Source organism: Streptomyces sp. NPDC059010 (assembly GCF_042740355.1).
GTDB lineage: Bacteria > Actinomycetota > Actinomycetes > Streptomycetales > Streptomycetaceae > Streptomyces.
In genome coordinates this window covers 1-54771 of sequence record NZ_JBHYJA010000038.1, presented here as the reverse complement: position 1 = coordinate 54771, position 54771 = coordinate 1, and the positions used below count along the sequence as shown (strand labels likewise).

43 protein-coding genes and 3 pseudogenes are annotated in these 54771 nt (G+C 71.8%); 17 read left to right on the top strand and 29 right to left on the bottom strand.

Going from position 1 to position 54771, the window contains the following annotated elements; all coding sequences use genetic code 11:
- Positions 1 to 785 (top strand): annotated as a pseudogene (locus ACFWYS_RS33365) (serine hydrolase); the annotation flags it as partial.
- Here the strand turns inward: ACFWYS_RS33365 and ACFWYS_RS33360 are convergent.
- From ACFWYS_RS33360 to ACFWYS_RS33330, 7 genes are all read right to left on the bottom strand, one after another.
- On the bottom strand, positions 786 to 2372 hold the full coding sequence (locus ACFWYS_RS33360) for a serine/threonine protein kinase (protein ID WP_384776814.1): 1587 nt from the start codon (positions 2370 to 2372) through the stop codon (positions 786 to 788).
- Positions 2373 to 2529: 157 nt separating this feature from the next.
- Positions 2530 to 3489, bottom strand: a complete 960-nt coding sequence (locus ACFWYS_RS33355; RefSeq protein WP_384776812.1) for a threonine/serine dehydratase — start codon at positions 3487 to 3489, stop codon at positions 2530 to 2532.
- Positions 3490 to 3637: 148 nt separating this feature from the next.
- Positions 3638 to 4774 carry a polyprenyl synthetase family protein gene (locus ACFWYS_RS33350; RefSeq protein WP_384776810.1) on the bottom strand — a complete coding sequence of 379 codons (1137 nt, stop codon included), beginning with the start codon at positions 4772 to 4774 and terminating at the stop codon, positions 3638 to 3640.
- Positions 4771 to 5865 carry a tetratricopeptide repeat protein gene (locus tag ACFWYS_RS33345; RefSeq protein ID WP_384776808.1) on the bottom strand — a complete coding sequence of 365 codons (1095 nt, stop codon included), beginning with the start codon at positions 5863 to 5865 and terminating at the stop codon, positions 4771 to 4773. Before ACFWYS_RS33345 ends, ACFWYS_RS33350 begins: the two co-directional genes overlap by 4 nt.
- 202 nt (positions 5866 to 6067) lie before the next feature.
- On the bottom strand, positions 6068 to 6745 hold the full coding sequence (locus tag ACFWYS_RS33340) for an AIM24 family protein (RefSeq protein ID WP_384776806.1): 678 nt from the start codon (positions 6743 to 6745) through the stop codon (positions 6068 to 6070).
- A gap of 68 nt (positions 6746 to 6813) precedes the next feature.
- Positions 6814 to 8223 carry a CAP domain-containing protein gene (locus tag ACFWYS_RS33335; protein ID WP_384776804.1) on the bottom strand — a complete coding sequence of 470 codons (1410 nt, stop codon included), beginning with the start codon at positions 8221 to 8223 and terminating at the stop codon, positions 6814 to 6816.
- A gap of 89 nt (positions 8224 to 8312) precedes the next feature.
- Entirely contained in the window at positions 8313 to 9563 is a 1251-nt protein-coding gene (locus tag ACFWYS_RS33330; protein ID WP_384776802.1) for a serine hydrolase domain-containing protein, read from the bottom strand.
- A 225-nt stretch (positions 9564 to 9788) separates the two neighbouring features.
- Here ACFWYS_RS33330 and ACFWYS_RS33325 point away from each other — a divergent pair, with 225 nt between their 5' ends.
- The 4 genes and pseudogenes from ACFWYS_RS33325 to ACFWYS_RS33310 all read left to right on the top strand — a co-directional run bounded on the left by ACFWYS_RS33325 (position 9789) and on the right by ACFWYS_RS33310 (position 16440).
- On the top strand, positions 9789 to 10967 hold the full coding sequence (locus ACFWYS_RS33325; protein WP_384776800.1) for an ROK family protein: 1179 nt from the start codon (positions 9789 to 9791) through the stop codon (positions 10965 to 10967).
- Between the two features lie 32 nt (positions 10968 to 10999).
- Complete coding sequence (locus tag ACFWYS_RS33320; RefSeq protein WP_384776798.1) at positions 11000 to 12808, top strand: alpha-galactosidase D; 1809 nt, start codon at positions 11000 to 11002, stop codon at positions 12806 to 12808.
- 24 nt (positions 12809 to 12832) lie between these two features.
- Positions 12833 to 15208: pseudogene (locus ACFWYS_RS33315) on the top strand (glycoside hydrolase N-terminal domain-containing protein).
- Entirely contained in the window at positions 15205 to 16440 is a 1236-nt protein-coding gene (locus ACFWYS_RS33310) for an SGNH/GDSL hydrolase family protein (RefSeq protein WP_384776796.1), read from the top strand. Before ACFWYS_RS33315 ends, ACFWYS_RS33310 begins: the two are co-directional and overlap by 4 nt.
- Here ACFWYS_RS33310 and ACFWYS_RS33305 read toward each other — a convergent pair.
- From ACFWYS_RS33305 to ACFWYS_RS33285, 5 genes are all read right to left on the bottom strand, one after another.
- Complete coding sequence (locus tag ACFWYS_RS33305) at positions 16415 to 19354, bottom strand: AAA family ATPase (RefSeq protein WP_384776794.1); 2940 nt, start codon at positions 19352 to 19354, stop codon at positions 16415 to 16417. The genes ACFWYS_RS33310 and ACFWYS_RS33305 overlap by 26 nt on opposite strands.
- Before the next feature lie 52 nt (positions 19355 to 19406).
- Complete coding sequence (locus ACFWYS_RS33300) at positions 19407 to 19760, bottom strand: UBP-type zinc finger domain-containing protein (protein WP_384776792.1); 354 nt, start codon at positions 19758 to 19760, stop codon at positions 19407 to 19409.
- The gene (locus ACFWYS_RS33295) at positions 19757 to 21196 is read right to left on the bottom strand and encodes an ATP-binding protein (protein ID WP_384776790.1); all 1440 of its coding nucleotides are present in this window, start codon (positions 21194 to 21196) and stop codon (positions 19757 to 19759) included. The genes ACFWYS_RS33300 and ACFWYS_RS33295 overlap by 4 nt, the downstream gene beginning before the upstream one ends.
- On the bottom strand, positions 21193 to 22869 hold the full coding sequence (locus tag ACFWYS_RS33290) for an FAD-dependent oxidoreductase (protein WP_384776788.1): 1677 nt from the start codon (positions 22867 to 22869) through the stop codon (positions 21193 to 21195). Before ACFWYS_RS33290 ends, ACFWYS_RS33295 begins: the two co-directional genes overlap by 4 nt.
- A 133-nt stretch (positions 22870 to 23002) precedes the next feature.
- Complete coding sequence (locus tag ACFWYS_RS33285; protein ID WP_384776786.1) at positions 23003 to 23359, bottom strand: VOC family protein; 357 nt, start codon at positions 23357 to 23359, stop codon at positions 23003 to 23005.
- Between the two features lie 61 nt (positions 23360 to 23420).
- Here ACFWYS_RS33285 and ACFWYS_RS33280 point away from each other — a divergent pair, with 61 nt between their 5' ends.
- On the top strand, positions 23421 to 24305 hold the full coding sequence (locus tag ACFWYS_RS33280) for a universal stress protein (RefSeq protein ID WP_384776784.1): 885 nt from the start codon (positions 23421 to 23423) through the stop codon (positions 24303 to 24305).
- Between the two features lies 1 nt (position 24306).
- On the opposite strand, the gene ACFWYS_RS33275 is transcribed toward ACFWYS_RS33280, so the two are convergent.
- The 4 genes from ACFWYS_RS33275 to ACFWYS_RS33260 all read right to left on the bottom strand — a co-directional run bounded on the left by ACFWYS_RS33275 (position 24307) and on the right by ACFWYS_RS33260 (position 28299).
- On the bottom strand, positions 24307 to 25542 hold the full coding sequence (locus ACFWYS_RS33275) for a DUF4032 domain-containing protein (RefSeq protein ID WP_384776782.1): 1236 nt from the start codon (positions 25540 to 25542) through the stop codon (positions 24307 to 24309).
- Between the two features lie 40 nt (positions 25543 to 25582).
- Positions 25583 to 26329, bottom strand: a complete 747-nt coding sequence (locus tag ACFWYS_RS33270; protein ID WP_384776780.1) for an MBL fold metallo-hydrolase — start codon at positions 26327 to 26329, stop codon at positions 25583 to 25585.
- A gap of 49 nt (positions 26330 to 26378) precedes the next feature.
- Entirely contained in the window at positions 26379 to 27560 is a 1182-nt protein-coding gene (locus ACFWYS_RS33265) for an acyltransferase (protein ID WP_384776778.1), read from the bottom strand.
- 109 nt (positions 27561 to 27669) lie between these two features.
- The gene (locus ACFWYS_RS33260) at positions 27670 to 28299 is read right to left on the bottom strand and encodes an alpha-ketoglutarate-dependent dioxygenase AlkB (protein ID WP_384776776.1); all 630 of its coding nucleotides are present in this window, start codon (positions 28297 to 28299) and stop codon (positions 27670 to 27672) included.
- A 145-nt stretch (positions 28300 to 28444) separates the two neighbouring features.
- On the opposite strand from ACFWYS_RS33260, the gene ACFWYS_RS33255 reads away from it, so the two are divergent.
- Entirely contained in the window at positions 28445 to 29101 is a 657-nt protein-coding gene (locus tag ACFWYS_RS33255) for a TetR/AcrR family transcriptional regulator (RefSeq protein WP_384776774.1), read from the top strand.
- Positions 29102 to 29210: 109 nt separating this feature from the next.
- Positions 29211 to 30884 (top strand): FAD-binding dehydrogenase, encoded by a 1674-nt coding sequence (locus ACFWYS_RS33250; protein WP_384776772.1) that lies wholly within the window; start codon positions 29211 to 29213, stop codon positions 30882 to 30884.
- A 22-nt stretch (positions 30885 to 30906) separates the two neighbouring features.
- On the opposite strand, the pseudogene ACFWYS_RS33245 reads toward ACFWYS_RS33250, so the two are convergent.
- Positions 30907 to 31257 (bottom strand): annotated as a pseudogene (locus ACFWYS_RS33245) (DUF488 domain-containing protein).
- Positions 31258 to 31316: 59 nt separating this feature from the next.
- Between ACFWYS_RS33245 and ACFWYS_RS33240 the strand changes: the two are divergent.
- Genes ACFWYS_RS33240 through ACFWYS_RS33230 form a run of 3 tightly spaced genes read left to right on the top strand, consistent with a single transcriptional unit; the run spans position 31317 to position 34615 of the window.
- A complete protein-coding gene (locus ACFWYS_RS33240; RefSeq protein WP_384776770.1) occupies positions 31317 to 32072 on the top strand; it encodes a L,D-transpeptidase family protein in 756 nt (251 codons plus the stop codon).
- 27 nt (positions 32073 to 32099) lie between these two features.
- Positions 32100 to 32795 carry a response regulator transcription factor gene (locus ACFWYS_RS33235; protein WP_384776768.1) on the top strand — a complete coding sequence of 232 codons (696 nt, stop codon included), beginning with the start codon at positions 32100 to 32102 and terminating at the stop codon, positions 32793 to 32795.
- Positions 32792 to 34615 (top strand): sensor histidine kinase, encoded by a 1824-nt coding sequence (locus tag ACFWYS_RS33230; protein ID WP_384776766.1) that lies wholly within the window; start codon positions 32792 to 32794, stop codon positions 34613 to 34615. The genes ACFWYS_RS33235 and ACFWYS_RS33230 overlap by 4 nt, the downstream gene beginning before the upstream one ends.
- Before the next feature lie 38 nt (positions 34616 to 34653).
- Here ACFWYS_RS33230 and ACFWYS_RS33225 read toward each other — a convergent pair whose 3' ends face one another.
- Together ACFWYS_RS33225 and ACFWYS_RS33220 are read right to left on the bottom strand one after the other, a co-directional pair.
- A complete protein-coding gene (locus tag ACFWYS_RS33225) occupies positions 34654 to 34887 on the bottom strand; it encodes a WhiB family transcriptional regulator (RefSeq protein ID WP_384776764.1) in 234 nt (77 codons plus the stop codon).
- A 106-nt stretch (positions 34888 to 34993) separates the two neighbouring features.
- On the bottom strand, positions 34994 to 36211 hold the full coding sequence (locus ACFWYS_RS33220; protein WP_384776762.1) for a saccharopine dehydrogenase family protein: 1218 nt from the start codon (positions 36209 to 36211) through the stop codon (positions 34994 to 34996).
- Between the two features lie 120 nt (positions 36212 to 36331).
- Here ACFWYS_RS33220 and ACFWYS_RS33215 point away from each other — a divergent pair, with 120 nt between their 5' ends.
- On the top strand, positions 36332 to 37036 hold the full coding sequence (locus tag ACFWYS_RS33215) for a TetR/AcrR family transcriptional regulator (RefSeq protein WP_384776760.1): 705 nt from the start codon (positions 36332 to 36334) through the stop codon (positions 37034 to 37036).
- Between the two features lie 67 nt (positions 37037 to 37103).
- On the opposite strand, the gene ACFWYS_RS33210 is transcribed toward ACFWYS_RS33215, so the two are convergent.
- Positions 37104 to 38009 (bottom strand): LysR family transcriptional regulator ArgP, encoded by a 906-nt coding sequence (locus ACFWYS_RS33210; protein WP_384776758.1) that lies wholly within the window; start codon positions 38007 to 38009, stop codon positions 37104 to 37106.
- 66 nt (positions 38010 to 38075) lie between these two features.
- Here ACFWYS_RS33210 and ACFWYS_RS33205 point away from each other — a divergent pair, with 66 nt between their 5' ends.
- The 3 genes from ACFWYS_RS33205 to ACFWYS_RS33195 all read left to right on the top strand — a co-directional run bounded on the left by ACFWYS_RS33205 (position 38076) and on the right by ACFWYS_RS33195 (position 40564).
- The gene (locus ACFWYS_RS33205) at positions 38076 to 38690 is read left to right on the top strand and encodes a LysE/ArgO family amino acid transporter (RefSeq protein ID WP_384776756.1); all 615 of its coding nucleotides are present in this window, start codon (positions 38076 to 38078) and stop codon (positions 38688 to 38690) included.
- 99 nt (positions 38691 to 38789) lie between these two features.
- On the top strand, positions 38790 to 40088 hold the full coding sequence (locus ACFWYS_RS33200) for an MFS transporter (protein WP_384776754.1): 1299 nt from the start codon (positions 38790 to 38792) through the stop codon (positions 40086 to 40088).
- Between the two features lie 56 nt (positions 40089 to 40144).
- Positions 40145 to 40564, top strand: a complete 420-nt coding sequence (locus ACFWYS_RS33195; protein ID WP_384776752.1) for an MmcQ/YjbR family DNA-binding protein — start codon at positions 40145 to 40147, stop codon at positions 40562 to 40564.
- A 112-nt stretch (positions 40565 to 40676) separates the two neighbouring features.
- Here the strand turns inward: ACFWYS_RS33195 and ACFWYS_RS33190 are convergent, their stop codons facing one another.
- The 4 genes from ACFWYS_RS33190 to ACFWYS_RS33175 form a co-directional block, all read right to left on the bottom strand.
- Positions 40677 to 41132 (bottom strand): cyclic nucleotide-binding domain-containing protein, encoded by a 456-nt coding sequence (locus tag ACFWYS_RS33190; protein ID WP_384776750.1) that lies wholly within the window; start codon positions 41130 to 41132, stop codon positions 40677 to 40679.
- A 304-nt stretch (positions 41133 to 41436) separates the two neighbouring features.
- Positions 41437 to 41679, bottom strand: coding sequence for a hypothetical protein (locus tag ACFWYS_RS33185; protein WP_384776748.1), 243 nt, complete (start codon positions 41677 to 41679; stop codon positions 41437 to 41439).
- 35 nt (positions 41680 to 41714) lie between these two features.
- Positions 41715 to 43958, bottom strand: a complete 2244-nt coding sequence (locus tag ACFWYS_RS33180) for an FUSC family protein (RefSeq protein WP_384776746.1) — start codon at positions 43956 to 43958, stop codon at positions 41715 to 41717.
- Between the two features lie 84 nt (positions 43959 to 44042).
- Complete coding sequence (locus ACFWYS_RS33175; RefSeq protein WP_384776744.1) at positions 44043 to 45428, bottom strand: NAD(P)/FAD-dependent oxidoreductase; 1386 nt, start codon at positions 45426 to 45428, stop codon at positions 44043 to 44045.
- 274 nt (positions 45429 to 45702) lie between these two features.
- Here ACFWYS_RS33175 and ACFWYS_RS33170 point away from each other — a divergent pair, with 274 nt between their 5' ends.
- Both ACFWYS_RS33170 and ACFWYS_RS33165 read left to right on the top strand, forming a co-directional pair.
- On the top strand, positions 45703 to 46305 hold the full coding sequence (locus ACFWYS_RS33170) for a hypothetical protein (protein WP_384776742.1): 603 nt from the start codon (positions 45703 to 45705) through the stop codon (positions 46303 to 46305).
- A 10-nt stretch (positions 46306 to 46315) separates the two neighbouring features.
- Positions 46316 to 46867 (top strand): hypothetical protein, encoded by a 552-nt coding sequence (locus ACFWYS_RS33165; protein WP_384776740.1) that lies wholly within the window; start codon positions 46316 to 46318, stop codon positions 46865 to 46867.
- 6 nt (positions 46868 to 46873) lie between these two features.
- On the opposite strand, the gene ACFWYS_RS33160 is transcribed toward ACFWYS_RS33165, so the two are convergent.
- The 5 genes from ACFWYS_RS33160 to ACFWYS_RS33140 all read right to left on the bottom strand — a co-directional run.
- On the bottom strand, positions 46874 to 48778 hold the full coding sequence (locus ACFWYS_RS33160; protein ID WP_384776738.1) for an AMP-dependent synthetase/ligase: 1905 nt from the start codon (positions 48776 to 48778) through the stop codon (positions 46874 to 46876).
- Between the two features lie 133 nt (positions 48779 to 48911).
- Positions 48912 to 51119, bottom strand: coding sequence for a 1,4-alpha-glucan branching enzyme (glgB, locus tag ACFWYS_RS33155; RefSeq protein ID WP_384776736.1), 2208 nt, complete (start codon positions 51117 to 51119; stop codon positions 48912 to 48914).
- A gap of 4 nt (positions 51120 to 51123) precedes the next feature.
- Positions 51124 to 52485 carry a maltokinase gene (locus tag ACFWYS_RS33150; protein WP_384776734.1) on the bottom strand — a complete coding sequence of 454 codons (1362 nt, stop codon included), beginning with the start codon at positions 52483 to 52485 and terminating at the stop codon, positions 51124 to 51126.
- A gap of 34 nt (positions 52486 to 52519) precedes the next feature.
- Positions 52520 to 54244 (bottom strand): maltose alpha-D-glucosyltransferase, encoded by a 1725-nt coding sequence (treS, locus tag ACFWYS_RS33145; protein WP_384776732.1) that lies wholly within the window; start codon positions 54242 to 54244, stop codon positions 52520 to 52522.
- Between the two features lie 5 nt (positions 54245 to 54249).
- A partial coding sequence (locus ACFWYS_RS33140; protein WP_384776730.1) for a DUF3459 domain-containing protein occupies positions 54250 to 54771 on the bottom strand: 522 nt, incomplete at its 5' end.

Sequence of the window (54771 nt, the reverse complement as noted above, 5' to 3'; positions counted from 1 at the left end):
CGGCGTGCGACTGTGTCTCTCGCGGGGGGGGGTGGTGGGGGGGGCGGCGCCGGGGGCGGGGGTGGGGGGGGGCCGCGCCCCCCCGGCCGCAGATCCAGAACGCCGGTGCGATGCCCGGGGAGGACTGGCAGCGCGGCTACGGCTTCAAGTTCTGGATGTCCCGGCACGGCTATCGCGGCGACGGCGCCTTCGGCCAGTTCTGCATCGTGCTGCCCGAGCAGGACGTCGTGATCGCGACGACCGCGGACACCTGGGACATGCAGACCCTGCTGAACATGGTCTGGGAGCATCTGCTGCCCGCGTTCCGCGCCGAGCCCCTGACCGGCGGCGAGGAGGCGGACGCGGCGCTCGCCGAGCGGCTGGCCGGCCTCGCACTGCAGCCCGCGGTCGGCAAGCCCGCACCGCCCGAGCGGGCGGAGGCCTGGTCCGCCGCCGCGTTCACCCCGGACGGCGGTGTCTGCGGGCATCTGCCCAAGCTGACCGCGATCGGCCTCGCGCCGGGCCCGGACGGCTGGACGCTGACGCTCACCGAGGACGGTCACCCGCTGCCGGTGCGGTTCGGCGAGGCCGGGTGGACCGTCACCGAGGAGCCGGTGCCCACCGCGGTGAGCGGCGGCTGGACCGACGCGGAGACCCTCGCCGTGGATGTCGCGTTCCTGGAGACCCCGCACCACCTGGATGTGACCTGCTCGCTCAAGGACCGTACGTTCAAGGCGAGTTGGCGCACGGACCCGCTGCACTCCCTGCCCCTGCGGGCGATGCGCGCACCCCGCGGGCCGAGGTGATCAGTCCCCGGGAACCCGGAAGGTCCGCAGGAACACGTCCAGGGCCTCCCGGTTCCCGGGGTCGTCCCAGTCGCCCTCCGGGGTCGTCCAGCGCAACGAGTAGCCGCGGTGTTCGGTGACGACGAAGCCGCGGCCGAAGGTGCGCACCCGGGTGTCGCCCTGGTCCGAGAGCCACTCCATGTCGGCGGCCTTGTATCCCTGGTACGTGGTCGCCTCGATGTCGCCGATCCGCTGGAACCCGCTCCACTCCGCAAGGCCCGGCTGGACATCGTCACGCCACACGGCGACCGGGTCCGGGCCCACCCGCTCGCTGTAGGTGATCGCCAGCTTGCGCGGATCGCCCTTGGTACTGAAGAACACGCGGTACGCCAGGTCCGAGGCGCGCTGGGTGCGCAGCGGCTGCCAGCCCTCGGGCAGGGCGACGGAGAAGCCGTCCGGCGACTTGTACGTGCGGTAGCCGGGCGGCAGGGCGTCGCCCGTGGGGGAAGCGGTGGGGGTCCCCGGCTCCCGTGTCGGGGAGGGGCTGCCGGTGGGGGTGGAGGACGAGCCGGTCGGCGCTCCGGCGGAGGCCGACGGAGCGGGTGCCGTATCCGCAGCCGACGGGCCCGGGTCGTCCTGCCAGTCGCTGGTCGCCACGAGGACGGCGGCCGCGACGGTCACCACCGCCAGTGCCGTACCGGCGACCATGGCGCGTCTGCTCCAGGCCGGTCCGACCGGGCACCGGCCGCGCAGACGGGGCCGCGGCATCTCCTGAAGGGCGCCCTCGGGGTCCTCGCTGAGGACCCGCACGAACGCGTCGCGGATCACCGGTCTGCTCAGCCGCTCCCGGGAGTCCTTGCGCAACAGTCCCTGCACCGCCTGGGTGAGCGGTCCGGCCCGCATCGGGGCGCGCAGCGGAAGCCGGTCCACGCCCTTCAACGTGGCCTCGGGGCGGTCCCGTTCGCGGTACGGAGGGCGCCCCTCGACCATCGTGTAGAGGATCGCGCCGAGCGCCCACAGATCGGACGCCGGCCCGATGCGCTCGTCGCGGGCCTGCTCCGGGGACGCGTACGACGGTGCGGCGACCCTGGGCGCGAGGGTCGCGCCGGCCAGCCCGAAGCCGGTGACGACGACGGAGCCGTCGTCGCGCACGAACACCTGGCCCGGGCTCAGTTCGCCGTGCGTGATGCCCGCGACATGCGCGGCCTCCAGCACGTCGAGCAGTTCGAGGCCGATGCGGGCGGCCCGCACGTAGTTGAACGTGCCCTGCTGGGTGAGGAGTTCGCCGAGCGGTGTGCCGTCGACCCACTCGGTGACGATCCACAGGCTCCCGGACACCTCGACGACGTCCAGGGCGCCGGCGACCCGGCCCGGCCGCAGCAGCCCGATGCGTTCGGACGTCCGCAGGATCCGGGAGGCCGCCCGGCGCCGTTCGTCCGGGCCGGAATCCTCGGGCAGACCGACCTGGGTGAGGAGGCACGTGCGTTCGGTTTCGATGTCCTCGCCGTAGTAACTGACGCGGTTCGTCTCACGATGCACGACATCGACGAGCCGATACCTTCCGGCGACCAACTCGGCTGTGGAGACACCTGCCTTGACCATGGTCATCCTTCGCTGAACCCCGTGTTCTCATTTCCCACAGGAAGTACGAGAGGCGTCACGGGAAGCGTTCAACGAAAACCTCAACCAAGGTGCGTTTCTTTTCATTTGCTATCTGACGCCTGAGTAAGCTCAGGGAAAAGCACCGGAATTGACCGGGGACGATTCAGCGAAGGCCGAAATCCGCGGCCCAGCGCGACACGTCCGAGGTCGTCGCGTTGCCCCCGCACACGACCAGCCCGACCCGGGCGCCGTCCCCGGCCCGCGCCAGCACCCGCCGGGCGGCGGGCAGCAGACAGCCGGCCGCCGGCTCGGCCCACAGCTTGGCGTGCTCGGCGAGATCGAGCACCCCCCGCACCGCTTCCCGGTCCGGCACCACGAGCACCTCGTCGACCAGGGCGGACACATGGTCGTACGTCAGCTGCGACACACTCGGCGCGCTCAGCGTGGACACGATCGACGACAGCGCCACCGGCACCGGACCGCCCGCCGCCAGTGCCCGGGACATCGCCTCGGCGCCCTCGGTCTCCACACCCCAGATCCGTACGTCCGGACGGCGGGCCCGCAGCGCGACCGCGACACCGGCGATCAGCCCGCCGCCCCCGACGCTGACGAGGACGTCCGTGAGGTCACCGGCGTCCTCGGCGAGCTCCAGGCCGACCGTGCCCTGCCCGGCGATCACCAGGGGGTCGTCGAAGGGGTGGACCAGCGTCAGCCCCTCGTCCCGCAGCCGCGTGACGAGGGAGAACGCGCCGTCCATGTCGTCCGTCAGCCGCACCGAGGCCCCGGCGTCCCGGGCGATCTCGACGGCCCGCGCGGGCGCCGACCGCGGCATCACCACGGTGGCCTTCACATCGAGGACGGCGGCCGTCATCGCCAGGGCGATGCCGTGGTTGCCGCCGCTGACCGCCACGACCCCGGCGGCGCGCTGGGCGTCGCTCAGCGAGAGCAGCTTCGCCGTCGCGCCGCGGGCCTTGAACGAGCCGGTGCGCTGGAGGAGTTCGAGCTTCGCCGTGACCGGCACACCGAGCAGGGCCGACAGTCCGGGGCTGGGTACCGTCGGGGTGCGCACGACGTGTCCGGCGATGACGTCGGCCGCGGCTTCGACATCCGGGATCCCGATCAAGGCAGTCACCTTCCCGGCGCGGGGCGGTGATCCGCGCCGCTTCGCACCCTGGCGCGGGCCGGGCCCGCCGGTCAACCGGGTTCCGCCACCGGAGGCACGGTGACGCGGCGTTCACCGCCCTACGGCGGTGAACCGGGCGTTCGGGGTCTCACTGATCGCGCCGCACCAAGAAGTCGATCAGCGACCTCAGTGCTTGTGCGGCCTCCGCCTCCAGCGGCACATCGGCGAGAGCCGACTCCGCGGCGGACACCTGGCGCCGAGCCTCCGTCAACGCGGCCGAGCGGCCACCCGACTCCTCGATCAGCGCGGCCACCTCTCCGGGAGCGGCGTCCGACTCCAGCAGCGCACGGAGACGGCCGGCCGCGGGGGAGTCCAGCGCGGCCAGCACGGGGAACGTCTTCTTGCGCTCCCGTAGATCGCCGTGCACCGGCTTGCCGGTCACGACCGGGTCGCCCCAGATGCCCAGCAGATCGTCGACCACCTGGAAGGCGACGCCCAGATGCCGTCCCGCACGGTCGAGAGCGTGGACGGTCGCGGGCGGCGCACCGCCGAGCAGGGCGCCCAGCGCGGCCGCGCAGCCCAGCAGGGCGCCCGTCTTGTGCTCGGCCATCGCCCGGTACTCGTCCGGCCGCACCCGCTCCGGCCCCGTCCACGGGCGCGTGGCGAACAGCAGGTCGTCCGCCTGTCCGCGCACCAGGTCCTGCAGCGCCGCGGACAGCTGCCGCACCGCCCGGGGCCCCGCCGGTGCCGCGGCGAGCGTCTCGACGGCCAGCGCGAACAGCGCGTCCCCCGCCAGGACGGCGGGCCCCGTGCCGTACGCCTTCCACACGGTGGGGCGGCGGCGCCGGTCCGTGTCGCCGTCCATGATGTCGTCGTGCAGCAGCGAGAAGGCATGCACCAGCTCCACCGCGACCGCCCCGGGGACCGCCACAGCGCCGGACGCGCCGACCGCCTCGGCACCGAGCACCGCCAGCGCCTGCCGCACACCCTTCCCACCGGAACCGGCGGCCGGCGCACCGCCCACCTCGCACCAGCCGAAGGAGTACGCCGCCATCTCACCGACCCACGAGTGGGTCCGCCCCACAGCCTCCCGCAGCGCGGGCTGCACCAAAGCCCGGCAGCGGTCGAGGACTTGACGGGCGTCGGGCGATGCGTGCGCGGACGGGGTGGCTCGGGGTGCGTCGGACTCGGTGGGGGCCGGGGTGGCGGCTGACGCGGAGCGTGTCGGCGCGGCGGCCTCGTGGGTGTCGTGCGGCGTCCGAACCGCTGAGGGAAACGCCGTCACCGTACGCCCACCGCCCCGGCACCGGCAGCAGCCATCTCCGCCGTGCCCGGCTTCGCCGCAGCGCCCTGCGTGCCGCAGAACTCCTCCTGCGCCCGCCCCACCATCTCCCGCGCGTGCCGCAGACCGATGCGCTCCAGCACCCCGGCCAGTTCGGCCAGTTCGGCGGCGGTCTCGGCACGGTCGCGTCCCAGCTGGGCCCGCGACTTGACCAGGCCCAGCCGGGACAGGGCCTCCCCGCGCGGCTCGCTCATCGCGCGGAACTCCGCGAGCGCCTGCTCGTACAGGGCACGGGCCGCGGCGTAACGCCCGGCGCGATAGAGGACGTTGCCGCGCATCTTGTGGTTGTAGGCCAGCGCACTGGTCAGCTTCATCGCACGGCAGGTCGTCTCCGCCTCGGACAGCAGGGCCAGCGCCCGCTCCACGTCGCCGTCGCGCACGGAGACGATGTCGGCGAGCCCGCGCAGCGCCCAGGCGTGACCGCGCCGGTCCTCGGCGCGCTCGGCTATCCCGGCGGCCTCCTCGAACAGGTCGTACGCCGTGTCGTAGGACCCGGTGTTGCGGTGGATCTGCGCGATGCCCTCCAGCGCCCACACCGTGTGCCGCGCCTCACCGCGCCGCCGCGCCTCGGCCAGCAACTGCTCATGCAGCCGGTGCACGGCCTCGTAGTCCCCCTGGATCCGCCCGGTCTCCGCGAGACCCGCCAGCGAGTAGCCGCGTACGACGATGTCTCCGCCGCGCTCGCCGAGGTCCGCCGCGAGCTGGAGCAGCCGCCGGGCCAGCGGAAACGCGCCGCGCTGCCGGGCCAGCGTGCCGCCGCTCCACAGCGCCCAGGCCATCGCCGCGGTGTCACCGGCCTCGCGGGCGGCGCGGTAGCTCGCCTTCCACGCCCGGTCGGCGTCCCCGACCTGCCCCAGCCGGCGGTGCGCCTCGGCGACCGCGAGCCCGGAGCGCGCCGCCTCGCCGTGCTCTCCGGCGCGCTCGGCCGCCCGCAGCTGCTCGGTGCCGGCGGCCAGCACATCGCTGAGCGACGAGTTGACGGACAGAGTGGTGAGGGCGCCCTGGTACTCCGGGGCGAATGCCTTGCCGTACATCGATGCCTTTCGATCCGGTATACACAGCATCTATACCTAGTGTGTATACATGGAGGGTATAGTGCGTCGAAAACCAGCCCTGACCCAGGGGGCCAGGGCGTCATCTGCGGACGATCACCTGTTGTTGTTCAGCTGTTGTCGGTCAAGACGTCGGTGAGGCGGACAGGGTTGCTCGTGAGGCGTAGATCACTTCATGAGGCTGTCAGTGCTGTTGAGGCTTCTGCGGCGTCGCCTCACTCGGCCGTACGACGACATAGCCCTGGCCCTGCAGCATCAGCTGCACGGCCTCCCCGGAGCCGCCGCGCAGCATCGAGCCGAGGGACTGCGAGCGGTGCAGCGAGGTCTGCAGTCCGGCGGTCCAGCCGACCACCGCGTCCGTGTCGACGTACACCGGGAACTGCGGCGAGACCGGGATCACCAGGGGGTTTCCGTCGCAGATCAGCCCCAGCCTGCCGTGCCCCGTGAAGACGCTGTTGAACAGGCCGCCGCCGGTGATGCCCGCGCCCTTGACGGTCGCTATCCGGTACGACAACGAGGCGTCGAAACACAGGACGTTGCGGCCGTTCACCGTGAACTCGTCGCCGGGGTCGATGTCGACGATGAAGCAGTTCTGCGCCTCGTGCGCGAACCAGGCCTCGCCCTGTCCGCGCACCGCCATCAGCGGCAGCCCCTCACCGGTCATCGCCCGCTTGAGCATGCCGCCCACGCCCTGGCCCTTGCGCTCGAACTGGAGGTTGCCGCGGTAGGCGACCATCGCGCCCTGGCGGGCGTGCATCTCGCCGTTCACCGCGTACTTGATGCACTTGGCGTTCTCTGTCGTCATGCCCGGCGCAGTGGCGGGCTGGACCATGTGCTCGCTGGAAAAGAGGTCACCCTTCATACGGTCATCCTGTCCCGGACGCTCCCGTTCCGACCAGATCGCGGCGGCGTGCCACTTGGGCCGGCCCGTCAGGCGCCGAACAGCTGGGTCCAGTACGTGCCGGCGGGGCCGCCGCCCGCGAAGCCGATGCCCAGGTGGGTGAAGTCGGGCTTGAGGATGTTGGCGCGGTGGCCCGGACTGTTCATCCAGCCCTCCACGACTTCGGCGGGGGAGCGCTGGCCGCACGCGATGTTCTCGCCGATCGAACGCCGGGTGGAGCCCGCGGCGGCGGCCCGGTCCCAGGGCTGGCTCCCCTCGGGCGAGGTGTGGGAGTAGAAGGCCCGGGCCACCATGTCCGCACTGTGCGCCTGCGCGGCGGTGGTGAGCACGGGGTCGACAGCCAGGGGGCGCAGCCCGGCCCGGGCCCGCTCCCGGTTGGTGAGGCCGACGACGTCGGTGGCGGTGCGGGCCAGGTCGCCGGGTGTGAGCGGCCTGGCCCACAACGCCGTCCAGTAGGTGTCTCCCGAGCGGCCGCCCGTGACCTGGGCCACGGCGGCGTGGGTGAAGGCCGGGTCGTGCAGGGTGCGGCGGGCCTGGTCGGTGCGCAGGCAGTACGCGACGAACTCGGCGGGGGTGCGCGGACCGGAGACCAGGTGCTCGCCGACGGTGACGTACGCGTACCCGGTGGCCGTGATGCGCTGGTACACGGAGACGCCGTCGTGGCCCTCGACACCGAGCCGTCCGGCCGCGGCCATGGCGCGGGCGTGGGCCTGAGCGGCGGAGGCGAGGCGGGCGTCATGGGCGACGGGAGCTGAACCGGCCCTGGCGCGGGCGGAGTTGACCAGGCCGAGGAAGCTGTCGGTATCGGGGGAGGGGGCGCCGGCCGTGCCGCCGTTCGGGGTGGTGACGGCGGACAGGGTCTGCATCGTGGGCCGTGCGGCCGGCATCGGCGGAGCGCCGGGGGAGGGCCGGCGGGCGGGTGGTGGCGGGGGCGTCGACGGGGCCGGGGACGGCGTCGCGTCCTCGACGACGTCCACCCCGAAGTCGCGCGCGATCCCCGCCAGCCCGTCCGCGTACCCCTGCCCCAGGGCCCGCAGCTTCCAGCCGTCGCCCCGCCGGTAGATCTCCGCGAGCAGCAGCACCGTCTCCTGCCGTGGGCGCGGCGGGGCGAACCGGGCGATCGCACCGCCGCCCGGGCCGGTGACCTGGAGCACGGGAGCCGGCAGTCGGCCCAGGGGCGTGCCGGGGTCGGCGGGGCTGACGACCACCGTGACCCGGGTGGCCCCGGGCCGCAGTCCCGGCGGGTCGACGGTCAGGGCGCTGCCGTGGAGCCGGGCGCCCGGCGCGGACGGCTGGTTGTAGAAGACGAAGTCGGCGTCGCCCCGGACCTTGCCGCTGTCGTCGGTGACGAGCGCGGACACGTCGAAGGGGCCGGGCACCCGGACGGTCACGCTGCCGCCCGGGAGGGGCAGATTGCCCCCGGGAACCAACTCGCTCATCGGGCCGTCCTGGTGGGTGGTTCGGGATCCGGTGGGGATGTCCTCAGAACGTCCGCCGGATCTCCCGGGTTCCCGCCCGGCACCGGCCCTCAGCTCCGGTTCGGGCCCGGGGCGACGGGGATCCCCGGCGCGATGTCCTCGTGCCGTTCGAGGCGCGCGTTGCTCTTGCGCGGCTTGGTCTCCTTGCCGCAGAACGCCGACTCCAGCGCGCCCCGCATGGAGTTCAGGACCGTGCCGTTGTTGGAGGTGTTGGCGAGCGCGGCGACAGTGCGCCTGCCGTCCTTGGATCCGAACGCGTAGGTGTAGTAGCCCTGGACGGCGCCCGTGTGGCCGTACACCGAGACTCCGCACGACAGGTCGCGCCGCCGCAGCCCCAGGCCGTACGCCTGCGAGGCGCCCGCCGGTACCCACTGCTGCATCTGTGCCAGCTGCGCCCGCGAGGTCAGCCGGCCGCCGAGCAGCGCCGACAGGAAGGTGTTGAGGTCCCGTGTGCTGGAGATGATCGCGCCCGCGCTCTGTGCCCAGGACGCCGTCTGCTCGGTGGCGTCGACGAGCTTCGCTCCGGCGGTGTCCGGGGTGAGATACCCGCGCGCGTGCCGACCGGGGATCTTCGTGCCGGGGTGCAGATAGAAGGTGTCGCCCAGCTGCAGCGCGTCGATGATGCGCCGCTGGTACTCGGTCCGCACCGAGTGCCCGCTCAGCTTCTCGATGAGCATCCCGGCGACCACGAAGTTGGTGTTGGAGTAGGAGTACGCGCCGCCCGGCTCGGTGGTCCGCGGCTTGTCCAGGGACCGGTCCACCAGCTGCCGGTAGGTGAAGACCTTCTTGCGGACCGCCTCGAAGCCGGGAACCGTCCGCGCGAACATGTCGTTGGTGTAGTCGTACAGGCCGCTGCGATGGCTGAGCACATGCCGCACCGTGATGCGGTCGTCGGGCAGCAGACCCGGCAGATAGTGGTTGACCGGCGCGTCGAGCTTCAGTTTCCGCTCGTCGGCCAGTTGCAGCAGGACGACGGCCGAGAAGATCTTGGTGACGCTGCCGATGCGGAACCGGTCGGCGTTGCTGATGGCCCGTCCGCTCCCGCGGTCCGCGACCCCGGTGGCCGCCCAGTGGACCGAGTCGCCGTCGTCGACCCGCGCCATCGCGCCCGGCGCGCCCTGTTGCCGTACCGCACGCAGCACATTCCACAGGCCCTTGACATCCGGCTCGGGCGGTCCGCCCGCCGAGGCGCGGACCGCAGGGGTGCCCGGTTCCCGGGGTGCGGCATGTGCGGGAACCGCCAGGAGCGACGCCAGGGCCGCCGCCACCGCCGTACCTCGGACCACCGTTGCTGATACCATCCGGCTTCCTCTCGTTGCTGTCGACTCGTCGCGGTCGACGTGCTGCCGATACGAGAACGATCAACCTCGTGAACGATCACCCCCGCGCGGGACAACTTTCTCGCATCCCGTCAGATCGCCACGGACGACGCACAGTTGGGCAGTCCCGGATCACCGGGTGGGAGTCCTCGGACCAATCCTGTTTCTTTTATTGACGGCGGAAAATAAGGGCTCTAGGTTCCGGGCATGCCCTCGATCCGCCGCGCCGAGACGTTCCCGGCGAACACGCCGGCCGCCTCGCAGATCTTCACCACGGTCCTGTCCCACGGACCCCTCACCCGCCTGGAGGTGGCCCGGAGGGCGGGACTGTCACCGGCCGCAGTCACCAAGGCGGTACGGCCGCTCATCGAGGCCGGATACCTGGTGGAGGACGCGGACGAGCCGGCCCGCCCCGCGCTCGGCCGCCCCGCCAACCCGGTACGGGTCGACGGGGGACGGGCGCTGTTCATCGGCGTCAAGGTGACCGGCGACGAGATCATCGCCGTGCTCACCGACCTGTGCTGCCGTATCCGTGTCGCCCGCCACGCCCCGCTGAGGGACCGGGAACCGAAGGGCGTGCTGGCCTCGACCGCCGAGCTGGTGGGCGAACTCCTCGTGGCGGCGGGCGACCTGGGCGTACCCGTCCTCGGCCTCGGCATCGCCGTCTCCGGCGACGTCGACCGGGGCGCGGGCGTCGTCCGCTACTCGCCGTTCCTGGAGTGGCGGGACGTGCCCCTCGCCGAACTCGCCGCCGCGACCACCGGGTTGCCGGTCACCGTCGACAACGACGTACGCGCCCTCACCGTCGCCGAGCAGTGGTTCGGCGCCGGCGTGGGACTGTCCGACTTCGCCGTGGTGACCGTCGGCGCGGGCATCGGCTGCGGCCTCGTGGTGCACGGCCGGGTGGTCGCCGGTGCGCACGGCGTCGCCGGCGAGATCGGCCATGTCACCGTCGACCCGGCCGGCCCGCCCTGCCACTGCGGCAACCGCGGCTGTGTGGAGGCCGTCGCGGGGGACGCCGCGATCCTGAGGCGGATCCGCGAGACGACGGGCGCCGAGGTCGCCGACACCGCCGAGGCCGTGGCCCTCGCCCACCAAGGAGTCGCCGGAGCGCGGGAGGCCTACGCCCGGGCCGGTGAGGCGATCGGCCGGGGCATCGCCACCGTGGCCAACCTGCTCGGACCCGAGCGGGTGATCATCTCCGGCGAGGGCCTCGCCGCCCACGACCTGTTCGCCGAACAGATCCGCGACGCCTTCGCCGCGGCCGCGTTCGGCTCCGCCGCCCGGTGCGACGTACAGACCCGCCCGCTGCCCTTCGAGGAGTGGGCGCGCGGAGCCGCGGCCACCGCGATCCAGTCCTTCATCCGAGCCGACGACCAGCGGTAGCGCCGCTGAACAACCCCCAGGAGGCACGACCCATGCGGTCATCCTCGTACTCCGCCATGCCCGCACGCGCCCTGAGAGCCCTGGTGGTCCTGGCCCTCGCCGCCGGTGTCACCACCGCCGTCCCCGCCGCACGGGCCGAAACCACCGAGCCCCCGGCCGCCCCGGCCCCCACCCTGGCCGCCAAGCCCTACATGGGCTGGACGAGCTGGACCATGCAGTCGTCGAAGTACCCGGGACTCAACCCGAAGGGCGACTACAGCTACCTCTCCGAGGCGAACGTCACCCGGCAGACCGACGCCATGGCCGCCAAGCTGAAGAAGTACGGCTACGAGTACGTCAACATCGACGCCGGCTGGTGGATGGACTGGTCCTGGAAGCCCCGGTACGACGAGTACGGACGGCAGAAGGCCGACCCGGAGCGCTTCCCCAGCGGCATGAAGGCCGTCGCCGACCGCATCCACGCCAAGGGCCTCAAAGCCGGCATCTACCTCCCGGTCGGCCTGGAGAAGGGCGCGTACGGAGGCGGAAAGACCCCGATCCGGAACGCCGACGGCTGCACGACCGGCGACATCGTCCACGACGACCTGCGCACCACCAACGGCTGGGACAGCGCCTACAAGATCGACTTCTCCGGTCCCTGCGCGCAGAAGTACATCGACTCCCAGGCACAGCTGTTCGCCGACTGGGGCTACGACTTCCTCAAGCTCGACGGCGTCGGCCCCGGCTCGTCCAAGAGCGGCGACAACTACAACAACGTCGCCGACGTCGCAGCCTGGCAGAAGGCCATCAGGACCGCCGCCCGCCCGATCCACCTGGAGCTGTCCTGGTCCCTGGACTACGGGCACGTCGAGGACTGGAAGAAGTACTCCAACGGCTGGCGCATCGACACCGACGTCGAGTGCTACTGCAACACCCTGGTCAGCTGGGAGAACTCGGTCGACGACCGCTGGGACGACGCCCCCGCCTGGACCGGCCACGCCGGCCCCGGCGGCTGGAACGACCTCGACTCCCTCAACGTCGGCAACGGCGAGATGGACGGCCTCACCAAGGCCGAGCGGCAGAGTTACGCCACCCTGTGGGCGACAGCCAAGTCCCCGCTCTTCACCGGCGACGACCTCACCCGGCTCGACTCCTACGGCCTGTCCCTGCTCACCAACCGCGAGGTCATCGCGATCAACCAGAGCAGCGCCCCGCCCGCCGAGCCCGTCACCGCATCCGACCCGCAGCAGGTGTGGGCCGCGAAGAACCCGGACGGCACCTACACCGTGGCGCTGTTCAACCTCTCCGACGCACCCGCCGCAGTGACCGCGAACTGGCCCACCCTCGGCTTCAAGGGCAAGGCCTCGGTGCGCGACGCATGGAACAGGGAGAACCTCGGCACCCACACCGACAGGATCACCCAGGCGCTCCCGGCGCACGGCTCCCGCCTGTTCACCGTCACCCCGCGCGGCACGAACCTCACCTGGACCGCCTACGAGGCCGAGGCGGGCACCCTGAGCGGCAACGCCTCCGCCGCCGACTGCGCCGCCTGCTCCGGTGGCCGCAAGACCGGCAACCTCTACGGCGGCGGCAAGGTCACCGTCAACGACGTCGTGGTGCCCAAGACCGGCACCTATCAACTCAAGGTCGCCTACGTCAGCGGAGACTCCCGCTCGGTCCTGGTCTCGGCCAACGCGGACGGTGCCACCTCGCACAAGTTCGCGGCCACGGGCGACTGGGGCACGGTGAACAGCGTCCATGTGCCGGTGCGGCTGAAGGCCGGGACCAACACGATCACGTTCGACAGCGGGACCGGCTACGCGCCGGACATCGACCGGATCGACGTACCGAAGTCTCTCTGACCTCCCCCCAGTCCCGGAGCCGCCATGAAGCCCAGCCCCGACGAGCCGAGCCGGAGAACCCTTCTCTCCCTCGCCACCACCACGGGCCTCGCCGCGGCCCTCGGCACCCTCCCCACCTTCACCGCCTCCGCCACGCCCGCCCGCCCCGCCGAGGTCCCGCTGCCCGCCGACGCCGCCCGGCACCGGCTGTGGTGGCAGGCCCCCGGCGACGAGGGCTCGCTGATCGAACAGGGCCTGCCCCTGGGCAACGGCCGTATCGGAGCACTCGCGAGCAACGACCCCGGCCGCGAACTGCTGCTGATCACCGACACCACCCTGTGGACCGGCGGCCTCAACGACACCCTCGACCAGGACGGCCAATTCCCCTACGGCCGCTCCGACTTCGGCTCGTTCACGCTGCTCGCCCGGCTCACCGTCGACCTCCCCGACCACGACCTCGGCGCCGTGGGCGGCTACCGCCGCACCCTCGACCTCGCCCAGGGCCTGGTCGCCGCCTCCTACGTCAGCTCCGGCGTCACCTACCACCGCGAGATGTACGCCAGCCACCCCGACGACGTCATCGTCCTGCACTTCACCCAGAGCGGCGGCGGCCACTACACCGGCACCCTCACCCTGACCGGCACCCACGGCGAACACCCCACCGCCGCCGTATCGTTCGGCGCCGCCCTCCCCAACGGCCTGCGCTACGGCGCCGCCGTCAGCGCCCGGGCAGCGGCGGCAAAGTCACCGTCAACGGCACCCGCATCGACTTCACCGGCTGCAAGGACCTCACCGTCGTCGTGAGCGCCGGAACCAACTACGCGCCCGATGCCGCAGCCGGCTTCCGCGACCCCTCCCTCGACCCCGAGCGACTCGCCCGTACCAAGGTGCGCGCCGCCGCCGCGGAGCCCGCCGACGCCCTGAAGCGCACCCACGTCGCCGACTACCGCGCCCTGTACGGACGGCTCGACCTCTCCCTCGGCACGTCCACGGACGCGCAACGCGAGCTGGACACCTGGGAGCGCCTGCACGCCCGCGCCCGCGACCGTGAACCCGACCCCGAAAATGGAGGCGGCCTACCTGCAGTTCGGCCGCTATCTGATGATCTGCGGCTCGCGCGACAGCCTGCCGCTGAACCTCCAGGGCCTGTGGCTGGACGGCAACGACCCGGACTGGATGGGCGACTACCACACCGACATCAACATCCAGATGAACTACTGGATGGCCGACCGCACCGGCCTCGCGCCTTGCTTCGACGCCCTCACCGACTACTGCCTCGCCCAGCTGCCGTCCTGGACCGACCTCACCCGCCGCCTCTTCGACGACCCGCGCAACCGCTACCGCAACTCCACCGGCAGGAACGCCGGCTGGACCGTCGCGATCTCCACCAACCCCCATGGCGGAGGCGGCTGGTGGTGGCATCCGGCGGGCAACGCCTGGCTGTGCACCACCCTGTGGGAGCACTACGAGTACACCGGATCGCGAGAGCACCTGAGGAAGATCTACCCGCTGCTCAAGGGCGCCTGCGAGTTCTGGGAGGCGCGGCTGCTCACCACCACCCTCCCCGGCGGCTCACGGGAGGTGCTCATCGCCGACAGCGACTGGTCGCCCGAGCACGGCCCGCTCGACGCCAAGGGGATCACCTATGCTCAGGAACTGGTGTGGGCGCTGTTCGGGCACTACCGCACCGCGGCGGCCGAGCTGCGGCGGGACCCCGAGTACGCCGAGACGATTGCCGCACTGCGCGGAAAGCTGTACCTGCCACAGGTCAGCGCGACCACCGGCTGGCTGGAGGAGTGGATGTCGCCGGACAACCTGGGGGAGACCACGCACCGCCACCTGTCCCCGCTCGTCGGACTGTTCCCCGGCGACCGCATCCGCCCCGACGGCTCCACCCCGGCCGACGTGGTGGCCGGCGCCACCGCCCTGCTCACCGCACGCGGCATGGAGAGCTTCGGCTGGGCCAACGCCTGGCGCAGCCTGTGCTGGGCCCGCCTCAAGGACGCGGACAGGGCCTACGAACTGGTCGTGAACAACCTGCGCCCCTCGACCGGGGGCAGCAACGGCACCGCCCCCAACCTCTTCGACATCTACGAGGTGGAACCCGACCGGGGCATCTTCCAGATCGACGCCAACTTCGGCACGCCCGCCGCGATGGTCGAAATGCTGCTGTACTCCCGACCCGGACACATCGAACTCCTCCCGGCGCTCCCCGATGCCTGGTCCGCCTCGGGCTTCGTCCAGGGCGTCCCCGCGCGGGGCGGCTTCGAGGTCGACCTGCGCTGGCGCCACGGGAGACCGACCGAGGCCCGCATCCACAGCGTCGGCGGCCGCACCACGACCGTCGCGTACGGCGGCGCCTCCCGCACGGTCACCCTGCAGCTCGGCGCGTCCGTCACGCTGAAGGACCTCGCCCGGTGAGGGCCGCACCGGTGCCCGTCGCCGTCCTGCTGACGCTCGTCGCCTGCCAGCCCGCGCCCCGGGAGACGCCCGCCGCGGCGCCCGCCGACGCCAGCGGCGTCATCACCTGGGCGGCGAGCGCCGACCGTATGGGCGACGGTGTCGCGGGCCGCGGCTACCGGCTCGTCGTGCACACCAGCGTCGGCGGAACCGGCGTCCGGGTCCGGCTCTCCAACGCCTTCGGGGACCGGCCGCTGACCTTCGACAGCGTCTACGCCGGCCTCCAGAAGCAGGGCGCCGAGCTGCGGCCCGGCAGCAACAGACGCCTGACCTTCGACGGTGCCCGCACCGTCACCCTGCCGGCGGGCAGCACCGTGTGGAGCGACCCGCTGCCCGGCAGACTGCCCGCCGCGACCAACCTCGTCGTCAGCGTGCACAGCCCCGACGCGGGCGGCCCGGCGAGCGGCCACTGGATGGCCCTGCAGACGTCGTACGCCAGCAAGGGCGACCACACCGCCGAGGAGAGTGGCGCCGCCTGGACCGTCCCGACCGGCTCCTGGTTCTACCTCGACGCCGTCTCCGTGCGCGCCCCCGCGGGCACCGCGGCGGTGGCCGCGCTCGGCGACTCCATCACCGACGGCTGGCAGTCGACCTCGGAACTGAACCGCCGCTGGCCCGACTACCTGGCCCGCCGTCTGCAACGGGCGGACACGGCGGTGAAGGGCGTGGCCAACGAGGGGATGGCCGGGAACAAGGTCCTCGCGGACGGTCCCGGGCAGAGCGCCCTGAACCGGCTGGAGCGGGACGTGCTGTCCCAGCCGGGTGTGCGGACCGTGTTCCTCTTCCAGGGCGTGAACGACATCAAGGCCCACACCGGCGTCACCGCCGAGGACCTGATCGAGGGATACCGCGCGATCGCCGACCGGGTGCACGCGGCCGGCAAGTGCGTCGTCGGCGCGACCGTCGGCCCCTTCAAGGGCTGGCACGAATGGGACCCGGCCGCCGAGGCCGTACGGCAGGAGGTCAACGCCTTCCTCCGCACCAGCGGCCGGTTCGACGCCGTCACCGACTTCGACCGCGTTCTGCGCAGCCCCTACGACCGGGCGAGGATGCTTCCCGCACTCGACGGCGGCGACCACATACACCCCAACGACAAGGGCATGCAGGCGATGGCCGACGCCGTCGACCTGACCGCCCTGGACTGCGGGACCGGGCGGCGACAGACCGTCAGCCCACCGTCTCCTCGCGCGTGATCAGCCCCTGCCGGTAGGCGATCGCCACCGCCTCCGTACGGCTCGCGGCGCCCAGCTTGGCGAGGATGTTGGAGACATGGACGCTCGCCGTCTTGCCGGTGATGTACAGCTCCTCGCCGATCTGCCGGTTGCTGCGGCCGAGGGCGAGGAGGCGCAGCACGTCCTGCTCGCGGGCGGTGAGCGGCGAGGAGCCGTCGGCGGCCGGCTCGGCGAGGCGGCCACGGCGGACCAGGGTGTTCAGCCGCTCCAGCAGGGGAGTCGCCCCGAGCCGCACAGCGGTCTCGCGCGCGGCCCGGGCCTCGGTGGCCGCCCCCTCCCGGTCGTCGGCCGCCAACAGGGCCTCGGCCAGGCGCAGTCGGCACCGCGCCCGCTCGTACTCGTCGCCGTGCCCGAAGGCCTCCACCGCCTCGGCCCACGCCCGGACGTCCGGACCGGCGACGGCCCGCGTCCACTCCGCCTCCGCGCGGGCCAGCCACGCCATCCCCTCCGGGCCCTGCGGGATGCCCTCCTCGCCGCACCGGGCCATCGTCCGCGCCGGCTCGACCAGCTCGGTCGCCGTGTCCGCCCAGCGGCGCGCCCCCGCCGCGTCACCCGTCAGACGCAGCTCGGCGGCCCGGTCGGCGACCGCGGACAGCGCGAGCGCGGCGAGCCGGACCGTGACATGGGGGAGCGTGCCCTTGTCGTCGGTGAGGGCCTCGACCGTGGACCGCATCCGCTCCACCGCCGCCTCCGCGTCACCCCGCAGCGCCGCGGCGTCGGTGAGCGCGATGCCCGCGACCAGGGTGCCCATCCAGTCGAACGGCCCCTCCAGCAGGGCACGCGCTCGCTCGACGGCCGTCGAGTCACCGCGCGCGAGGGCGACGTACAGCGCCGGAGCGACCGTGTAACCGCCCGCCGCCGGCAGCACCTCGGCGTCGGCCGCCGCGAAGCGCAGGCACTCGTCCCAGCGGCCCAGCGTGTACAGCACCAACAGCCGCAGATACCGCATCTCCAGCGGATACAGCGACGACAGCAACCCCGCACGCCGGGCCCGGTCCAGCCCCTCCGCCAGCCAGGGCAGGCACTCCTCCAGGTCGCCGGACTCGAAGCAGCCGACGGCGAGGTTGAACAGGGCGCGCATCTCCACCGGCGCGGTGCCCGCCTGCCGCGCCAGCTCCCAGGCCTCCCGGAGCCGCTCGCGCCCCTCCGGCCTGCGCCGGCCGCCCTCCAGCGTGGCCAGCGAGATCAGCAGATCCGCCCGGGCATCCGTCACCTGGAGCTGCTCGGCGATCCGCAGGGCCTCTCGGGCGACGCGCAGCGCCGTCTCGTTCTCCCCGACGTGGCGGGCCGCCAGGACATGTGTGGCCGCCGCCCACACCCACGTCCGCGACGGAGGGTCGGCCGGGATCAGGGCGAGCGCCTCACTGCTGTAGGCGTAGGCCGCCGTCAGGCTGTCGACGCTCATCAGATTGCCGGCCAGCGTGTACCGCACGCGGGCGGCGAGTTCGTGGTCGGTGTCCTGGTCGACGCCCGCGAGCGCGGAGCGGGTGAGGGAGACCGCGCGGTGCGACTCCCCGGCGTGCGCGGCCGCCGCCGACGCGCGCAGGGTGACCGTCACCCGGTCGTCGCCCTCGCCCGAGGGCCGTGCCGACGGCTCCACCGACGACCACAGGTCGAGGGCGGCCTCCAGATGCCGCAGCTCCTCGGCGGGCGCGCCCACGCCGTGCGCGTGGTCGGCGGCTTCCAGCGAGGCGGCCAGCGCCTCGGCCAGGTCGTGGCTCTCGCGGTAGTGGTGGGCGCGCTCCGCCGCCGTCTCGGCCGGACGGCCGCGCTCGGCGAGCAGCCGGGCGAACGTGCCGTGCAGCCGGGCCCGTTCGCCGGGAAGCAGGTCGGCGTACACGGCCTCGCGCGCGAGCGCGTGCCGGAAGGCGTAGGTGTCGCCGTCGCCGGGCACGAGCAACTGCCGCCCGACGGCCTCACGCAACGCCGACTCCAGCTCGTCCTCCGGTATGCCCACGGCCTCCCGCAGCAGATCGTGCCCGACGCGGCGCCCCGCGACGGCGGCCGTACGCAGCACCTGCTGGGCCGTGTCGGAGAGCTGCTCGAACCGGATCAGCAGAACGTCGGCCAGCCCGCTGGGCACCCCGCCGAAGTCCGTGTCCGTGGCCGCGACCAGCTCCTCGGCGTAGAAGGCGTTGCCCTCGGCCCGCTCGACGATCCGCCGCACCGTGCCGTCCGGCAGCGGCCGCTCCTGCACGGACCGCACCAGCCGGGCCACCTCGGCATCGCCCAGGGGCCGCAGCTCCAGCCGCTCGACCGCGGGCAGCCGCACCAGCTCGGCCAGCAGCGGCCGCAGCGGATGACGCCGATGCAGATCATCCGCACGGTAGGACGCGAACACGGCCAGCCGGGACGCGGGCGCACCGCCCGCGGGCCGCTGGAGGATGCCCCGGCTCAGCAGGAACCGCAGCAGATCCCGCGACGACTGGTCGGCCCAGTGCAGATCCTCCAGGACGAGCAGCACCGGTGCGATGCCGGAGAGCTCGGCCAGCAGCCCCGCGATGCCCTCGAACAACCGCAGCCGGTCGCTCACGGCGTCGGTCCCGCCGCCCAGCAGCCGCTCGACCACGGGATGGGCACCGAGCACGCCCGCGAACCGCTCGTCACCGGCGAGCACCCCGAGCACCTCGGTGAACGGCAGATACGGCAGCCCCACATCACCGAGATCGACACAGTGCCCGGACAGCACGATCATCCCGTCCGAGGCGGCCCGCCCCGCGACCTCGTCCAGCACCCGGGTCTTGCCGACCCCGGCGTCCCCGGCGACCAGTACGGCCCCGGCCTCCCCGCCCCGGGCGCGCTCCAGCATCCCGGAAAGCCGGGCGAGCTCGTCTTCCCGCCCGATCAGCGGCGTACTGAATGAGGTCTGCGACACGGAGCCATCCTGTCACTTGCCACGGACAGCGCCTCTGGCCCGTTCCGAGCCGTCAGGCACGCAGCGTCTTCGCCCAGTCGTCCGGCACCCGCCCCGCGGGCCCCGGCGTGGGCTGGTCCGCGGGATGACTCGCCGGAGGCGCCAACTCGGGCCCCGACTCGAACAGTTCATTCGCGCCGTAGTCCCAGAACCACATCTCGCCCGGCTCGAAGCTCTGCACCAACGGATGACCGGTCTCCCGGAAATGCGCGGTCGCGTGCTTCGCGGGCGAACTGTCACAGCACCCCACATGCCCGCACTGCGCACACCGCCGCAGATGGAACCACCATCCGCCGGCCTCGTCGCACTCCACACACCCGCCGCCGCTCGGCGGAACATCTGCGTCGATGCCGTTGACGCTGCTCATGAAGCCTCCTCGGACGTGAGCGGAAGCAGCACCTGGAACCGGGTGTCACCCGGCTCCGACTCCACCTGGATGGTGCCGTGGTGCTTGTTGACCACGATCCGCCAGGAGATGTCGAGGCCGAGCCCGGTGCCCTCGCCCACGGGTTTGGTCGTGAAGAAGGGATCGAAGATCCGCCCCCGGTTCTCCGGCGGGATACCGACCCCGGTGTCCCGGAACTCGACCAGCAGCCGGTCGTGATCCGGCGCCGTCCGCACCGTCAACGTCCCCTCGCCGCCCGCGCTTCTGATCGCCGAGACGGCGTTGTCGATCAGGTTCGTCCATACCTGGTTGAGCTCCGCCGGGTAGGCCGGGATCCTCGGCAGCGTACGGTCGTACTCCTTGACGACCTTGATCTGCGGGCCGATCTTGCCCGACAGCATCAGCAGGGTGCTGTCGAGGAGTTCATGGACGTCGGCGTTCTGGAAGGGCGCGCGGTCGAGCTGGGAGTACTGCTTGGCGGCGTCGACCAGATGCGAGATACGGGTGGTCGAGTCGTTGATCTCGTCCATCAACAGCTCGGTCTCGACGGTGTAGTTGAGCCAGCCGATCGCGTTCGTCAGGATCTCCTCGTCCACCGCCGTCGCGACCTGGTCCAGCCAGTCCACGTCGATACCGGCCTGGACGAAGTTGGGTGCGATCCGCCAGCCGTCCGGGAAACCGTGGTCGTCGAGCCAGTCGGTGACCTCGTCCTCCCGGTCGGCGGCCTCCAGCGGACTGAGCGTGGGCGCCTTCGCGACGCGTTCGGCGGTGCGTTCCTGGATGTCGATGAGGTTCGCCATGACCTCGGGGGAGTACGAACCCTGCGCGATGACGGCCAGCTTGTGCCGCATCTTGCCGACCCGCTCGCGCAGCGTCGCGGTCGCCCGTACCGCCGCGGCGGCGGGGTTGTTGAGCTCATGGGTGAGGCCGGCGGACAACGAGCCGAGCGCCAGCAGCCGTTCATGCTGGTTGATGGCCAGCTGTGTGCTCTTCTGACCGAAGAAGAGGCCCTCCAGCAGATGCAGGGCCATCGGGAACCATTCCTGGATCACGGCGGCGAAGGTCTCGGCGGGCAGCACGAAGAACCGCGTCGGCTCCGTGACCCGCATCGAGCTGTTGTAGACCTGCGGCACCCGGTCCCCGAGATAGGCCTGCCAGGCCCCGGAGTACACCCCGCGCTGGGAGGTGCGGTTGACCTCCACGTCGTCCGCGCCGACCCGCCGGGACAGCACGACGGTGCCCTCGACCATCACATAGAAGCAGGTGGCCGGGTCGCCCTCGCTGTACACCGGTCCGGGCTCGAACTTCTCCACCCGCCCCTCGCTGCACAGCCGGCCGAGCTGCTCGGAGGTGAGCTTCTCGAACAGGAACAGCGAGCCGATCTCCGCGGGCTCGCACGGCATCAACCGCCCGCTCATGACTGCTCCAGATAACGGTGGACGAGCATCACGGCCATGGCTCCCTCTCCGACGGCGGACGCGACCCGCTTGGCGGACTCGGCGCGCGCGTCGCCCGCCACGAACACACCGGGCACATTGGTCTCCAGGTGGTACGGCGGCCGGTCCAGCTCCCAGCCGGCCGGCGGCCGCCCGTCGGCGGTCAGGTCGGGCCCGGCCAGGATGAACCCGCGCTCGTCGCGCAGCACCGTCTCGTCCAGCCAGTCGGTCAGAGGGGCCGCGCCGATGAACACGAACATCCACTGCGCGTCGACCTCGTCGGTCTGCCCGCTGTCCACGTCGCGCAGCGTCAGCCGCTCCAGACGGCCGGAGCCGTGCGCGGACTCGACGACCGTGCGGGGGCGCACCGAGATGTTCGGCGCCTCCTCGATCTGCTGGATCAGGTAGTGCGACATGGACGCCGACAGCGACTCCCCGCGCACCAGCAGCGTCACCGACTTCGCGCCCCGGGCCAGATACATCGCCGCCTGCCCCGCGGAGTTGGCGCCGCCGACGATGTACACGTCCTGGCCCTGACAGGCCGGGGCCTCCGTCAGGGCCGAGCCGTAGTACACCCCGCAGCCGGTCAGGTCGTCGCAGCCCGGCGCCTGCAGCTGCCGGTAGGACACGCCGGTCGCCAGGATCACGCTGTGCGCGGCGACCGCGGAGCCGTCCGAGAACCGTACGATCCGGGCGGCGCCGCTGACCTCAAGGCCCGTGACCTCGCGCGCGGTGAGGATCTCGGCGCCGAACCTCGCCGCCTGCCGCCGGGCCCGGTCGGTGAGCTGGGCGCCCGACACGCCGTCCGGGAAGCCGAGGTAGTTCTCGATCCGGGAGCTCTGCCCGGCCTGTCCGCCTGTCGCCGACCGCTCCACCAGCACGGTCCGCAGGCCCTCCGACGCCCCGTACACGGCCGCGCCGAGCCCGGCGGGTCCGCCGCCGATGACGACCAGGTCGTAGAAGTCGGCGGTCGGCGTCGTCGCCAGCCCCACCTTCGCGGCCAGCTCGGGAGCCTCGGGCGCCACCAGGGGCGTCCCGTCCGGGGTGACCACCAGCGGCAGCCGCTGCCCGTCCTGCTCCGCGGCGGCCAGCAGCCGCTGCCCCTCGGGCTCGTCGGCCGAGTACCAGCGGTACGGCACCTGGTTGCGGGCCAGGAACTCCCGCACCTCCGAGGAGCGCGCCGACCAGCGGTGCCCGACCACCTTGGTGCTGGGCACCGGCCGGTAGTCGCTGCGCCGCCACGCCTCCAGCAGGTCGTCCAGGACCGGATAGAGCTTCTCCTCCGGCGGGTCCCACGGCTTGAGCAGATAGTGGTCGAGGTCCACGACGTTGATCGCGTCGATCGCCGCGCTGGTGTCCGCGTACGCGGTCAGCAGCACCCGCCGCGCCCCCGGGTACACGTCCAGGGCCTGTTCGAGGAACTCGATGCCGTTCATCTGCGGCATGCGGTAATCGGCCAGGATCACGGCCACGAGATCGCCGCGCAGCTTCAGCTCGCGCAGCGCCTGCAACGCGGACTCGCCGGACTCCGCGCGCACGATCCGATGCGACTGGCCGTAGCGTCGCCGCAGGTCGCGGGCGACCGCCCGGGACACTCCCGGGTCGTCGTCCACGGTCAGGATGACGGTCCGCGCTGCGTCGGCGGCCTGTGCCATACGTCTCCCCACCCCGAGAGTTCGCGTTCTCGGCACGGCGAAGGTGTCCGGATGGCATCGGCGCCGCGCCGACTCGGCCCCATCGTATGTTCGATCCGCCCGCTTCGCTCGGGTATGCGGGAGGCGGTCGTGCTCAGCCGCGCCGCGGGGCGAGCACGCAGAACTCGTTGCCCTCGGGGTCCGCCAGGGTGACCCAGGACGCGTCGCCGCTCTGCCCGACGTCTGCGTGGCGCGCACCGAGGGCGAGGAGACGGGCGACCTCCGCCCGCTGATCGTCGGGCCGGAAGTCGAGGTGGAGGCGGTTCTTGACGGTCTTGTCCTCCGGTACGGGGGCGAAGAGCAGCCCCGGCAGCCGGTCCTTCTCGGGCCGGATCTCGAACTCGTCGGGTGCGTCGCCCACCACGACCCAGCCCAGGGCCTCGGCCCACCAGCGGCCGAGAGCCACCGGATCGGCAGCGTCCACCACCACTTGCTCCCATTCCAGTGCCATGTCCGCAGGGTAGTGAAGACTGGAGGCGACGACATGACCACTTCACGAGGAGGCAGCCGGAATGACGCGTCCGATCACGGCAGGGGTGGACGGCTCCGAGGAGAGCCTCGCCGCGCTGGCCTGGGCCGCCCGGGAGGCGGTCCGCCGCGGGCTCGCCCTGCGGGTGGTGCACGCCTGGCGGTTCCAGCCGCACGAGGCGATCGACGCGCCATTCGCCAAGGACGCCGACACCCAGGCCCAGTGGGTGCGAGACGGGCTGGCGGAGGCCGCCCGCTCCGTCACCGAGCGGCATACCGGGCTGGAGGTCATCACCGACGTCCTCGACGGCGGGCCCGCCGAGACGCTGGTCGCCGCGGCGGCGGACGCCGAGATGCTGGTGCTGGGTTCGCGGGGCCACGCCGCGGTCGTCGGATTCCTGCTGGGCTCCGTCGGACAGCAGGTCATCGCCGGGGCCACCCGGCCCGTCGTCCTCGTACGCGCCGGGGACGAGCCGTCCGCCGAGGCCGCCGGCCGGGAGATCGTCGTCGGCCAGCAGGGCGACCCGGACGACAGCGCCGCCGCGCTGCGGCTCGCGTTCGAGACGGCCACGGCCCGCGGCGCGACCGTACGTGCCGTCCGGGTCTGGACGCTGCCGCCGCTGTTCGCCTACAGCCCGGCCTCGCTGAAGCTCCTCGACGACGCCGGGGGACTGGAGCCGTTCGAGAAGAAGGCCCTGGGCGAGGCGCTGCAGCCGTGGCGGGAGCGGTTCCCGGACGTCCATGTCGTGGAGCACGTCGAGATGGGCAGCGCCGGGCAGGTGCTGCTCTCGGTCACCGGACGGGCCCAGCTGATGGTCGTCGGACGCCGCGCCCGCCGCACCGCCGTGGGCGCCCGGATCGGTTCGGTGGCCCACGGCGTCCTGCACCACGCGCCCTGCCCGGTGGCCGTCGTACCGCACGACGACTGAGTCAGTCGGACGTGGTCGGCTGCAGCGTCTCGCGGGCCTTGGGCAGGATGTTCTCGATGTAGTCCTCGACCACCGTGGCCAGATCGATGTCGTGCTGCGCCCGCTCGGACAGGTACCAGCGGTGTTCGAGCAGCTCGTGGTAGATCTCGGCCGGGTCCACCGAACCGCGCAGGTCCAGCGGTACGGCCCGCACGGTGGGACGGAAGACGTCGCGCACCCAGCGGTGGGCGAGCACCTCCGGGCGGGCGCCCAGCGGGTCGCCCGGGGCGTAGTCGTCCTGGGTGGCCATCCAGCTCTCCAGGTCGTTCAGCAGCCTGCGGGCCTGGTTCTCCTCGGTGTCCAGGCCCGTCAGCCGCAGCAGTTGCCGCTGGTGGTGACCGGCGTCCACGACCTTGGGCACGAAGGTGACCGTGTCGCCGCTCGCCGCGTGCTCGATCTGCATCTCGGCCACGTCGAAACCGAGCTCGTTCAGCCGGCGAATCCGGCGCTCTATGTAGTGGTACTTGCCCGCCGGGTACACCGAGGTGCGGGTCAGTTCCTCCCACAGGCCCTGGTAGCGGGCGCAGATCTCGGTGCCGAACTCGATCGGGTCCACCGAGGGGTGCAGCGCCCCGGACGCCTCCAGGTCCAGCAGCTCACCGCTGATGTTGACCCGGGCGAGCTCCAGGTCGTAGTCGCGCTGCCCGGCGCTGAGCTGCGGGTGCAGATCGCCGGTCTCGGCGTCCACCAGATACGCGGCGTAGGCGCCCGCGTCGCGCCGGAACAGCGTGTTGGACAGGGAGCAGTCGCCCCACGCGAACCCGGCGAGATGCAGGCGGACCAGCAGCACGGCCAGCGCGTCCATGAGGCGGTGCATGGTCGCCGGGCGCATCGTCGTCTCGAACATCGAGCGGTACGGCTGCGAGCCCCGCAGATGCCGGGTGACCAGCACCGACTCCAGCGGGCCGCCGTCGGCGTCGGTGCGGCCGGTGACCACCGCCAGCGGGTCCACCGCGGGGATGCCGAGCCGGTCCAGGTCGCGCAGCAGCTCGTACTCGCGCAACGCCGGGCGCTGGGCGAGCTCCTTGACGGCGATCACCTCGTCGCCGGCCCGGGCGTAGCGCACGATGTGCCGGGAGATACCGCGCGGCAGCGGGACCAGGACCTCCTCCGGCCACTGCTCCAGGGGCACCTGCCAGGGCAGTTCCAGCAGGAGCGCGGGATGCTCCGGATTCGTCGCGCTGATCTGCAGTGCCATGGGCCGTTCGTCCTCGCCTCGCGGTGATCGTCACCTCACCCTAGAGCGCACGCTCCCGGGCCTGAAGAGCAGCTTCCCGTACGGAGCCGCGGTGCAGCGGTCCGTGTCCGGGCAGCAGTGCGTCGCCCTTGAGGCCTTCGAGCACGTCCAGCGAGGCCAGGGCCTGGGTCCGCTCGCGGTGGAACATGTCCGGCAGCAGCTGCGGGCCCTTGAGCCGCGAGGTGGGGTGGCCGCTGACCAGGGCGTCGCCGGCGATCAACACCCCGGCGTCGGGCAGGTGGTAGGCGCAGTGGCCGTCGGTGTGGCCGGGCGTGTGCACCGGGACGGGACGGCCGGGCAGGTCCAGCGGGCCCGCCGACGGGAACGGCTCGGGGGAGGTGACCGGCACGTGCGCGGTGCCGCCGGAGCGGATGGCGTGCACGGCCCAGGGCAGCACGCCCGGCCGCCAGCCGTTCTTCAGGACCGTGCCGACGTCGACCTGGTGCAGGAACTCCCGGCGGGCGTGCGGCACTTCGGCCTCGTGAAGGTATATCGGCGTGCCGTACGTGGCGCGCAGATACTCGGCGTTGCCCAGGTGGTCGGTGTGCGCGTGGGTGATCAGTACGGCCTTCACCGCCTCCGGCGCAGTCCCCACCTCGGTGAGCGAGGCGAGCAGCTTGGCCCGGTCCCCGGGGTAGCCGGTGTCGATCAGCGTGACCGCGTCGCCCTCCGTCAGGATCACCCAGTTGGTGTTGCTGCCGTGCACCAAGTAGGTGCCGTCCGCGACTTGCTGCACATCTGCCCGCATGATCGTCCCGCCTGGTGAGTTCCGTGCCCGACGGAGACAGCAAAGCAGATCACGATGAAATCGGGTTCGCCGGGCCCGGACGCATACCGAACAGGAACCGCGTCAGTCGCGTCCTGCGCACCAGGCACTCGTACAGACCGAGGATCACCACCAGCGAACCGGTAACGATCACCGCGTACTTGACCACGATCGGCGCCGACCAGCCCACCGCGCCGTACGCGACGGCGACCACGACCGGCTGATGCAGCACGTACACGGGCAGCGCGGCGATCCCGAGGTACACCATCACGCGCGACGGCGCCCGGATCTCCCGGGGCCGGTCCAGCAGCCCGAGGATCGCCACCACCCAGCACCAGCCCGCCGCCCCGAACACCGCCCGCGTCACCAGCGCGAGCGGGCTGACCTCGGTGAACGGGTCGTCCAGGGACAGGAACCCGGGCGCGGTCCCCGCGAACAGCACGAGCCCGGCCACGCCCACCGGCACGGCGAGCCGGCGCAGCGCGACACGGACACGTCCGTCATCGGCGAGGGCATAGCCGAACAGGAAGAACACCAGGTAGGCCCAGCGGTTCCAGCCCGCGAAGCCCTCCTCCATACCGAGGAACGCGTTGATCACGGCGAGCGGCAGCACGGGCAGGAGCAGCAGGGCCGGACGCCGCTCCACCGCCCGCCCCATGCGCTCGGCCCAGCCCGCGAGCGGCGCCGCGACCGGGGCGAGGAGCAGGCTGAAGGTCAGCAGCAGCACGACGAACCACAGATGGCCGGTCTCGAAGTGCTCCCCCTCCAGGACGAAGGGGAAGTCGGCCGGGTCCGGGCGGACGGTGAGGAAACGCAGCCAGAAACGCCCGTACGACTCGTCGTAGCCGGGGTCGGCGGCCCGCAGCCGCAGCCACTGGGGGAGCGGGCACAGGACGAGCGTCGCGAAGACCAGCGGAACGCCCAGCCGCAGCAGCCGCTCCCGGGTGAACCGGCCGGGCCCACGCCGGCGGATCGAGTGGCGCGAGCCCAGCCCGGCGACCAGGAACAGCATGGGCATCGCCCATACGACCGCCAGCCCGGCCAGCACGGTCACCGCGACGGTCGTGTCCGCGTTCTTGACGTAGAAGTCGTCGTCCGGCGAGAAGACGAGAGCCGAGTGGAAGAAGACCAGCCCGAGGACCACGAGGACCCGCAGCGCATCCAGCTCGCTGCGCCGGGGAGCGGTGGGCGGTGCCTGGGTTTGCGCGCACACCCGCCCCAGTGTGGGGGCACGTCGGGGCCTCGCCCAGAGGAAGGGCTGCCTCCGGCACCGTCCGCCGGAGGCAGCCCCCGCGCGCACCCGAGGCGGCCGCCTCTCCGCCTCAGTGCACGCCGTCCGGGCGGAATTGCACGCTGATCCGCGGTCCCGCGGCCCGTGCGGTCTTCGGCACGCAGTGCTCCCAGGTCCGCTGGCAGGAGCCGCCCATCACGACGAGGTCGCCGTGCCCCAGCGGACGACGCACCGTCCCACCGCCGCCGCGCATCGGCCGCAGCAGCAGATCACGAGGGGCTCCCACGGAGAGGATGGCGACCATCGTGTCCTCGCGGGCACCCCGGCCGATCCGGTCGCCGTGCCAGGCGACACTGTCCCGGCCGTCGCGGTAGTAGCAGAGCCCGGCCGTGGTGAACGGCTCGCCCAGCTCGTCGGCGTAGTGCGCGCTGAGCGCCTCGCGGGCCTCGGACAGCACCGGGTGCGGCAGTACGTCGTCCCGGCCGAAGAACGCGAGCAGCCGGGGCACGTCCACGACCTGGTCGTACATCTTGCGCCGCTCCGCCCGCCAGGGGACCTCGGCCGCGAGCTGTTCGAACAGTGCGTCGGAGCCCGCCAGCCAGCCGGGCAGCACATCGAGCCAGGCGCCGAAGCCGAGCTCGGTCCGGCGGATCCCGTCGAGGGGGCCGAGCCGCAGCTGGTCCGTCTGGTCGAAGAGGGAGGCCTGGAGGTGCGTGCTCATGGATCCAGCGTACTCCTGATTCGAAAATCTGTTCCCATTCCGATTTCTGTCCCCTTTCGGTTCCTGTCGCTGTCTCCGTCTCCGGTCGGCTCTTTTGATACATCGCTGCATCGGATACATTTCCGTATCGAACGGAGGTCCTGACATGGTGGTGGACGGAACGACCAAGCGCGTCACCAAGCGCCGGGTCCGTACGCGCGCCAATCTCCTGGACGCCGCCTTCGCGGTCTTCGCCGCCAAGGGGTTCGGGCGCGTGTCCATCGAGGAGGTCTGCGAGGCCGCCGGCTACAGCCGGGGTGCCTTCTACTCCAACTTCGACAGCCTGGACGAGCTGTTCTTCGCCCTCTACCGGGAGCGGGCGGACCTGATCGCCGACCAGGTGGCCGGGGCGCTGGCCCTCGACGGGCCGGATTTGGACGTGCCCGCCGCCGTCGACCGCGTCACCGAGGTGCTGCTCCTCGACCGTGACTGGCTCCTGGTGAAGACGGACTTCCTGGTGCACGCCGCCCGTGAACCGGTCGTCGCCCAGACCCTGCTGGAGCACCGGGCCCGGCTGCGCGGCGCGATCGCCGAACGGCTCGCCCGGGCGCGGGGCCACACCGAACTGCCCGCCGTCCTCGGCGGCCTCGACAGCGCCGCGCACGCCGTGGTCGCCGCGTACGACGGCGTCACCACCCAACTGCTGCTGGACAAGGACTCCGAGCACGCCCGCACCTGGCTGAAGCAACTGCTCACCGCGCTGCTCACCGACGGCAGCGCCCCCAGCAACAGAGCCCCCAGCAACAGAGCCAACTCCGAATAGCGTCACCACAGAACAGCGCCGACAGAACAGCGCCACGACGAGTAGCGCCACGACCGAGTAGTGACAGCGCCGCAGGGCGCCACCAACGTATGGGGAAGGGACGGTCGCCATGGATGCCGACGTCATCGTCGTCGGAGCGGGGCTCGCGGGCCTGGTCGCCGCGAGCGAACTGACCAGCCGGGGCCGCAGGGTCGCGCTGGTCGACCAGGAGAACGCCGCCAACCTCGGCGGGCAGGCGTTCTGGTCCTTCGGCGGGCTGTTCCTCGTCGACTCCCCGGAGCAGCGGCGCCTCGGCATCAAGGACTCCCTCGACCTGGCCTGGAACGACTGGCAGGGCAGCGCCCAGTTCGACCGGGTGGACGACGAGGACTCCTGGGCGGTGCGCTGGGCGCGCGCGTACGTCGAGTTCGCGGCCGGTGAGAAGCGGGCCTGGCTGGACACGCACGGCATCAAGTTCCTGCCCACGGTGGGCTGGGCCGAGCGCGGCGACCTGCGTGCCGACGGCCACGGCAACTCCGTGCCCCGCTTCCACGTCGCCTGGGGGACCGGCACGGGCGTCGTGGAGCCGTTCGTGCGGTACGCCAAGCAGGCCGCGCGCGACGGGCTGCTCACCTTCTTCCACCGGTACCAGGTCGACGAGCTGGTCATCGAGGACGGCGCCGCGCGCGGAGTGCGGGGCACGGTCCTGGCCGACGACCACTCGTCCCGCGGTGTCGCCTCCAACCGCGACCACGTGGGCGAGTTCGAGCTCACCGCCCAGGCCGTCGTCGTCACCACCGGCGGCATCGGCGCCAACCACGACATCGTCCGCCGCTACTGGCCCGAACGGCTCGGCACCCCGCCCGCCGAGATGGTCACCGGCGTCCCCGCCTACGTCGACGGCCGCATGCTCGACATCAGCGCGGAGGCGGGCGTACGCCTGGTCAACCGCGACCGTATGTGGCACTACACCGAGGGCCTGCAGAACTGGGACCCGATCTGGCCCGGCCACGGCATCCGCATCCTGCCCGGACCGTCCTCCCTGTGGTTCGACGCCCTGGGCCGCCGGCTGCCCGACCCGTGTCTGCCGGGCTACGACACCCTGGGCACCCTCAGGCATCTGCGCACCGACGCCGACATCGCCGGGTACGACCACTCCTGGTTCATCCTCAGCCAGAAGATCATCGAGAAGGAGTTCGCGCTGTCGGGCTCCGAGCAGAACCCCGACATCACCGCCAAGGACCGCGCCGGATTCCTGAAGGAGCGCGTGCTCGGCAAGGGCGCCCCGGGACCGGTGGCCGCGTTCCTGCGCAACGGCGCCGACTTCGTGACCGCCCCGAACCTGGAGCAACTGGTCGAGAAGATGAACCAGTTGACGGACAAGCCGCTCCTCGACGCGGAGTCCGTACGGCGCCAGATCGAGGCCCGCGACCTGCAGATCGCCAACCCGTACAGCAAGGACGCCCAGGTGCAGGGCATCCGCAACGCCCGCCGCTACATCGGCGACCGCCTCGGCCGCGTCGCCACCCCGCACCGCATCCTCGACCCGGCCGCCGGCCCCCTGATCGGCGTCAAGCTGCACATCCTGACCCGCAAGACCCTCGGCGGCATCCAGACGGACCTCGACTCCCGCGCGCTCGGCACCGACGGCACTCCCATCGACGGCCTGTACGCGGCCGGCGAGGTCGCCGGCTTCGGCGGCGGCGGCGTCCACGGCTACAACGCCCTGGAGGGCACCTTCCTCGGCGGCTGCCTCTTCTCGGGCCGCACGGCGGGACGGGCCGCGGCACGGCAGACCGCCTGACGACGGCGCACGGCCCGTCGCCTCAGGGCTGGAGGAGGCGGGCCAGCACCGCGGCGTGACTCTCCGCGAGGGTCTTCGACGCGGTCAGCAGGGTGACCGCACCCCGGTCCGCCAACTCCCGTACCCGACCGAGGAGTTCCGCCGCCTCCGGGGCGGCCAGCTCCGCCTCGTAGCGCTCGGCGAACTCCTCGTACGAGCCCTCGCCCGCGTGATACCAGCGCCGCAGCTCCGTGGAGGGTGTGAGCCCCTTGGGTCATTCGTCCACGCGGGCCGCGTCCTTCGACAGGCCGCGCGGCCAGAGCCGGTCGACCAGGACACGCACGCCGTCCTCGGGCTCGGGTGCTTCGTAGACGCGACGGATACGGACGCTCATGGCCGGGCCTTTCCGGTGGACCTGACGAGTTCCTCACAAGTGTCCGCCAAGGTCGACCCATGATCACGTACAAGCCCCGTGTCGCCCTGCTCGCCGCCGCCCTGCTGCTGACCGGCTGCGTTGGCGGTGCCGCGGCGCTGCCGGACCACAGGCCGGACGCCACCGGGCCCAGGGCCGGGGCGCCCACGACGGCCGCGCCCATGCCCGACGTCGCGCTGGAGGTGGCCCCGCAGCAACTGCCCGGCCTCGGCCCGAAGACCTGGGGCGATGTGCCCCCGGAGGCCCGGCAGGCCGTCGTCGTCACCGGGAGCGGCCGGAACTCCTCGCGGTCCACGGTCGTCCTGTACGAACGCAGCGACATCGGCTGGGAGGCGCGCGCCGAGTGGCCCGCGCACAACGGTCTGCGCGGCTGGACCGACCACCACCGGGCCGGCGACCGGCGCTCGCCCATCGGGGTCTTCACCCTCACGGACGCCGGGGGCCTGCTCCGCGACCCCGGCACCCGGCTGCCGTACGACCAGGGCCCCGGATTCACCATCAACGGCACCGGCTTCGAGGGCGAGCCCCTCGCGGGTTCCTTCGACTACGTCATCGCCATCGACTACAACCGTCGGCCGGGCACCACCCCCCTCGACTGGACCCGGCCGCTCGGCGCCGGCCGCGGCGGCGGCATATGGCTGCACGTGGACCACGGCGGGCCCACGCAGGGCTGCGTCAGCATCGAACGCGAGCACATGAGGGAACTGCTGCGCACGCTCGACCCCGATCTGCGTCCCGTCGTCGTCATGGGCGACGCCAAGTCGCTCGCCCGCTGAAGTCCCCGACCGCTTAGGATCCGCCGCGTGTGCGCACATGTGCTGGTCGCCGAGGACGACGAGATGCAGGCCGAACTCATCCGCCGCTCCCTGCTGTCGGAGGGGCACACCGCGACCGTGGTCCACGACGGGTCGGCCGCCCTGGACGCCGCCCGGCGGCTGCGGCCCGACCTCGTCGTGCTCGACCTGATGCTGCCGGTGATCGACGGCTTCGGGGTGTGCCGGGTGCTGCGCCGGGACGACGACATCCCGGTGCTGATGCTGACGGCCCGGTCGGCGGAGGACGACGTCCTGCTCGGCCTGGAACTCGGCGCCGACGACTACATGACCAAGCCGTACAGCCCGCGCGAGCTGATGGCCCGCATCCGCACGGTGCTGCGGCGCAGCGGGCGCGCCGCCGGGCGGCGGGAGGACCCCGTCGTACGGGCCGCCGGGATCGCCGTCGACCCCGAGCGGCACGAGGTGCGCTGCGACGGGGCGGAGGTGGAGTGCACGCCGGCGGAGTTCGAGATCCTGCTGGCCATGGTCGCCGAACCCGAACGGGTCTTCTCCCGGCGGCAGTTGCTGGAGTGCACCCGCGGCACCGACCGGGCGTCCACCGAGCGGGCCGTCGACGTCCACATCATGAACCTGCGCAAGAAGATCGAGGCCGATCCCCGCGGCCCCGTACGGCTGTTGACCGTGTTCGGCGTCGGCTACAAGCTCAGCGGCGGCCGCGGATGACCCGGCCCATACCGCTGCGCAAGCGACTCCTGGTCCGGCTGCTGATCGCCTCGGTGCTGATCGCCGTGTGCTCGGTGGCGGCCACGGCCTGGCTGGCGGTGGAGACCACCACCCGGGCGCTGCGCGAGGAACAGGGGCAGGTCCTCGCCGAGGACATGGACGTCCTCGCCCGGCTCAGCGGGTATGCCGCGACCCACCCGGACTGGAAGGGCGTCGGGGACACGGTCCGTGAGCTGTCCGCGCGCACCGGTCGCCGTATCGCCCTGACCACCACCGACCGCCGGACGATCGCCGACTCGGCCCCGGCCGGCACCTCCCTGCCGCCGCGCGCCGCAGCCACCGTCGACCCCCTGCACATCGACACCAACACGGAGCGCGGTGCGCAGCGCGGCGGCGTCGACCCCCGGGTCGTGGGCCCGTACCGGGTGACCGACGAGGAACGGGCCAAGTTGGACAAGCTCGCCACGACACGGCAGCGCTGCTTCGCACGCTTCGGCTACGACGCCGTCGTCGTGCAGACGCCGAGCGGCCGACCGGTCGTCACCGACCACGACGGGCCCGTCGCGGGCGGGTTCGTGCCCGACGACTGCGCCGACGGTCTGCTCAACACCCCGACACCGACCGAGAAGAAGGCCCTGTCCGACCTGTCCGACCTGGCTCGGAAATGCCTCGACCGACGCGGACTGAACCCGGGTTCTGACACGTTCGTCACGGTCGACGTGACCGAGCAGCGGCTCGGCGCCCGCTACCTGCTGGGCAAGACCAAGGGGACCGACGACCGGACGGCCGTGCGGGATGCGGACCGCTGCGTCGACGAGGCACGCCGCGCCCAACTCGACCCGTACGTCGCCCCCGTCGCCGAACTGTTCCTGGGCGGCGGCGACACGACCGCCGTCCGCTTCGACATGTCCCCGGCGAACAAGGCCAAGGTCGTCGGCGCCGCCGGACTCGTCCTCGCGGTCACCGTGGCCGTCACCGCCGTCGTCGCCACCCGGCTCGTCCGCCCGCTGCGGGCGCTGACCGAGGCCGCCCAGCAGCCGCCCGAGCTGCATGCGCGGGTGCCCGTCACCACCCGCGACGAGACCGGCATCCTCGCCGCGGCCTTCAACGAACTCGCCGAGCGCCGGGAACGACTGGAGGCCCAGCGCAAGGCGATGGTCAGCGACGTCGCCCATGAACTGCGCACCCCGCTCACCAACATCCGCGGCTGGCTGGAGGTGACCCGCGACGGCGTCGTCGACCCCGACCCGGCCCTGCTCGCCGCCCTGCACGAGGAGGCCCTCGTCCTCCAGCGCGTCATCGACGACCTGCAGGATCTCGCCGCCGCCGACGCCGGCACCCTGCGCCTGCACCGCGAGCCCGTCCGCGCCGACGAACTCCTCGACCAGGTCGCCGCCGCCCACCGCGTCGCCGCCGACACGGCCGGCGTCGCCCTGCGCACCACGGCGGACGGCGCCCCCTGGCTGGACGCCGACCCCGTTCGCATGCGCCAGGCCCTCGGCAACCTCGTCTCCAACGCCCTGCGCCACACACCGGCCGGCGGCACCGTCACACTCGCCGCCCGCAGCGACGGCGACGACGTCGTCCTCGATGTCACCGACACGGGGACGGGCATCGCCGCCGAAGACCTGCGCCACGTCTTCGACCGGTTCTGGCGTGCCGAGAAGTCCCGCAGCCGGCGTACCGGAGGCAGCGGTCTCGGACTGCCGATCGTCCGGCATCTGGCCGCCGCGCACGGAGGTACGGCCGAGGCGGTGAGCGAGCCCGGCGCCGGATCCGTGTTCAGCCTGCGGCTGCCGGGCGCGGCCCCGCCCGCGTGAGGGCGGCGGCCCCTACCCGCACCGCGCCGGCGGGCCCGTCATCCGGCCCGTTGCCGCAGCGCCCGTCGTTCCGCCTCGCTCTTGCCGCCCCAGATCCCGATGAACTGGTCCATGTCGAGTGCCCAGCGCAGACACTGGTCCCGGACCGTGCAGCGCCGGCAGACGGCCTTCGCCTGCTCGGTCTGCAGCAGGGTCGGACCGGACGTGCCGATCGGGTAGAAGAGGTCGGGGTCCTCATGGCGGCAGGCGGCGTAGTCTCGCCAGTCGTCCATCAAAGTCACCTGCGATCGTCGTACGTGCCCTCGTTGGATGCCTTACTCGTTTTCGGGTCGCCTGTCGACGCAGATGTGAAACCCCATGGGGCACAGCTGAATCAGGTCACTGTTCGCGCATGCCCCACGGGGAGCCGTACGCGGTCAGCAGATCCAGGAAGGGACGCGCCGGGAAGGCCTCCGGGCCCAGCACGCCCGCACCCGACCAGGCGCCGGTGGCCAGGAGTTCGAGGGCGACGACCGGGTTGACGGCGGTCTGCCAGACCACGGCCTGGGAGCCGTACTCCGTCATCGACCACTGGTTGTCGACCACGTGGTACAGGTACACCTCGCGCGGCGCGCCGTCCTTGACGCCCCGCACCCAGGTGCCCGCGCAGGTCTTGCCGTGCATCCGCTCGCCCAGCGTCGCCGGGTCCGGCAGACACGCGGCGACGACGTCCCGGGGCGAGACCCGCACCGGCCCGTCGGGCCCCGGCACAGTCACCGGCTCGGTGCGGTCCAGGCCCAGCAGGTGCAGCGTCTTCAGCGTGCCGATGAACTCCTCGCCCAGGCCGTACTTGAAGGTCACCCGGCGCGCGTCGACCCAGCGCGGCATCAGGAGCACCTCCTCGTGCTCCACGTTCACGCACTCGACCGGCCCGATGCCCTCGGGGAAGTCGAACACCTCGGGCTCGCTGAAGGGCTCGGTGGTGAACCAGCCGCGGCCGTCCTCGTAGACCACCGGTGGGTTGAGGCACTCCTCGATCGTGGTCCAGATGCTGAACGACGGCGCGAAGTCGTACCCGTCGACGGTGAGGTTCGCTCCGTCCCGGACACCGATCTCCTCGATCTCGTCGAAGAGCTCGTCGGCCGCGTACCGGGCGAACACGTCCGACAGCCCCGGCTCCACCCCCATGCCGACCAGCGCCAGCGCGCCCGCCTTCTCCCAGTCGGCCGCCTGCTCGAACTGGGCGTCGCCCAGCTTGACCCCGCACTCCTCGTACGGCCGCTCCGGATGCGGGTGCGACAGCGACATCGCCATGTCGACATAGGTGGCCCCGGCGGTGCGCGCGGCCTGGAACAGCGGCATCACGAAGCGCGGGTCGGTGGCGTTGAGCAGCACATCGCACGCGTGCCGCGCCAGCAGCGCCGCGACCGCTGCCTCGTCGCTCGCGTCGACACGCTCGGCCCGGAACCGGGCGTCGCCGCCGAGCGCCGCCACGGCCGACTCGGCGCGCGCGAGGTCGTAGTCGGCGACCACCATCGCCTCGAAGAAAGGACGCCGGGCGGCGATCCGGGTGATGGCGGTACCGACACCGCCGGCTCCCACGAGCAGTACACGCATGACAAGACTCCCTCGGCTGAAGGTCTGGGAAAGGTCTACGACGTGGTGGGGCCCCGCCCGAGATACAACGCCGCCCCGTCACATAAGGTCAATGGCGTTGGCATAAGAATGGAGGATGTCGTGCCGAAAGCGGTCATACCGGAGGAGAAGCGGCGCCGTCGGCGTCCCACGAAGAGCGGCACGGTGCTGTCGGAGCGGCTGATCGTCGACACGGCACTGCGCATCCTGCGCGAACACGGCAGCACCGGACTCACCGCCCGCCGCCTCGGCCTCGCCCTCGACGCCGACCCGAGCACGCTGTACCGCTACTTCCGCGGCATGGACGACCTGACCCTCGCGATCGGCGACGCACTGATCGGCCAGGCGCTGGAGGGCTGGAAGCCGACGGGGGAGTGGCGCGAGGACCTGCGCGCCGTCGGGCTGCGCATCCACGCCGCGTACGTCGCCCACCCCCAGGCAGCCGTGCTGACGACGAGCCGCGTGACGGGCCGCGCCAACGAACTCGCCGCCGACGAGACGGTGCTGAACATCCTGCGCACGGCCGGCTTCCCGCTCCCGGACACCGTCCGCATCTACCACGCCTTCATCGACCAGACCCTGGCCTTCGCGGCCCTGGACGCGGCGTCCCTGGCGCTGCCCAGCGCCTCACTGCGGGCCGACGAGGAGATGTGGCGCTCGACGTACGCAAGGCTGCCCCGCACGGCCTATCCACGGATCGCCGAGGCGGCCCCACTGCTGGCGACCCGGATGGTGACCAGCGCGTATCCGACGGCGCTGGAGATGCTGCTGGACGGCGCATCCCGGTACCTGGACGCGCCCCTTTAGGGGCGCGGGGAACTGCGCGACCAGCCACAACAAGCCTGCACCCGCCAGTGGACCGATCGGCCCCCATTCATAGGCGCAACACTTCCCCCGCCGCAGCCGCCACAGCCTCAGTCACCACCACCAGAGCCGGCGAATCCAACTTCCACTGCTGCCAGTACAACGGAACATCAACCGGCCTCGAAGGCGCCAACGACACAAGCCGCCCCTCCCTCAGCAACGGCCCCGCCTGCACCTCGGGGATCATGCCCCACCCCAGCCCGGCCACCACGGCAGACAAGAACCCCTCGGACGTCGGCACATAGTGCCGCACCACCCCCGCGGAACCTCGCCGCAGGCGGCCCCGCACGAACCCGTCCTGAAGCTCGTCACTCCGGTCGAAACACATCACCGGCGCCCGCCCCAGCGCATCCCCCAACTCCCCACCGAGATACCGCTCCGCGAACCCAGGACTCGCCGCCGCCACATACCGCATCCGCCCCAACGCCCGCACAGAACACCCCGCCACGGCATCCGGCGACGACGTCACCGCGGCCATCACCGCCCCCTCCCGCAGCAGCGACGCGGTACGGCTCTCGTCCTCCCGCCGCAGCTCGAAGGAGAGCGCCGGCTCCGCGGGCACCCGCGTGAGCGCCCCCAGGAACCACGTCGCCAGCGAGTCCGCGTTGACCGCGATGGACACCCGGGTCGGCTCCCCGGCCGCGCTCATGCCGAGCTCGGCGCGCGCGTCCCGCTCCAGCCGGGCCAGCTGGCGGGCGAACCGGACGACGACCTCACCCGACTCGGTGGCCCGCACCGGCTTGGTCCGCACCAGCAGCACCCGCCCCGTGCGCTGCTCCAGCGCCTTCACCCGCTGGCTCACCGCGGACGGCGTCACATGCAGGGCCGCGGCGGCCGCGTCGAAGGTGCCCTCGTCCACCACCGCGAGCAGCGTCCGCACCTGGTCGAGGGGAAGCTCGGTCAGCTCGGTCTTCATACCTGCTAAAGATACGTAAGAATCTTTAGCTGTACGTCAAGAGATCGCTTCCATAGCGTCAATGGCATGACAACCGCCTTGACCACCGCCGCCGCCGGATTCGGCACCGGCCTCTCGCTGATCGTCGCGATCGGCGCCCAGAACGCCTTCGTCCTGCGCCAGGGGATCCGCCGCGACGCCGTCCTCGCCGTCGTGGGCATCTGCGCCCTGTCCGATGCGCTCCTGATCACCCTGGGCGTGGCCGGTGTCGGCGCGGTGGTCGTGGCGTGGCCGGGGGTGCTGACGGCGGTCGCCTGGATCGGCGGGGCGTTCCTGCTGGGCTACGGCGCGCTCGCCGCCCGCCGGGTCTTCAAGCCGGCCGGCGCCCTGCTGACCGTCGGAGAGGCGGCGGGGTCACGGCGGCGGGCGGTGCTGACCTGCCTCGCGATGACGTGGCTCAACCCGCACGTCTACCTCGACACCGTCTTCCTGCTCGGCACGATCGCCGCCGACCGCGGCCCGCTGCGCTGGACCTTCGGCCTGGGCGCCGTACTCGCCAGCCTGTGCTGGTTCGCCGCGCTCGGCTTCGGCGCGCGGCTGCTGAGCCGCCATCTCGCCAAGCCCGTCGCCTGGCGGGTGCTGGACGCAGTGATCGCCGCGACGATGATCGCCCTCGGCGCCTCCCTCATCGCCGGAGGCTGAAGCCGAAAGCCGAAAGCCGTGATCCCGATCCGAACTCCTGGCCGGTACTGCCATAGTGATCCCCGGACGAGAAAGATGTAGCGAGCATCCAGGAAGCGCGTGGACACGAGCGAGAGCAGTACCGAACCCCGGGAGAAGGACCCCTCCCCGGTGCCTCCCCAGCGGCGCGGCTGGCGTCGCTGGGCCATGGACACCCGGCCCCTGCGCCGCCCGGCCTACCGCCGCCTGTGGTCCTCGACCATCGTCACGGCCGTCGGCAGCCAGCTCACCGCGGTCGCCGTGCCGAAGCAGATCTACGACATCACCGGCTCCTCGGCCTGGGTCGGCGCGGCCAGTGTCGCCGGACTGCTGCCGCTGGTGGTGTTCGCGCTGTGGGGCGGGGCGATCGCCGACAGCATGGACCGCCGCAAGCTGCTGCTGATCACCAACAGCGGCATCGCCGTCACCTCGGTGCTCTTATGGCTCCAGGCCGCCACCGGCCTGGAATCGGTGGCCGTACTGATGGTGCTGCTCGCCGTGCAGCAGGCGTTCTGGGGCATCAACGCCCCGGCCCGCAACGCCTCCATCGCCCGCCTGGTCCCGGCCGGCGAACTGCCCGCCGCGAACGCCCTCGGCTCGACCGTCATGCAGACCGGCCAGGTGGTCGGACCGCTGCTGGCCGGCGTGCTGATACCCGTCATCGGCCTGGCCGAGCTGTACCTCATCGACGCGCTGGCGCTGTGCGTCACGGTGTGGGCGGTCCTGCGACTGCCCGCGCTGCCGCCCCTGAAGGCCGCGGCCGAGCGCCGCGCGGGCGTACGGGAGATCGCGGAGGGCTTCCGCTACATCGCCCTGCACAAGGTGCTGTTGCTGTCCTTCCTGGCCGACATCATCGCGATGGTCTTCGGCATGCCCCGCGCCCTGTTCCCGCAACTGTCCAGCCAGACCTACGCGTCGTACGGCGAAGGGCTCGCCCTCGGACTGCTGTTCGCGGCGATACCGATCGGCGCGGTGGCCGGCGGGCTGTTCTCCGGTACGTTCTCCCGGGCCCGCCGGCACGGCTGGATGGTGATCGGCGCGGTCGTCGCCTGGGGCGCCGCCATCACCGGCTTCGGGCTGAGCGGCAGTCTGTGGCTCGCGGCGGTGTTCCTGGTCCTCGCCGGGGTCGCCGACATGGTCTCGATGGTCTTCCGCGGGGCGATCCTGCTGTCCGCCGCCAGCGACGAGATGCGCGGCCGGATGCAGGGCGTCTTCACGGTCGTCGTCGCGGGCGGTCCGCGCCTCGCCGACGTCCTGCACGGCACGGCGGGCTCGGCCTTCGGCCCCCGCGCGGCCACCGCGGGCGGCGGCCTGCTGGTCGTCGCCCTCATGCTGGCCCTGGCCGCCGCGGTACCCGCCCTGCGCCGCTACCGCGTCTGACCACTCAATCACCCGCGCGGCCCTGTCAATTCGCCGGCGGTCGCTAGTGTCGACCCATGTCGAGTCCTGGAGACGTGCCGCCGGAGATCCTGAACCGGCTGCGGCCGATCTGCCGGCAGTTGCCCGAGTCGTACGAGGAACCGGCCTGGATCGGTGTGCGCTGGCGGATCCGTACGCGGACATTTGCCCATGTCTACACGCCGGACGTGGAGCGCTCCCCGGTCTACGCCCCGTATGCAGCCGCAGATCAGGAACTGGTCGTGATGACTTTCCGGGTGCCCGTCGACGACCTGCTCGGCCTGACCGCCGGCGGGTTCCCGTTCCTGCGTGCCGGTTGGGGGCACAACGTCGTCGCCGCCGTGCTCGGTGACCACACCGACTGGACCGAGCTCACCGAACTGATCACCGACAGCTACCGCGAGATGGCCCCGAAGTTCCTCGCCGCCCGGGTCGCCCTCCCGCCTGCGATCAGCTGACCGGCGGCGGGCTCGCGTCGCCGGGCGTGCGGTACCACCGGCGTCATAGCAGGCCCTGCGTGGGGACCTGGGATCGCTGCAACACACACAGGCGCTCGGAGCGCTCCTCGGCTCACAGCACACTGCGCCGGGAGTGCCCGTACTGCTCCATCAGCTTGCCCCGGGTCATCTCCAGCCGGTGCGCGAGGATTTCGGCGACGTGCCGCACCAGCGACAGACCGAGCCGGGTGTCCTCCTCGCACACCCGGAGCACCGCCGCCGCCTCGAACTCGTAGGCGCGCACGGGGCTGAAGGCCTCCGCGCCGAAGTCCCACCGGTACGGCGGGAACAGCCAGGACCAGCCGAGCAGGTCGCCGGCGCCGAGGCTGGCGACGGTGACCCGCTGCAGGGCCGTCACCTTCTGGTCGAGGGAGACGGCGCCCGAGCGGATGACCCAGAAGCGGTCGGCCGTACCGCCCGCCTCGAAGATCCGGGCGTCCTCCGCGAAGGAGACCTCCCGGGCGAGCGACATCAGCCGTTCACGCTGAGGAGGTGGCAGGGCGGTGAGCAGTTTGATCGCTTTGGTCATGGCACGGGGCTCCTCGCCGGGGACTGGGCTTGAAGGTGCTTCCCTGCGTCCATTTCAGCCGCTGCGGGCCCGCTGAGCACCTCGGCGGAGCGCGGTTTCGGCCAGGAATCTTCTGCGGCAGGCCGCCGTGGGCATGAAAAAGCCCTGGCTGGACGGGGGAGACCAGCCAGGGCCGTATGCGGTGGTGCGCGGGGGACGGATACGGTCGACCCCGTGACCACTTATGGATGAACCGTAAACCATCTTCGATGGTTCTGCGTACCCGAAACCACTGTACGTGACCGGTTTCACTCTGATCCGGGTTTCAGGTCCGGTTCGTGGCGCTTGCCCGGGATTCGTAGTGCTTGCCCGGGGTCAGGATCTCCTCCAGGACCGTCAGCACGGTCTCGTAGGCCAGCGTCCGTACGGCGGCGTCGCGGGCACCGTCGGGATCGGCCGCCCTCAGCTCCTCGCTCCGCACCCGCCACTTCCGCTCCTCCTGCCGCGCACAGGCCCTCGCGCGCTGCATCCGCCGCAGCAGTTCGTCTGAGTCCACGACATCGGTCATGACCTCCGCGTACCCGCTTTCGCCCGGGTGAGCCCTCACCCGTCGGATGCCTTGACGGGTACCCCCAGAGGACGCGCCAGCCCCGCCACGCCCTCGTCCAGGCGTTGCAGGTGCCGCAGGACGCGATCGGTGACCCGGCCGTAGCGCGGGACGCCGGAGGCGGTCGGGCCCAGGAGTGAGGCGATGCTCGGCCCGGTGTGGAGCTCGGCCGTGGAGTGTTCCTCGGTGACGTGGGCGCAGAGCGCCTCGATGTTGTGCTCGATGCGAGCCGCGGCCCGGCGCAGCCGGGGGTCCGCCGCGATCGAGGGGTGGGTGGGCAGCAGCTCGGCGGTCGCGGCCAGGGAGCGCGCGTGGTAGGCGCACGTCTCCAGCAGCGCGACCACGTAGCGGGCGGTCTCCCGCCGGGCCCGCAGCGGCGTCACCGGGTGGGTGAGCGGTTGCACGGCCGCCCGCAGATCGGCCAGTGCCTGGTCCAGGTCGCGCGCCTCGTCGAGCAGCTCGACGGGCGGCCCGCCGCTGAGCTGGTCGACGGCGCTGCGGGTGACATCGCCGAGTCGGCGCAGCACGGTGGCGAGGAGTTCGTTCGTACGGCGGTCCGTCTGCACCGGCAGCACGAACGCGGCCGCGATCACCCCGCAGGCCGCGCCGAGCGCCGTCTCCTCGATGCGCAGCACGAGCACCGAGAGGCTGTAGGTGTGCAGCAGGGTGTAGAGCAGGCCCAGGGCCGCGGTGACGAAGAAGGACACCAGCGTGTAGGACAGCGGCGCCGAGTAGAACATCGCGAAGACGAACAGCAGCACCAGCGCGAACGCCGTCCAGGTGTGGCGCCCGACCGCGCCGGCCAGCACGATCCCGGCCAGGACGCCCAGGACGGTGCCGAGCAGACGGCGGTAGCCCTTGACCAGGATCTCGCCCGTGGAGGCGGTGTTGAGGAACACGATCCAGCAGGTCAGCACCGCCCAGTACCAGCGGTCCCGGGACAGCAGCTCGCCGCCGACGATGGCCAGCGACGATCCCACGGCGACCTGCACGGCGGCCCGCGTGGTGGGCCGCCGCAGCCCCGTGGGCTCCTGGGCCGGCTCCTCCTCGCCGGCGTCGAGCACGGCGTCCTCCGCGTCCAGTTCCTCTCGCGAACGGGCCGTGGCAGGGGTGTCGTCGGTCTCGTCCTGGGCTCCGCCGAGGGCGATCCGCAGCCCGAGGACGGCGCGGGCGGCCTCGCCGATCGCCCGGAAGACGTCCTGCTCGGCCGGGGAGACGTCGGGCAGGTTCTCCTCGTCGCGATAGCCGAGGAGCCGGTTGCGGACCAGGGCCACCGAGGTCCCGCCGGCCCGGTCGACGGGACGCAGGACGAGCAGGTGCAGCGCCTGGAGGTCACGGCGCAGCAGGACGGTCGCCTCGTCCCGCGGCGGCTCCCGTCCGCCCGAGGGCACGGGCGCACCCGGCAGATGCAGGGCCAGCGTGTCCACCCGCTCGGCGCCGCGTGCGCGCAGCAACGACAGCCCCAGCCGCTCGGCGGCGATCTCGGCGTCCGCGACACGCCGCTGCACGAGCCGGGCCACCGTCTCGTCGGCGGCCCCCTGCGCCAGCCGGCCCTGGATCAGCAGAGCCGTCTCGTGCAGCCGCGCGGTGCCCTCCCGCACCTGCTCCAGGGCCCGGTCCACGTCCTCGGGACCCGCGTCGAGCAGATCGAGCTGCGCGGACAGCAGCTGGGCCAGCCGGGCACGGAAGGCCTCCCGCAACCGCTGCAGCACTCCCGCCGGCGTCTCGGGCACGAGCACGAACCGCACCAGCGCGCTGCACACGAAGGCCACCGCGACCACGCCGCACAGCTCGGGCAGTTCGGCGACAGTGGCACCGACGAACAGGGACACGAAGTAGATCTGGAAACCGATCAGACCGAGCGCGGTGCCCCGGTCGCCGAATCTGCGCCCGTACACGGCACAGAAGATGAGCGCGACGAAGAACAGGTCCCCGGCCACGACACGGCTGTGCAGCACCGCCGCCAGCGTCATCGCTGCCAGCGCCACCGGCAGACCCAGCGCGAGCGTGACAGCCTGTGGCCCGCGCTGCTTCTCCCGGATGGCGAAAGTGGAGACCATCGCCGCCAGGGCCCCGGCCACCAGGTGGCGGACATCGGTGCCCAGCAGGGCGAGCACGGCGACCGCGAGGGCGATCGAGCCTGCGGTGCGCAGCCCCGCGGTCAGCCGCAGCAGCCCGGGGTCCGACGCCGCGGCACGGTCCCGCAGTCGCGCCCGGACCGGCCCTGCCGCTGCCTTCACGCCGCCGCACTCTCTCCCGCGCTGTCCCCGTTCACGCCCTGTTCCGCGGATCGGCCGAGGCCGTCAGGTCACCCGGCCGTCCCCTCACCCGGCCGTTTTGCCGGCCCCGCCCTTCCCGGCGACCCTCGCCCGTAGCTCCTCCGGCGTCAGATAGGCGTGCACGAACTCGAAGTCCTTCAGCTTGGCCGGGCTGCGGGACTGGAATCCGGTGCGCACGAAATCGTCCCCGGCCACCATGTTGAGCAGCCAGTTCGTCATGACCCGGGTCTTGGCGACATTGGTGCGCAGCGCCGACCAGTGGTAGCCGCGGGCGACGACCATCGCGGGCAGGCCCTTCAGTTCGACACCGAGGGGCTTGGAAACGGCGTCGAAGCCGCCGAGGTCGACGACCAGCCCGAGATCCTTGTGCCGGTACTGCCGCAGCGGCTGGCCACGCAGCGCCGCGATGACGTTGTCCGCCACGACCTTGCCCTGGCGCATGGCGTGCTGGGCGGTCGGCGGGCAGACGGCGCCCTCCTCGTCCTTCGCCACATCGGGCACCGCGGCGGCGTCGCCGAGCGCGAACACACCGTCGTGCCCGGGCAGGTTCATCTCGGCGTTCACCGCGAGCCGCCCCCGCACCGTCTCCGCGCCCAGCGTGGCGATCAGCGGGCTGGCGACGACACCGGCGGTCCAGATCAGTGTGCGGGTGGGCACCACCCGGCCGTCGGTGAAGGTGACCTCGTCGGGGCCCGCCTTCGCGATGGACACGCCGAGGGAGATCTCGATGCCGCGCTTGCGCAGGATCTCCTGGGCGTCGGTGCCGAGCTTCTCGCCGAGCTCGGGCATCAGCCTCGGCGCGATGTCGATCAGATGCCACTTGATGAGGCTCGGGTCGAGCCGCGGATAGCGCCTGACCGCGTTGTGGGTCAGCATCTGCAGACACGCGGCGGTCTCCGTGCCCGCGTAGCCGCCGCCGACCACCACGAACTGCAGCCGTCGCGCCCGCTCGTCCGGGTCCTGGCTGGCGTCGGCCAGGTCCAGCTGGGAGATGACGTGGTCGCGCAGATAGGCGGCCTCCGCGAGGGTCTTCATGCCGTAGGCGTTGTCGGTCAGCCCCGGGATGTCGAAGGTGCGGGTGATGCTGCCGGGGGCCAGCACGATGTAGTCGTACGGCTCGTTGACGATCTTGTCGGTGATGGTGCGGACGACGCAGACCTTGGCCGCGAGGTCCACGCCGATGGCGCCGCCCGGGATGATCCGGGTGCGGTACCTGCGGCTGCGGCGCAGGGACACGGCGATCGACTGGGGGGTGAGGACGCCGGAGGCGACCTGGGGCAGCAGCGGCAGATAGAGCTGGTAGGAGGACGGCGTCACCAAGGTGATCTCGGCGTCGTCGGGGGAGAGTTTGCGTTCCAGCCGGCGCACGCAGCCGACTCCGGCGAAGCCTGCGCCAACCACCAGGATCCTGGGTCGTGTCACGGTGATCATCCCTTCTGCGGCTCCAGGCGGTCTGCCTCGATCCCACCGCGCCACCGGTCGTTGCGCCAGCCGGGTGCGGCAGGCAGATGAAACCGCCGTTGGCCACCCTGCCCCAACCGGCGCGGGGGCACACCGGTTCGGAAGTGAAAGACGTGTCCGCACGATCTCTTGACGAGTCATTGGTCCGGACCTAGCTTCCGTAACGCTCATCCATATGAGAGGCCGCAGTTCACATACATGAATATGTGAGGTGCGGTCCCCCCCACATCCGACAGGAGACAGGATGCTCCCACGCCTGCGCACCCTCGCCGTCACCACGACGCTGTGCGCCACATCGCTGCTCGCGGCCCCGCATGCTTTCGCCGAAGTCGAGCCCGGCGGCTGGCAGTCGGTGTCACCCGGCTACAGCGAGCAGGAACGGGGCTGCGGCCAGATCGACGGCCTGACCTTCCGGCTCACCTGCTCCACCACCAGTGGCGACCAACGGGCTGAACGCCGCTATGCCACCTACACCGGCGGAACCCACCAGTTCGAGGGCTACTTCCGCATCACCGGCCTCAGCGGCACCCGGATCAGCCTCAAGCAGACCTTCCACGAGTCGGGCTCCGGCCCGTACTTCATGCTCGCCGTCGAGCGCGGCGGCAGGCTGTACGCGGTGCACGGCGGCGCGACGCTCTCGGGCGCCGGAACCGTCGGCGCGACCGTCCGCGTCAACACCGTCCACCAGGTCGGCGCCGAGCACCGCACCTACATCAACGGCTCCCTCAAGCACACCTACGCCAGCCCCGGCGGCAGCTTCTACGACAAGTTCGGCGCCTACCGCACCAGCAGCGGCAACGGGACGGCCACCGTGGAGTGGAGCGGCATCCGCTTCTGGCGCAAGTAGCGGCCGCCGTATGCGACGAACGACGTGCGTCGCGGTGTCGGCAGCGCTGATCCTGGCGCTGCCGGCCTGCTCGGCCGACACCCGGCAACCCCTGCGCGGTGTCCTCACGACACCCACCGACATCGACCTCGACTGGACCGGGGCCCGGCCGGGAGCCGACGGCCATGTACTGGAGTTCGCCACCGACGAGGCGGGCCCCTACACCGTCCTGGACCATCTGCCCCGGCAGGTCTCGACCTACCGCCACCCCGACCTGATGCCGCACACCACGTTCTTCTACCGGCTGCGGGCCTACCGGGGCCCCGTGTCCCGGCCGGCGCGCACCGAACTGCCCGACGGCATCCGCTTCACCTGGACCGACGACTCCACGGACGAGGACGGATTCCTCCTGGAGATGCGCCGGAAGAACAGCGACGGGTACGACCCAGTCGCCGTCGTCGGCCCGGACACCACCGCCACGACACTCATCACCCTGCCCGGCGAGAAACAGGCCGCCTTCCGCATCCGCGCCTTCGTGCTCGGCGAGCAGTCCAACGTCGTACGGCTCACCTCGGGCGAGTAGCCGCGCTCAGCGGAAGACGTTGTCCGCGTCGTCCCAGTGCGCGAACTCGTCCGACAGATGCTCCCGGGGCACCCGCGAGCGGGCCTGGTACATCGCGTCGATCTGCAGCGCGTAGTGCCGCACGATCGCGTCCCGGCGCAGCTTCATCGACGGCGTCAGCAGCCCGCTGGCCACGTCGAACGGCGCCGGCAGCACCCGGAACACCCGGATGGACTCGGCCCGCGACACCGCGCTGTTGGCGGCGGCCACCGCCCGGGCGATCTCCTCCCGCAGCGCGTTCTCCTCCCGCGCCTCCCGCATGCGCGCGTCGCTGCGCGCCGCGAGGTTGTCGCGCCAGAACGCCAGGAAGTCGGGGTCCAGCGTGATCAGGGCCCCGACACAGGGCCGGTTGTCGCCCACGACCACCGCCTGATGGACCAGCGGATGCATCCTGAGCCGCTGCTCCAGGAGCGCCGGGGAGACACTCTTGCCGCTGCTGGTGACGATGACGTCCTTCTTGCGCCCGGTGATCGTCAGATAGCCGTCGGAGTCCAGCCGTCCGAGGTCCCCGGTGGCCAGCCAGCCGCCGCGCAGCGCCGCCCACGTCGAGGCGTCGTCATTGACGTAGCCCTGGAACACCGACGGCCCCCGCACCAGGATCTCCCCGTCGTCGGCCACCCGGATGTCCATGCCGGGGATCGCCTGGCCGACGGACCCCGACATCTCCCGGCCCAACGGCTGGGCCGTGACACCGCCGCTGGTCTCGGTGAGCCCGTAACCGTCGTTCACATAGATGCCGATGCCTTCGTAGAAGAGGGACAGCTCACGGTTGAAGGGGGAGCCGCCGGACGTCCCCAGCAGCACCCTGCCGCCCAGTGCGGCACGGAACTTGCGGTACACCGTCCGCTCGTACAGGGCGTGCTGCAGCCGCAGATCGAAGCCGGGTCCCGGCCCGCCGCCCAGCCGCTGCCGTTCCAGCGCCGCCGCGAAGTCCCGTGCCGTGTCGGCGGCCCGCTCGAACAGCGCCCCCCGGCCCGCCTGCTGGGCCGTACGCAGGGCGTTCTTGTAGATCTTCTCGAAGATCGACGGCACGCCACAGAAGTAGGTCGGCCTGAAGGCGCGCAGCGCCGCCGACAGCGCTTCCTCGCTCAGATCGGGCTCGTGGCCCATCATCATGCCGCCGCGCATGCACAGGGTCTGCACCAGGAGGCCGTACACATGGGAGAAGGGCAGAAAGGCGAGAACGGACGCCTGCCCTCCCGGGGGCACCACCTTGTGGCCCCAGCCGGCGAGGAGGGTGTCGCAGGAGCTCGCCAGGTTCCGGTGACTCAGCGCGCAGCCCAGGGGCCGGCCCGTTGTGCCGGAGGTGTAGGCGATGACGGCTGTGGAGTCCGGCAGCACGATCCGGCGCAGTGACTCGACCGTCGTCAGCGGAATGAACTCGCCCCGCTCCACGAGCTGCCCGAGCCCGCCCGCGTCCAGCTGCCAGACATGGCGCAGCTGCGGCAGCGATCCGCACACCGAGCCCACCGTCATGACCGCCTGCTCGTCCTCGACCACCACGGCCACGCATTCGGCGTCCCGCAGGATCCACTCGACCTGGTCGCGCGACGCCGTCGGATAGATCGGCACCACCTCGGCGCCCACCGCCCACAGCGCGTGGCTGAACACCGTCCACTCGTACCGGGTACGCGCCATGATGGCGACCCGGTGCCCCGGCGAGATCCCGGACGCGATCAGCCCCTTGGCCAGATCGGCCACCTCGTCGCGCACCTCGACGGCGGTCACCTCCTCCCAGCGGGCGGAGGAGGGATCGGGACGGCGCGCGAGCATCGGCAGCGTGGGATCGAGGACCGCCGTCTCGAAGACGCTGTCGGCGAGCCCACCGGTCAGGGTCGTGACGGTCGGGGGAGCGAGGCCGAGGTCGCGCATGCGCTGCTCCTGTTGTGTACCGGGTGTGACATTGCCGACGAGTTCCGTTATCGGCGGTGCCCGAATCTAGCCCAGTGCGGAGCGCGCGGTGTCGAGAACTGACAATTGACCCCGATCGGTGATCTCGCCGCGATCAGGGCGACAGCCAGACCGTGCCGAGCGGAGGCAGCGTCAGCCGAAGGTGCCCGTCCTCCGGTTTGAGGGGGTCGGGGTTGGTGACGCCGCTCCCGCCGTAGTGCACGGCGTCGGTGTTGAGGGTCTCCTGCCAGATGTCGATGTGGTCCGGCACCCACAGACGGTAGTCGTGACGGACGGCGGGCGAGAAGTTCGAGACGGCCAGCAGGACGTCGCCGTCGGCGCCGTACCGCAGGAAGGCGAGGACGTTGTCCTCGGCCGCGTCGCCCAGCACCCACTGGAAGCCACCGGGGTCGGTGTCCCGCTCCCACAGGGCCGGCGTCGCCCGGTAGAACGCGTTGAGGTCCCGCACCAGGTCCCGCACGCCCCGATGGTCACCCGCCGACGCGTACCCGGGATCCAGCAGCCACCACTCCGGCCCGTGCGCCTCGGACCACTCGGCGCCCTGGGCGAACTCCTGCCCCATGAAGAGCAGTTGCTTGCCCGGATGCGCCCACATGAAGCCCAGATACGCGCGATGGTTGGCGCGGCGCTGCCACCAGTCGCCCGGCATCTTGGAGACCAGCGCCTGCTTGCCGTGCACGACCTCGTCGTGGGAGATGGGCAGGACGTAGTTCTCGCTGTAGGCGTACACCATCGAGAACGTCATCTCGTTGTGGTGGTACCTGCGATGCACGGGCTCCTTGGCGATGTACTCCAGCGAGTCGTGCATCCAGCCCATGTTCCACTTCAGCCCGAACCCGAGCCCGCCGCTGTCGGTCGGCCGGGTCACCCCGTCCCAGGCGGTCGACTCCTCCGCGATCGTGACGACCCCCGGGTTGCGGCGGTACACGGTCGCGTTCATCTCCTGCAGGAACCGCATCGCGTCCAGGTCCTCGCGCCCGCCGAACTCGTTCGGCGCCCACTGCCCGGATTCCCGCGAGTAGTCGAGGTAGAGCATCGACGCCACTGCGTCCACCCGCAGCCCGTCGATGTGGAACTCCTCGCACCAGTACGTGGCGTTGGCGACGAGGAAGTTGCGCACCTCGGTACGCCCGTAGTCGAACTCGAACGTCCCCCAGTCCGGATGCTCGGCCCGCCGGGCATCCCCGGGTTCGTACAGCGGCTCCCCGTCGAACCGGGCCAGCGCCCAGTCGTCCTTGGGGAAATGGGCCGGCACCCAGTCCACGATCACCCCGATGCCGGCCTGGTGCAGGGCGTCGACCAGGTACTTGAAGTCGTCGGGCGTGCCGAGCCGCGAGGTCGGCGCGTAGAAGCCGGTGACCTGATAGCCCCAGGAACCGGCGAAGGGGTGCTGCGCCACCGGCATGAACTCGACGTGCGTGAAGCCGAGGTCGGTGACGTACTCGGGCAGTTCCTCGGCGAGTTGGCGGTACGTCAGTCCCGGCCGCCAGGACGGCAGGTGGACCTCGTACACCGAGAAGGGCGCCTGGTGCACCGGGACGTCGCCGCGGTGGGCCATCCAGTGCTCGTCGCCCCACTCGTAGCGCGAGGCGTGCACGATCGACGCCGTGTCCGGCGGGACCTCCGCCCGGCGGGCCATCGGATCGGCCTTGAGGAAGCGGTGGCCGTGCCGGGAGGTGATCTCGAACTTGTACCGGGTGCCCTCGCCGATGCCCGGCAGGAACAGCTCCCACACCCCGGACGCCCCGAGCGAGCGCATCGGGAACGCCGTCCCGTCCCAGCAGGTGAAGTCCCCGGCGACCCGCACTCCCCGGGCGTTGGGCGCCCATACGGTGAAGCGGGTGCCGGCCACGCCCTGGTGGGTCATCGGCTCGGCGCCGAGCGCCTTCCACAGCTCCTCGTGCCGACCCTCCCGGACGAGGTGCAGGTCGAGCTCGCCGAGGGCGGGCAGGAAGCGGTACGGGTCGTGGACCTCGCGCTCGTCGGACCCGTCCTGCGCGTACGACACCAGCAGTGTGTACTCGGGGACCGCGTCCAGTGGCAGTACGGCCGAGAAGAGGCCGCCCTCCTCGGAGACCAGCCCGGTGCGCTCGCCGTCGACCACCACGCTCACCGCACATGCGAAGGGGCGCAGCGCCCGGATGGCGATCCCGCCCGGCACCGGATGGGCGCCGAGCAGCGCATGCGGATCGTGGTGGGCGCCCGACAGCAGGCGGTCGCGGTCGGCGGGATCCAGGGCGGGCGCGGCAGCGCACCGGCCCGGTCCGGCCGATTCGGGGCGCGAGGTCTCGTGCAGGGCCATGTGGTCAGGCTCCTCTCACGGCGAGGCGTTCGATCGCCGCCATCGGTACGGGCAACCAGTCGGGTCGGTGCCGCGCCTCGTACAGCACCTCGTACACGGCACGGTCGGTCTCGTAAGCACGCAGCAATCCGTGCTTCTTGCGCGGGTCCCACCCGGCGAGGGCCGCATAGCCCGCGCAGTAGGCCTCCCGGCAGCGGCGCGCCCACTCCGGGCGCCACGGGCGGCGCTGCCGGGCGGCGTAGTCGAAGGAGCGCAGCATGCCGGCGATGTCCCGCACCGGCGAGTGCACCCCGCGCCGCTCGGCGAGCGGTCGGGACGGCTCGCCCTCGAAGTCGATGACGAACCACTCACGGCCGGCCCGCAGCACCTGACCCAGATGCAGATCGCCGTGGATGCGCTGGGCCGGCGGACCGGGATCGCATCCGGCGAGGGCGCCGAACGCGCTGCGCAGGCCGGGGACGTACGGCTGGAGCGCGGGCACGAAGTGCGCGGCGTTCTCCAGGCGCTCGGTCATCGCGGCCGCGTTACGGCCGTTCTCCCCGCGCCCCCGGGAGGGGAAGGCCGACGCCAGTGCCAGATGCACCTCCGCCGTCGCCCGCCCCAGCTGACGGGCCTCCGCCGTGAAGTCGCCGCCCGAGGCCAGCGCCTGGAGCGCCAGTGTCCAGCCGTCGGAGGCGTCCCGCAGGAACGGCTGCAGCACCCCGAGCGTCGCCTCCCGGGGATGCGTCGTGCGGAACCAGGCCACGGGGGCCGGCACCCGGCGGCAGCCCTGCTCGGCCAGCGCGCCCGGCACCTCCAGGTCGGGGTTGACGCCCGGCTGGATGCGCCGGAAGAGCTTCAGGATGAACGCGTCGCCGAACACCAGCGAGGAGTTGGACTGCTCGGCGTCCAGCAGCCGCGGCACCAGCCCGGCCGGCACGGACACCGAGGGGTCCGCCTCGAAGCGCAGCGGGCCCGCCGTGCCGGGATGCCGCAGCCGCTCCAGGAGCAACTGGGCCGACCGGGGGTCCTGCAACGCGTCGAACACCGTCAGACCGGCCAACGGCCCTTCCTCGGCACGGCCGATGAGCGCCCGGCCCAGCCGCGGCGACAACTGCTGCCGTACGCCGATCAGCAGCTGGTAGCAGTCGCCGGCCGGGGGAGTGTTGCCCGGCGAGGGCACCGCCGAGTGACCGGCGTGCACCAGCAGATGCAGACAGCCCGGGAACAGCTCCGTCATCGACAGCAGCGCGAGATCGGTGACGGGCCGGTCCTTGCCCGCGAACCAGCGCTGCCGTGGCAGCCACTCGCGCAGCAGCCCGGCGAGCGACGCCATCGGGCCGGCGTCGACCGTACGGCTCGGTCGGGGAGATGCCATCTTCTGCATGGGACGCGTCCTTTCCTCGGCGCACGCTCGAAGCTCAGGCTGAGAGCCGTTGTCCGATGCGGGATGCGACTCGGGAGAGCCGGAACCAGTAGAAGCCGTGGCCCCCGAGGGTCAGCAGATACGGCAGTTCGCCGATCGCCGGGAAACGGACCCCGCCGAACAGCTCCACCGGGTGACGTCCGTTGAACTCGCGCAGATCGAGCTCGGTGGGCTGTGCGAAGCGCGCGAAGTTGTGCACGCACAGCACGAGGTCGTCCTCGTATTCGCGCAGGAAGGCGAGTACGGCGGGGTTGGAGGACTGGAGTTCCGTGTAGGTGCCGAGTCCGAAGGCGGGGTTCTGCTTGCGGATCTCGATCATGCGGCGGGTCCAGTGCAGGAGCGAGGACGGCGACGCCATGGACGCCTCGACGTTGGTGACCTGATAGCCGTAGACCGGGTCCATGATCGTGGGGAGGAACAGCCGTCCGGGGTCGCAGGAGGAGAAGCCGGCGTTGCGGTCCGGGGTCCACTGCATGGGGGTGCGGACGGCGTCGCGGTCGCCGAGCCAGATGTTGTCGCCCATGCCGATCTCGTCGCCGTAATAGAGGATCGGGCTGCCCGGCAGGGAGAGCAGCAGCGCGGTGAACAGCTCGATCGAATGGCGGTCGTTGTCGAGGAGCGGAGCCAGCCTGCGCCGGATGCCGATGTTGGCGCGCATCCGCGGGTCCTTGGCGTACTCCGCCCACATGTAGTCGCGCTCTTCGTCGGTGACCATTTCGAGGGTCAGCTCGTCGTGGTTGCGCAGGAAGATGCCCCACTGGCAGCCGGACGGGATGGCCGGGGTCTTGGCGAGGATTTCCGAGACCGGGTAGCGCGATTCCCGCCGTACGGCCATGAAGATGCGCGGCATGACCGGGAAGTGGAACGCCATGTGGCATTCGTCGCCGCCACTCTGGAAATCGCCGAAATAGTCCACGACGTCCTCGGGCCACTGATTGGCCTCGGCGAGCAGCACCGTGTCCGGATACATCGCGTCGATCTCGCGACGGACACGCCTGAGGAACTCATGGGTGGCAGGAAGGTTCTCGCAGTTGGTGCCCTCCTCGGCATACAGGTAGGGCACGGCATCGAGCCGGAAGCCGTCGATGCCGAGGTCGAGCCAGAAGCGGAGGGCGGCCAGGATCTCCTCCTGCACGGCCGGGTTCTCGTAGTTGAGATCCGGCTGGTGGGAGAAGAAGCGGTGGAAGAAGTACTGTCCCCGAACGGGGTCGTACGTCCAGTTCGACGCCTCGGTGTCGACGAAGATGATGCGGGCGTCGCCGTAGGCCTTGTCGTCGTCGGCCCACACGTAGTAGTCGCCGTAGGGGCCGTCGGGGTCCTTCCGTGACTCCTGGAACCACGGGTGCTGGTCGCTGGTGTGGTTCATGACGAAGTCGATGATGACGCGCATGCCCCGCTGATGGGCGGCATCGGCGAATTCCACGAAGTCGGCGAGGTCACCGAATTCCGGCAGCACCGAGGTGTAGTCGGAGACGTCGTAGCCGCCGTCCCTGAGCGGTGATTTGAAGAAGGGCGGCAGCCACAGGCAGTCGACGCCGAGCCATTGCAGGTAGTCGAGTTTGGCGGTGAGGCCCTTGAGGTCGCCGACGCCGTCGCCGTTGCTGTCCTGGAAGGAGCGGACCAGGACCTCGTAGAAGACGGCGCGCTTGAACCAGTCGGGGTCACGATCCTTGGCGGGGGTGTCCTCGAAGGTGTCCAGCACGGGCTCGTTGACGGTCATGGCGCTCAAGACCCTCCGATCTGCGGTGGCGATACCTGGACGTGGAGCACATGCGCGGGCGCCCTGCCGGGCTCCAGGCGTACGTAGTTGGTGCGGCCCCAGCGGTAGGTCTCACCCGTCAGTTCGTCGCGCACGCAGAGGGAGGCGTCCCAGTCCAGGCCGAGTTGCGGCATGTCCAACGAGACCGTGGCCTCCTGGGTGTGGTGGGGGTCGAGGTTGGCGACCACCAGAACCGTGTCCGGGCCCGTGCGCTTGCTGTACGCGATGAGCGCGTCGTTGTCGGTCCGGTGGAAGCGCAGGTTCCGGAGCCGGTGCAGTGCGGGGTGGCTTCTGCGGATGGCGTTGAGCCTGGTGATCAGGGGGGTGATGGTGCGGCCCTCGCGTTCGGCGGCGGCCCAGTCGCGGGGGCGGATCTGGTACTTCTCCGAGTGCAGGTATTCCTCGCTGCCGGGGCGCAGGGGGGTGTTCTCGCACAGTTCGTAGCCGCTGTAGATGCCCCAGGTGGGGGAGAGGGTGGCGGCCAGGAC

What these genes read in the sequence shown, in the direction of transcription:
- ACFWYS_RS33225 (WP_384776764.1), bottom strand. Translation starts at nt 34,887, where the DNA reads ATGGACGACTGGCGAGACTACGCCGCCTGCCGCCATGAGGACCCCGAC.
- ACFWYS_RS33250 (WP_384776772.1), top strand. Translation starts at nt 29,211, where the DNA reads ATGGATGCCGACGTCATCGTCGTCGGAGCGGGGCTCGCGGGCCTGGTC.
- treS (WP_384776732.1), bottom strand. Translation starts at nt 54,244, where the DNA reads ATGACCGTCAACGAGCCCGTGCTGGACACCTTCGAGGACACCCCCGCC.
- ACFWYS_RS33230 (WP_384776766.1), top strand. Translation starts at nt 32,792, where the DNA reads ATGACCCGGCCCATACCGCTGCGCAAGCGACTCCTGGTCCGGCTGCTG.
- ACFWYS_RS33325 (WP_384776800.1), top strand. Translation starts at nt 9,789, where the DNA reads ATGCCCTCGATCCGCCGCGCCGAGACGTTCCCGGCGAACACGCCGGCC.
- ACFWYS_RS33195 (WP_384776752.1), top strand. Translation starts at nt 40,145, where the DNA reads ATGTCGAGTCCTGGAGACGTGCCGCCGGAGATCCTGAACCGGCTGCGG.
- ACFWYS_RS33205 (WP_384776756.1), top strand. Translation starts at nt 38,076, where the DNA reads ATGACAACCGCCTTGACCACCGCCGCCGCCGGATTCGGCACCGGCCTC.
- ACFWYS_RS33270 (WP_384776780.1), bottom strand. Translation starts at nt 26,329, where the DNA reads ATGCGGGCAGATGTGCAGCAAGTCGCGGACGGCACCTACTTGGTGCAC.
- ACFWYS_RS33285 (WP_384776786.1), bottom strand. Translation starts at nt 23,359, where the DNA reads ATGGCACTGGAATGGGAGCAAGTGGTGGTGGACGCTGCCGATCCGGTG.
- ACFWYS_RS33185 (WP_384776748.1), bottom strand. Translation starts at nt 41,679, where the DNA reads ATGACCGATGTCGTGGACTCAGACGAACTGCTGCGGCGGATGCAGCGC.
- ACFWYS_RS33190 (WP_384776750.1), bottom strand. Translation starts at nt 41,132, where the DNA reads ATGACCAAAGCGATCAAACTGCTCACCGCCCTGCCACCTCCTCAGCGT.
- ACFWYS_RS33360 (WP_384776814.1), bottom strand. Translation starts at nt 2,372, where the DNA reads ATGACCATGGTCAAGGCAGGTGTCTCCACAGCCGAGTTGGTCGCCGGA.
- ACFWYS_RS33275 (WP_384776782.1), bottom strand. Translation starts at nt 25,542, where the DNA reads ATGGCACTGCAGATCAGCGCGACGAATCCGGAGCATCCCGCGCTCCTG.
- ACFWYS_RS33260 (WP_384776776.1), bottom strand. Translation starts at nt 28,299, where the DNA reads ATGAGCACGCACCTCCAGGCCTCCCTCTTCGACCAGACGGACCAGCTG.
- ACFWYS_RS33295 (WP_384776790.1), bottom strand. Translation starts at nt 21,196, where the DNA reads ATGAGCGGGCGGTTGATGCCGTGCGAGCCCGCGGAGATCGGCTCGCTG.
- ACFWYS_RS33240 (WP_384776770.1), top strand. Translation starts at nt 31,317, where the DNA reads ATGATCACGTACAAGCCCCGTGTCGCCCTGCTCGCCGCCGCCCTGCTG.
- ACFWYS_RS33150 (WP_384776734.1), bottom strand. Translation starts at nt 52,485, where the DNA reads ATGCAGAAGATGGCATCTCCCCGACCGAGCCGTACGGTCGACGCCGGC.
- ACFWYS_RS33210 (WP_384776758.1), bottom strand. Translation starts at nt 38,009, where the DNA reads ATGAAGACCGAGCTGACCGAGCTTCCCCTCGACCAGGTGCGGACGCTG.
- ACFWYS_RS33220 (WP_384776762.1), bottom strand. Translation starts at nt 36,211, where the DNA reads ATGCGTGTACTGCTCGTGGGAGCCGGCGGTGTCGGTACCGCCATCACC.
- ACFWYS_RS33170 (WP_384776742.1), top strand. Translation starts at nt 45,703, where the DNA reads ATGCTCCCACGCCTGCGCACCCTCGCCGTCACCACGACGCTGTGCGCC.
- ACFWYS_RS33255 (WP_384776774.1), top strand. Translation starts at nt 28,445, where the DNA reads ATGGTGGTGGACGGAACGACCAAGCGCGTCACCAAGCGCCGGGTCCGT.
- ACFWYS_RS33290 (WP_384776788.1), bottom strand. Translation starts at nt 22,869, where the DNA reads ATGGCACAGGCCGCCGACGCAGCGCGGACCGTCATCCTGACCGTGGAC.
- ACFWYS_RS33335 (WP_384776804.1), bottom strand. Translation starts at nt 8,223, where the DNA reads ATGAGCGAGTTGGTTCCCGGGGGCAATCTGCCCCTCCCGGGCGGCAGC.
- ACFWYS_RS33160 (WP_384776738.1), bottom strand. Translation starts at nt 48,778, where the DNA reads ATGCGCGACCTCGGCCTCGCTCCCCCGACCGTCACGACCCTGACCGGT.
- ACFWYS_RS33300 (WP_384776792.1), bottom strand. Translation starts at nt 19,760, where the DNA reads ATGAGCAGCGTCAACGGCATCGACGCAGATGTTCCGCCGAGCGGCGGC.
- ACFWYS_RS33340 (WP_384776806.1), bottom strand. Translation starts at nt 6,745, where the DNA reads ATGAAGGGTGACCTCTTTTCCAGCGAGCACATGGTCCAGCCCGCCACT.
- ACFWYS_RS33345 (WP_384776808.1), bottom strand. Translation starts at nt 5,865, where the DNA reads ATGTACGGCAAGGCATTCGCCCCGGAGTACCAGGGCGCCCTCACCACT.
- ACFWYS_RS33330 (WP_384776802.1), bottom strand. Translation starts at nt 9,563, where the DNA reads ATGGTATCAGCAACGGTGGTCCGAGGTACGGCGGTGGCGGCGGCCCTG.
- ACFWYS_RS33165 (WP_384776740.1), top strand. Translation starts at nt 46,316, where the DNA reads ATGCGACGAACGACGTGCGTCGCGGTGTCGGCAGCGCTGATCCTGGCG.
- glgB (WP_384776736.1), bottom strand. Translation starts at nt 51,119, where the DNA reads ATGGCCCTGCACGAGACCTCGCGCCCCGAATCGGCCGGACCGGGCCGG.
- ACFWYS_RS33175 (WP_384776744.1), bottom strand. Translation starts at nt 45,428, where the DNA reads ATGATCACCGTGACACGACCCAGGATCCTGGTGGTTGGCGCAGGCTTC.
- ACFWYS_RS33280 (WP_384776784.1), top strand. Translation starts at nt 23,421, where the DNA reads ATGACGCGTCCGATCACGGCAGGGGTGGACGGCTCCGAGGAGAGCCTC.
- ACFWYS_RS33320 (WP_384776798.1), top strand. Translation starts at nt 11,000, where the DNA reads ATGCGGTCATCCTCGTACTCCGCCATGCCCGCACGCGCCCTGAGAGCC.